The 55823-nt window shown below is 72.3% G+C and carries 53 protein-coding genes, 2 pseudogenes and 2 riboswitches (1 of these 57 running past the window's edge); of the genes and pseudogenes, 19 read left to right on the top strand and 36 right to left on the bottom strand.

Going from position 1 to position 55823, the window contains the following annotated elements; translation table 11 throughout:
- Positions 1–804, top strand: partial view of an NAD(P)/FAD-dependent oxidoreductase gene (locus I3F54_RS25265; RefSeq protein WP_240121205.1) — the 3' portion only. It extends 708 nt beyond the left edge of the window; only the last 804 of its 1512 coding nucleotides appear in the window; its start codon lies beyond the left edge, outside the window; it ends in the stop codon at positions 802–804.
- A 37-nt stretch (positions 805–841) separates the two neighbouring features.
- On the opposite strand, the gene I3F54_RS25260 is transcribed toward I3F54_RS25265, so the two are convergent.
- The 6 genes from I3F54_RS25260 to I3F54_RS25235 form a co-directional block, all read right to left on the bottom strand.
- Positions 842–1864 (bottom strand): hypothetical protein, encoded by a 1023-nt coding sequence (locus I3F54_RS25260; RefSeq protein WP_240121204.1) that lies wholly within the window; start codon positions 1862–1864, stop codon positions 842–844.
- A 56-nt stretch (positions 1865–1920) separates the two neighbouring features.
- The gene (metF, locus tag I3F54_RS25255) at positions 1921–2844 is read right to left on the bottom strand and encodes a methylenetetrahydrofolate reductase [NAD(P)H] (protein ID WP_240121203.1); all 924 of its coding nucleotides are present in this window, start codon (positions 2842–2844) and stop codon (positions 1921–1923) included.
- Positions 2845–2952: 108 nt separating this feature from the next.
- Complete coding sequence (gene thiE / locus I3F54_RS25250; protein WP_240121202.1) at positions 2953–3606, bottom strand: thiamine phosphate synthase; 654 nt, start codon at positions 3604–3606, stop codon at positions 2953–2955.
- 169 nt (positions 3607–3775) lie between these two features.
- Positions 3776–4141 carry an Rv2175c family DNA-binding protein gene (locus I3F54_RS25245; RefSeq protein ID WP_055707421.1) on the bottom strand — a complete coding sequence of 122 codons (366 nt, stop codon included), beginning with the start codon at positions 4139–4141 and terminating at the stop codon, positions 3776–3778.
- Positions 4142–4218: 77 nt separating this feature from the next.
- The gene (locus I3F54_RS25240; protein WP_240121201.1) at positions 4219–5460 is read right to left on the bottom strand and encodes an NAD(P)/FAD-dependent oxidoreductase; all 1242 of its coding nucleotides are present in this window, start codon (positions 5458–5460) and stop codon (positions 4219–4221) included.
- A gap of 32 nt (positions 5461–5492) precedes the next feature.
- Positions 5493–5843: a hypothetical protein gene (locus tag I3F54_RS25235; protein ID WP_240121200.1), complete on the bottom strand. Its 351-nt coding sequence runs from the start codon at positions 5841–5843 to the stop codon at positions 5493–5495.
- Between the two features lie 52 nt (positions 5844–5895).
- Positions 5896–6007, top strand: a riboswitch (TPP riboswitch).
- Here I3F54_RS25235 and thiO point away from each other — a divergent pair.
- The 6 genes from thiO to I3F54_RS25205 all read left to right on the top strand — a co-directional run bounded on the left by thiO (position 6005) and on the right by I3F54_RS25205 (position 11875).
- Positions 6005–7174: a glycine oxidase ThiO gene (thiO, locus tag I3F54_RS25230; RefSeq protein ID WP_240121199.1), complete on the top strand. Its 1170-nt coding sequence runs from the start codon at positions 6005–6007 to the stop codon at positions 7172–7174. It overlaps the preceding riboswitch by 3 nt.
- Entirely contained in the window at positions 7171–7371 is a 201-nt protein-coding gene (gene thiS / locus I3F54_RS25225; protein ID WP_240121198.1) for a sulfur carrier protein ThiS, read from the top strand. Before thiO ends, thiS begins: the two co-directional genes overlap by 4 nt.
- A 3-nt stretch (positions 7372–7374) precedes the next feature.
- Entirely contained in the window at positions 7375–8169 is a 795-nt protein-coding gene (locus tag I3F54_RS25220) for a thiazole synthase (protein ID WP_240121197.1), read from the top strand.
- A gap of 231 nt (positions 8170–8400) precedes the next feature.
- On the top strand, positions 8401–10332 hold the full coding sequence (gene pknB, locus I3F54_RS25215) for a Stk1 family PASTA domain-containing Ser/Thr kinase (protein WP_240121196.1): 1932 nt from the start codon (positions 8401–8403) through the stop codon (positions 10330–10332).
- Between the two features lie 67 nt (positions 10333–10399).
- Positions 10400–11281 carry a deoxyribonuclease IV gene (locus I3F54_RS25210; protein ID WP_240121195.1) on the top strand — a complete coding sequence of 294 codons (882 nt, stop codon included), beginning with the start codon at positions 10400–10402 and terminating at the stop codon, positions 11279–11281.
- A 78-nt stretch (positions 11282–11359) separates the two neighbouring features.
- The gene (locus tag I3F54_RS25205; protein WP_240121194.1) at positions 11360–11875 is read left to right on the top strand and encodes a DUF4396 domain-containing protein; all 516 of its coding nucleotides are present in this window, start codon (positions 11360–11362) and stop codon (positions 11873–11875) included.
- A gap of 41 nt (positions 11876–11916) precedes the next feature.
- Here I3F54_RS25205 and I3F54_RS25200 read toward each other — a convergent pair whose 3' ends face one another.
- Positions 11917–12549, bottom strand: coding sequence for a sulfite oxidase-like oxidoreductase (locus I3F54_RS25200; RefSeq protein WP_240121193.1), 633 nt, complete (start codon positions 12547–12549; stop codon positions 11917–11919).
- A 179-nt stretch (positions 12550–12728) separates the two neighbouring features.
- Here I3F54_RS25200 and bfr point away from each other — a divergent pair, with 179 nt between their 5' ends.
- On the top strand, positions 12729–13208 hold the full coding sequence (bfr, locus tag I3F54_RS25195; protein WP_240121192.1) for a bacterioferritin: 480 nt from the start codon (positions 12729–12731) through the stop codon (positions 13206–13208).
- 124 nt (positions 13209–13332) lie between these two features.
- Here the strand turns inward: bfr and I3F54_RS25190 are convergent, their stop codons facing one another.
- Both I3F54_RS25190 and I3F54_RS25185 read right to left on the bottom strand, forming a co-directional pair.
- Positions 13333–13569 carry a bacterioferritin-associated ferredoxin gene (locus I3F54_RS25190; RefSeq protein ID WP_240121218.1) on the bottom strand — a complete coding sequence of 79 codons (237 nt, stop codon included), beginning with the start codon at positions 13567–13569 and terminating at the stop codon, positions 13333–13335.
- A 161-nt stretch (positions 13570–13730) separates the two neighbouring features.
- Positions 13731–15083: a class II 3-deoxy-7-phosphoheptulonate synthase gene (locus I3F54_RS25185; protein ID WP_240121191.1), complete on the bottom strand. Its 1353-nt coding sequence runs from the start codon at positions 15081–15083 to the stop codon at positions 13731–13733.
- Between the two features lie 158 nt (positions 15084–15241).
- On the opposite strand from I3F54_RS25185, the pseudogene I3F54_RS25180 reads away from it, so the two are divergent.
- From I3F54_RS25180 to I3F54_RS25175, 3 genes and pseudogenes are all read left to right on the top strand, one after another.
- Positions 15242–18081: pseudogene (locus I3F54_RS25180) on the top strand (N-acetylmuramoyl-L-alanine amidase).
- A 33-nt stretch (positions 18082–18114) separates the two neighbouring features.
- Positions 18115–18171 (top strand): trp operon leader peptide, encoded by a 57-nt coding sequence (locus I3F54_RS32590; RefSeq protein ID WP_374205961.1) that lies wholly within the window; start codon positions 18115–18117, stop codon positions 18169–18171.
- A gap of 97 nt (positions 18172–18268) precedes the next feature.
- The gene (locus I3F54_RS25175) at positions 18269–20206 is read left to right on the top strand and encodes an anthranilate synthase family protein (RefSeq protein WP_240121190.1); all 1938 of its coding nucleotides are present in this window, start codon (positions 18269–18271) and stop codon (positions 20204–20206) included.
- Here the strand turns inward: I3F54_RS25175 and I3F54_RS25170 are convergent.
- From I3F54_RS25170 to I3F54_RS25150, 5 genes are all read right to left on the bottom strand, one after another.
- Positions 20158–21153 carry a 2-hydroxyacid dehydrogenase gene (locus I3F54_RS25170; RefSeq protein WP_240121217.1) on the bottom strand — a complete coding sequence of 332 codons (996 nt, stop codon included), beginning with the start codon at positions 21151–21153 and terminating at the stop codon, positions 20158–20160. The genes I3F54_RS25175 and I3F54_RS25170 overlap by 49 nt on opposite strands.
- 87 nt (positions 21154–21240) lie before the next feature.
- Positions 21241–22269, bottom strand: coding sequence for a 6-phosphofructokinase (locus I3F54_RS25165; RefSeq protein ID WP_240121189.1), 1029 nt, complete (start codon positions 22267–22269; stop codon positions 21241–21243).
- Positions 22270–22445: 176 nt separating this feature from the next.
- Entirely contained in the window at positions 22446–23129 is a 684-nt protein-coding gene (locus tag I3F54_RS25160; RefSeq protein WP_240121188.1) for a response regulator transcription factor, read from the bottom strand.
- Positions 23129–24352, bottom strand: coding sequence for a MacS family sensor histidine kinase (gene macS / locus I3F54_RS25155; protein WP_240121187.1), 1224 nt, complete (start codon positions 24350–24352; stop codon positions 23129–23131). The genes I3F54_RS25160 and macS overlap by 1 nt, the downstream gene beginning before the upstream one ends.
- A 127-nt stretch (positions 24353–24479) precedes the next feature.
- Positions 24480–25229 carry a 1-acyl-sn-glycerol-3-phosphate acyltransferase gene (locus tag I3F54_RS25150; RefSeq protein WP_240121186.1) on the bottom strand — a complete coding sequence of 250 codons (750 nt, stop codon included), beginning with the start codon at positions 25227–25229 and terminating at the stop codon, positions 24480–24482.
- A gap of 161 nt (positions 25230–25390) precedes the next feature.
- Between I3F54_RS25150 and I3F54_RS25145 the strand changes: the two genes are divergently transcribed.
- The gene (locus I3F54_RS25145) at positions 25391–26170 is read left to right on the top strand and encodes a carboxylesterase (protein ID WP_240121185.1); all 780 of its coding nucleotides are present in this window, start codon (positions 25391–25393) and stop codon (positions 26168–26170) included.
- The gene (locus tag I3F54_RS25140; protein WP_240121184.1) at positions 26163–26741 is read left to right on the top strand and encodes a hypothetical protein; all 579 of its coding nucleotides are present in this window, start codon (positions 26163–26165) and stop codon (positions 26739–26741) included. Before I3F54_RS25145 ends, I3F54_RS25140 begins: the two co-directional genes overlap by 8 nt.
- A gap of 161 nt (positions 26742–26902) precedes the next feature.
- Here the strand turns inward: I3F54_RS25140 and I3F54_RS25135 are convergent, their stop codons facing one another.
- The 6 genes from I3F54_RS25135 to I3F54_RS25110 all read right to left on the bottom strand — a co-directional run bounded on the left by I3F54_RS25135 (position 26903) and on the right by I3F54_RS25110 (position 32138).
- On the bottom strand, positions 26903–27700 hold the full coding sequence (locus tag I3F54_RS25135) for an endonuclease/exonuclease/phosphatase family protein (protein ID WP_240121183.1): 798 nt from the start codon (positions 27698–27700) through the stop codon (positions 26903–26905).
- Positions 27701–27809: 109 nt separating this feature from the next.
- Positions 27810–28763 (bottom strand): ROK family glucokinase, encoded by a 954-nt coding sequence (locus I3F54_RS25130; RefSeq protein ID WP_240121182.1) that lies wholly within the window; start codon positions 28761–28763, stop codon positions 27810–27812.
- Positions 28764–28862: 99 nt separating this feature from the next.
- Positions 28863–29375 (bottom strand): DUF5304 domain-containing protein, encoded by a 513-nt coding sequence (locus I3F54_RS25125; protein ID WP_240121181.1) that lies wholly within the window; start codon positions 29373–29375, stop codon positions 28863–28865.
- Between the two features lie 57 nt (positions 29376–29432).
- On the bottom strand, positions 29433–30605 hold the full coding sequence (locus tag I3F54_RS25120; protein WP_240121180.1) for an ArsA family ATPase: 1173 nt from the start codon (positions 30603–30605) through the stop codon (positions 29433–29435).
- A 164-nt stretch (positions 30606–30769) separates the two neighbouring features.
- Positions 30770–31210, bottom strand: coding sequence for an SRPBCC family protein (locus tag I3F54_RS25115; protein WP_240121179.1), 441 nt, complete (start codon positions 31208–31210; stop codon positions 30770–30772).
- A gap of 124 nt (positions 31211–31334) precedes the next feature.
- A complete protein-coding gene (locus I3F54_RS25110; RefSeq protein ID WP_240121178.1) occupies positions 31335–32138 on the bottom strand; it encodes a metallophosphoesterase in 804 nt (267 codons plus the stop codon).
- Between the two features lie 317 nt (positions 32139–32455).
- Between I3F54_RS25110 and I3F54_RS25105 the strand changes: the two genes are divergently transcribed.
- On the top strand, positions 32456–34252 hold the full coding sequence (locus I3F54_RS25105) for a long-chain fatty acid--CoA ligase (protein WP_240121177.1): 1797 nt from the start codon (positions 32456–32458) through the stop codon (positions 34250–34252).
- 315 nt (positions 34253–34567) lie between these two features.
- On the opposite strand, the gene I3F54_RS25100 is transcribed toward I3F54_RS25105, so the two are convergent.
- Positions 34568–35710, bottom strand: coding sequence for a glycosyltransferase family 4 protein (locus I3F54_RS25100; RefSeq protein ID WP_240121176.1), 1143 nt, complete (start codon positions 35708–35710; stop codon positions 34568–34570).
- Between the two features lie 116 nt (positions 35711–35826).
- Between I3F54_RS25100 and I3F54_RS25095 the strand changes: the two genes are divergently transcribed.
- On the top strand, positions 35827–37065 hold the full coding sequence (locus I3F54_RS25095) for a glycosyltransferase 87 family protein (RefSeq protein WP_240121175.1): 1239 nt from the start codon (positions 35827–35829) through the stop codon (positions 37063–37065).
- On the opposite strand, the gene I3F54_RS25090 is transcribed toward I3F54_RS25095, so the two are convergent.
- Positions 37026–38342: an MATE family efflux transporter gene (locus I3F54_RS25090; RefSeq protein ID WP_240121174.1), complete on the bottom strand. Its 1317-nt coding sequence runs from the start codon at positions 38340–38342 to the stop codon at positions 37026–37028. The genes I3F54_RS25095 and I3F54_RS25090 overlap by 40 nt on opposite strands.
- A 107-nt stretch (positions 38343–38449) precedes the next feature.
- Here I3F54_RS25090 and I3F54_RS25085 point away from each other — a divergent pair, with 107 nt between their 5' ends.
- A complete protein-coding gene (locus I3F54_RS25085) occupies positions 38450–38980 on the top strand; it encodes a PadR family transcriptional regulator (protein WP_240121173.1) in 531 nt (176 codons plus the stop codon).
- Positions 38981–39146: 166 nt separating this feature from the next.
- Here I3F54_RS25085 and I3F54_RS25080 read toward each other — a convergent pair whose 3' ends face one another.
- The 5 genes from I3F54_RS25080 to I3F54_RS25060 all read right to left on the bottom strand — a co-directional run bounded on the left by I3F54_RS25080 (position 39147) and on the right by I3F54_RS25060 (position 44546).
- Positions 39147–40343: a hypothetical protein gene (locus I3F54_RS25080; RefSeq protein WP_240121172.1), complete on the bottom strand. Its 1197-nt coding sequence runs from the start codon at positions 40341–40343 to the stop codon at positions 39147–39149.
- A gap of 29 nt (positions 40344–40372) precedes the next feature.
- Positions 40373–41395, bottom strand: a complete 1023-nt coding sequence (locus tag I3F54_RS25075) for an NlpC/P60 family protein (RefSeq protein ID WP_240121171.1) — start codon at positions 41393–41395, stop codon at positions 40373–40375.
- A 250-nt stretch (positions 41396–41645) separates the two neighbouring features.
- A complete protein-coding gene (locus tag I3F54_RS25070) occupies positions 41646–42680 on the bottom strand; it encodes a C40 family peptidase (protein ID WP_240121216.1) in 1035 nt (344 codons plus the stop codon).
- Between the two features lie 211 nt (positions 42681–42891).
- On the bottom strand, positions 42892–44235 hold the full coding sequence (locus I3F54_RS25065; protein ID WP_240121170.1) for an NYN domain-containing protein: 1344 nt from the start codon (positions 44233–44235) through the stop codon (positions 42892–42894).
- Positions 44236–44306: 71 nt separating this feature from the next.
- A complete protein-coding gene (locus tag I3F54_RS25060) occupies positions 44307–44546 on the bottom strand; it encodes a hypothetical protein (RefSeq protein ID WP_009309707.1) in 240 nt (79 codons plus the stop codon).
- 154 nt (positions 44547–44700) lie between these two features.
- Between I3F54_RS25060 and I3F54_RS25055 the strand changes: the two genes are divergently transcribed.
- Both I3F54_RS25055 and I3F54_RS25050 read left to right on the top strand, forming a co-directional pair.
- Positions 44701–45435: a rhomboid family intramembrane serine protease gene (locus I3F54_RS25055; RefSeq protein ID WP_240121169.1), complete on the top strand. Its 735-nt coding sequence runs from the start codon at positions 44701–44703 to the stop codon at positions 45433–45435.
- Complete coding sequence (locus I3F54_RS25050) at positions 45432–45713, top strand: Lrp/AsnC family transcriptional regulator (RefSeq protein ID WP_205385433.1); 282 nt, start codon at positions 45432–45434, stop codon at positions 45711–45713. Before I3F54_RS25055 ends, I3F54_RS25050 begins: the two co-directional genes overlap by 4 nt.
- 38 nt (positions 45714–45751) lie before the next feature.
- On the opposite strand, the gene I3F54_RS25045 is transcribed toward I3F54_RS25050, so the two are convergent.
- The 6 genes from I3F54_RS25045 to I3F54_RS25020 form a co-directional block, all read right to left on the bottom strand.
- Positions 45752–47128 (bottom strand): aminotransferase class V-fold PLP-dependent enzyme, encoded by a 1377-nt coding sequence (locus I3F54_RS25045; RefSeq protein WP_240121168.1) that lies wholly within the window; start codon positions 47126–47128, stop codon positions 45752–45754.
- A 195-nt stretch (positions 47129–47323) separates the two neighbouring features.
- Positions 47324–47440: riboswitch (SAM riboswitch) on the bottom strand.
- A 73-nt stretch (positions 47441–47513) separates the two neighbouring features.
- Positions 47514–48578, bottom strand: a complete 1065-nt coding sequence (trpD, locus tag I3F54_RS25040) for an anthranilate phosphoribosyltransferase (protein ID WP_240121167.1) — start codon at positions 48576–48578, stop codon at positions 47514–47516.
- Positions 48579–48814: 236 nt separating this feature from the next.
- Positions 48815–50452: a ubiquinol-cytochrome c reductase cytochrome b subunit gene (locus I3F54_RS25035; protein ID WP_240121166.1), complete on the bottom strand. Its 1638-nt coding sequence runs from the start codon at positions 50450–50452 to the stop codon at positions 48815–48817.
- Positions 50449–51507 (bottom strand): ubiquinol-cytochrome c reductase iron-sulfur subunit, encoded by a 1059-nt coding sequence (locus I3F54_RS25030; RefSeq protein WP_240121165.1) that lies wholly within the window; start codon positions 51505–51507, stop codon positions 50449–50451. Before I3F54_RS25030 ends, I3F54_RS25035 begins: the two co-directional genes overlap by 4 nt.
- The gene (locus I3F54_RS25025; protein ID WP_240121164.1) at positions 51504–52316 is read right to left on the bottom strand and encodes a c-type cytochrome; all 813 of its coding nucleotides are present in this window, start codon (positions 52314–52316) and stop codon (positions 51504–51506) included. The genes I3F54_RS25030 and I3F54_RS25025 overlap by 4 nt, the downstream gene beginning before the upstream one ends.
- Before the next feature lie 79 nt (positions 52317–52395).
- The gene (locus I3F54_RS25020) at positions 52396–53016 is read right to left on the bottom strand and encodes a heme-copper oxidase subunit III (RefSeq protein ID WP_205385439.1); all 621 of its coding nucleotides are present in this window, start codon (positions 53014–53016) and stop codon (positions 52396–52398) included.
- A gap of 145 nt (positions 53017–53161) precedes the next feature.
- On the opposite strand from I3F54_RS25020, the gene I3F54_RS25015 reads away from it, so the two are divergent.
- Positions 53162–53563 carry a hypothetical protein gene (locus I3F54_RS25015; RefSeq protein WP_240121163.1) on the top strand — a complete coding sequence of 134 codons (402 nt, stop codon included), beginning with the start codon at positions 53162–53164 and terminating at the stop codon, positions 53561–53563.
- A gap of 248 nt (positions 53564–53811) precedes the next feature.
- On the opposite strand, the gene I3F54_RS25010 is transcribed toward I3F54_RS25015, so the two are convergent.
- The 3 genes and pseudogenes from I3F54_RS25010 to I3F54_RS25000 all read right to left on the bottom strand — a co-directional run.
- Complete coding sequence (locus I3F54_RS25010) at positions 53812–55074, bottom strand: Ig-like domain-containing protein (RefSeq protein ID WP_240121162.1); 1263 nt, start codon at positions 55072–55074, stop codon at positions 53812–53814.
- A gap of 152 nt (positions 55075–55226) precedes the next feature.
- Entirely contained in the window at positions 55227–55625 is a 399-nt protein-coding gene (locus tag I3F54_RS25005) for a cytochrome c oxidase subunit 4 (RefSeq protein ID WP_240121161.1), read from the bottom strand.
- A pseudogene (locus tag I3F54_RS25000) lies at positions 55622–55823 on the bottom strand (cytochrome ubiquinol oxidase subunit I); the annotation flags it as partial. The pseudogene I3F54_RS25000 and the gene I3F54_RS25005, both read right to left, overlap by 4 nt.

Raw genomic sequence — 55823 nt, 5'->3', positions numbered from 1 at the left:
GCCGTGTACGAGCGGTGCGTGGCCCGCAGGGTCGAGTTCGCCTTCGGCGCCGAGGTCACCGCCGTCGTCGGGAAGGACGGCCGGGCGGCGGGGGTGGAACTGGCCGACGGGACGGTGGCCGGGGCCGACCATGTCGTGGCCGGCGTGGACCCGGTGCGGCTGCGGGACCTGACCGGGCGCCCGCTGGACGGGGACGGTGACGGTGACGTCCGGGCCTCCCCGGTGGCGACCGGGCGGTTCACGCTTCTGCTGGCCCTGCGCGGCGAGCGGGAGCCGGGTGCCGCACACCGCACGGTCGTCCACGCACCGGACCGCGGGGCCGAGCCGGCCTTCGCGGCGTCCTCCGGCGTCGACGGGGCCGGCCGCCCCACCGTCACCGTGCTGCGGCCCGACGACCCGGCGCTGCGTCCGGACGGCGCGCACGAGTCCGCGGTGGTGTCCGCCGTGGCGCCGGCGGACGGCGCGTGGGAGGACGGGGAGCGGGTCCGCCACTGGACGGACCTCCTCCTGGAGGCGGCCCGGCCCGCGCTGCCGGACCTCCGGGAGCGCCTGCTGTGGCACGAGGCGCGTACTCCCGGGCACACCGGGGAGGAGACGGGCGCCCACCACGGGGCGGTACCCGCTCCCGCTCTCGCCGCGGGGGACGGCCGCTTCCTGCATGCCGCCAACACCACGCGGCTGCCCGGCCTGTACCGCGTCGGAGGCTGGTCGCACCCTGGCGGAGGTCTCCCCCACAGTGGCATGTCGGGAGCGCTGGTCGCCGGGCTGATCGTCGAGGGGCCGGAGTTCCGGGGCTCCCGGTGAGGGGCCGCCGGGGGCGTGCGGTGGACCCGCGTAGAGCTCAGAAACGGTACTGCTCGCCGTAGCCGGTGCCGTTGCCCTGCCCTTCGCCTTGTTGGTACGGGTAGGGCTGCTCGGCCGGCTGCTCGCCGTCGTAGGACTCGTCGGTGCGTTGCTGCGGGACCCAGGTTCCGCCGGGCGGGGTCTGGGCCTGGCCGCCGGTCGCGTACGGGTCCTGTCCGTAGCCCTGCTGGTCGTATCCCTGGCCGCCGTAGGTGCCGTCGTAGGAGGCACCGCCGTAGGTCTGGGTGCCGATGTACGGGTCGGAGTAGGCGGCGTACTGCTGCTGATCCGAGCTGTCGTAGCCGTACTGGCCGTAGCCGGAGTAGCCGTCGTATCCGTAGGCCTGGTCGGTGCCCTGGGCGGCGGTCGCGTACTCGTCCTGCGGCTGGGCGGCGGCGTGGGCCGGGTCGCCGTAGACGCCGTAGGAGCCGGTGTCCTCGGGCAGCGGCTGCGGCTGGTAGACCGCGTCGGCGGTGCCGGAGCCCGCCGGGCGCGCCGGGGTGAAGACGTCGTCCTGGTCGTAGTCGTCGCGGTCGTAGTCACCGCGGTCGTAGTCACCGCGGTCGTAGTCACCGCGGTCGTAGTCGGCGCCGTAGCCGTCGGCGCCGTGGGCGTCACCGCCGTAGGAGGCGCTGTCCCGGTCTCCGTGGACGTCCGGCGTGTCGTCGTCGGCGTGGCCGTCCCCGGACGACCGGAGGTCGGACACCTCCAGGGCCGGGCCCTTGCGGCCGGCGGCGCCCCGGCGGCCCCTGCCCTTCTCGGCGGGCCGTCCCCTGACGGCCCAGCCGGAGGCGAAGCCGCGGCGGAACGACAGCGTGACATAGGTCTGGCCGACCGCGAAGGCGGCGGCTCCCAGCCCGATGACGACGACGGACGGGACCAGCACACCGAGGACGACGCCGAGGAAGCCGACGAACGCGAGGAGCCGCCAGCGCAGCCGCGCCTTGTACTGCAGCAGCACTTCACCGAGCAGCCACAGTGCGACGACGCCGAACGCGATGTAGAGGACCGTCCAGCCCATGTACGCCCCTCTCCCAGTGGCCGCTACGCAGTGTGTCGTATGGCTGTGCGACCGGTCTAGGCCTGCGAGGGATGGTGCAGGCCCAGGTTCTCGTAGATTTCCAGGGTCGCCGTGGAGCTGTTGAGCGTGATGAAGTGCAGACCCGGCACTCCCTCGGCCAGCAGCCGTGCGCAGAACTCCGTGGCGAACTCGATGCCAATGGAGCGTACAGCGGCAGGATCGTCTTTGGCTGTGAGGATTCGTTCTTTCAGGCTGTCGGGGAAGGCGGCCGTGCTCAGCTTCGGCAGCCGCTCCAGCATCCTGATACTGGTCACCGGCAGGATCTCCGGGATGACCGGGGTCTCGCAGCCGGCCGCGGCGACCTTGTCGCGCAGCCGGAGGTACGGCTCCGGGTGGAAGAACATCTGCGTGATGGCGTAGTCGGCGCCGGCCCGGCACTTGTCGACGAAGTGCGCGACGTCCCGGTCCCAGTCGGAGGAGCGCGGATGCATCTCCGGGAAGGCGGCGACGCCGACGCAGAAGTCGCCCGACTCCTTGATGAGACGCACCAGTTCGGCGGCGTACGTCAGCCCTTGCGGGTGCGGCACCCACGCACCCATGGGGTCGCCGGGCGGGTCGCCGCGGACCGCCAGCATGTTCCGGATGCCGGCGTCGGCGTACTGGCCGATGATGTTGCGCAGCTCGGCGACCGAGTGGTCGACCGCGGTCAGGTGGGCGACCGGCGTGAGCGTGGTGTCCACGACGATCTGCTGGGTCTCCTTGACGGTGGTGGCGCGGGTGGAGCCGCCGGCACCGTAGGTCACCGAGACGAAGTCGGGAGCCACGGCCTCGACCCTGCGCAGCGCGTTCCACAGGTTCCGCTCGCCGGCCGGCGTCTTCGGCGCGTAGAACTCGAACGAGTAGGTCGTCTTGCCTGCGGCGAGGATCTCGTGCACGGTGCGCGCGCGATCAGTCCTGGTGGACGGGGTTCCGAGGGCCATACGGGCAGGTTAACCAGGGGCCGCCGGTCACCCAACCGAATGCCGGAGATTTGCCCGGATTGCCGGGATGTTGTCCATCCCTTGGACACCGGCCGCGGAGCGCGCCCCTCAGTCGTCCTGCCGGAGCCGCTTCGCCAGTTCGGCCGCCGCGGCGCCGGGGTCGTCCGCCTCCGTGATCGCGCGGACCACGACCACCCGGCGGGCACCGGCGTCGAGCACCCGGTCGAGGTTGCCGTGGTCGATGCCGCCGATGGCGAACCAGGGACGGTCCGTGCCGAGGGCGGCCGTGTGGCGGACGAGATCGAGCCCGGGGGCGTGGCGGCCGGGCTTGGTGGGGGTCGGCCAGCACGGGCCGGTGCAGAAGTAGTCCACGCCCTCCTGGACGGCGGCGGCCTCCGCCTCGGCCGCGGAGTGCGTGGAGCGGCCGACGAGGACGTCGCCGCCGAGGATCGCGCGGGCTGCGGGGACCGGGAGGTCGCCCTGGCCCAGATGGAGGACGTCGGCGCCGGCCGCGTGGGTGACGTCCGCGCGGTCGTTGACCGCGAGGAGCCTGCCGTGCCGGCGGCAGGCGTCGGCGAGGACCTCCAGGTACCGGAGCTCCTCGGCGGCCTCCATGCCCTTGTCGCGCAGCTGCACGATGTCGACACCGCCCGCCAGGGCTGCGTCCAGGAACTCGGCGAGGTCGCCCTGCCGCCTGCGCGCGTCGGTGCAGAGGTACAGCCGGGCGTCGGCGAGCCGGGCGCGGGCGTCGGTGTGCAGCATGCGTGGTCCCCCCGGGTGGGTGCGGTGTCGGTGGCGTACGGGCCGCGGCCGGGCCCGAGGGCACGGCCCGCGCGGGCAGCGGCGGCCAGGCCGCTGCCCGCGCTCACGCGGACCGCGGCCCGTACGCCGGACGGCGTCGACGCCGTCTCGGTGATGCAGCGGATTCGGTTCAGACGGCGAGCGCCTGGGCGCGGCGCTTCACCTCCGTGCCGCGATTCTCGCTCAGGGCCTGCGCCGGGGTGCCGGGCAGGGTCGGGTCGGGGGTGAAGAGCCACTCGATCATCTCTTCGACCGTGAAGCCGTCATCCCTCAGCAGCGTCAGGGTGCCGGACAGGCCCTTGACGACCTTGTCCCCGTCGATGAAGGCGGCAGGGACGTGCAGCGCGCGGTTCTCACCACGGCGTACGGCGATGAGCTGGCCCTCCTTGACCAGCTGCCGCACACGTGTCACCTCGACGCCGAGCTGTTCGGCGATGTCGGGGAGGGTGAGCCAGGCGGGGACGAGAGCATCGATCTTTGCGTCAATCTCGGTCACGGGACCAAGCCTGCCATCTGCCGCCGACAGTCGGAAGCCGACCCGGTCCACCCGGGGCACGCTCGCGCGCCCCGGCCCTACGCGACGGCCTTCTTCAGGGGCCGGGCCGGGTCCGCGAGCAGTTCGGGGTCCATCGGCGTGCCCGCCTCGATCAGCCGCCGCCCCTGTGCCAGGTCGCGTGGCCTGCCGACCGCGAGGAGCGCCACCAGCCGGTCCCCGCGCAGCCAGCACACCGTCCAAGCGGGCCCGGCCGGGTCGCCGCGCCGGACGGTGCGGTCGGCCGCGGCGTGGTGCCCGGCGTACTGGACGAAGCGGCCGAACTGCTCGGACCAGAAGTACGGGACCGGATCGTAGACCACGGGTGGCTCACCGGTGGCCGCCCCGATGATGTTCGCCGCCACGGTGCGCGGGCCCTGGAGGGCGTTGTCCCAGTGGTGCACCAGCAGCCGCTCGCCGTAGCGGCCGGAGGGGAAGGAGGCGCAGTCGCCGACGGCGTACACGTCGGGGACGGAGGTGTGCAGGTGGGCGTCGGCGACGACCTCGCCGTGCGCACCCAGCTCCACGCCGGAGCCGGCCAGCCAGCGGGTGGCCGGGCGGGCGCCGATCCCGACGACGACCGCGCCCGCGGGCACGCGCGTGCCGTCGTGGAGCAGCACCGCGCCCGGTTCGACGCGTTCCACGCGTGCGTGCGTGCGCAGCTCGACACCGCTGTCGGCGTACCAGGCGGTCATCGGGGCGGCGACCTCGGCGGGCAGCGCCCCGGCGAGCGGGCGGTCGGCGGCCTCGACGACGGTGACCGCACAGCCCGCCTCGCGCGCCGCGGTGGCGAACTCGGCGCCGATCCATCCGGCGCCCACGACCACGATCTCGTGCTGCCGGGCGAGCACCGGCCGCAGCCGTTCGGCGTCGTCGAGGGTGCGCAGCAGGTGGACGCCGGGCACCCCCTCGGCGCCGGCCAGCCGGACCGGTTCGGCGCCGGTGGCCAGGACCAGCACGTCGTACGGGACCGGGCCCGCCTCGGTGTCCAGCTCGCGGTCGACGGGACGCAGGGCGGTCACCTCGCGGCCGAGCCGCAGTTCGATGCCGAGGCCCTCGAAGTCCACGTCGAGGGCGGAGCCCTCGGCGGTGCCGAGCAGGACGGCCTTGGACAGCGGCGGCCGGTCGTAGGGCTGGTGGGGTTCGGCGCCGATGAGTGTCACCCGACCGGTGAAGCCCTGCTCCCGCAGGGCCACGGCGGTCTGCACCCCGGCCATGCCCGCGCCGACGACGACCACGCGTCCCGGCTGCCCCGTGCCCTGTTCCCGTGTCTGCTCGCTCACTGGATCACCATAGACAACTGACGTTGCGTCAGTCAGGGCCCGTGCTCAGTGACCTGCTCCACAGCACTGGTCCCGCTGCCCGCCCTGGACTCCCACCGCCACGTCTCCTCCAGCCGCACCCGCCCGTCGGGCAGCTCCACGACGGTGGACACGCAGTGCCCCGAGGAGGTCGTGCCGTCGGTCCGGAGCTGCACGTACCGGAAGTCCAGCCGGTCGCCGTCCCGGGTACCCACCAGGTGCCCGCGTACCACGTCGCCGCCCGCGTACTCCGCCCAGACCTCACCGTCCCTCTCGTGGTAGGCGAACCGGGTGCGCGTGCCCACCTGGCCCGGGGCCTGGTCGGCCACAGGAGCGAGGACGACGCCGTCGAGAGAGCGGGCCATGGCAGAAGACTCCCTTACAGAGGCGCGGAACCAACGGCTAGGGTGGCCAACGTAAAGCACTCGCGGGAGCCCGGACGCACCGGGCTGAGAGGGAGGCTGGCGGCCTCCGACCGTACGAACCTGATCCGGGTCATGCCGGCGAAGGGAGGGGCTGGACGCCCATGTCGCCTACGCGTACGTCAGACGTCCTCGTCGTCGGGGGCGGGATCATCGGGCTGGTGACGGCCTGGCGGGCCGCGCAACGCGGGTTCGCCACCGCCGTCGTCGACCCCTCGCCCGGCGGCGGCGCCGCGCACGTGGCGGCCGGGATGCTGGCCGCCGTCACGGAACTGCACCACGGCGAGCAGACCCTGCTCGGGCTGAACCTGGCCTCGGCGCACCGCTACCCCGGCTTCGTGGCCGAGCTGGCCGATGTCACCGGGCACGACCTCGGCTACCGCCGCTGCGGCACGCTCGCCGTGGCCCTGGACGCCGACGACCGCGCCCACCTGCGCGAACTGCACGCCCTGCAGCGCCGGTCGGGGCTGGAGTCGCAGTGGCTGTCGGGGCGGGAGTGCCGCCGCCTGGAGCCGATGCTCGCACCCGGAGTACGCGGCGGCCTGCGGGTCGACGGCGACCACCAGATCGACCCGCGGAGGCTCTCGGCGGCACTGGTCACCGCGTGCGAGCGGTCCGGCGTGGTCTTCCACCGGGAGTGGGCCGAGCGGCTGGTGCTGGCCGGGGAGCGGGCCGCCGGGGTCGTCACCCGCGGCGGGGCAGCGCTGGGCGCGGGCCAGGTGGTGCTCGCGGCGGGCAGCCTCAGCGGCCGGCTGGCCGGCCTCCCGGACGGCGTGGTGCCACCGGTGCGGCCGGTCAAGGGCCAGGTGCTGCGGCTGGCCATGCCCGAGCGGCACGGCCCCTTCCTCAGCCGTACGGTGCGGGCCGTGGTGCGCGGCGGCCAGGTGTACCTGGTGCCGCGGGAGAACGGCGAACTGGTGATCGGCGCGACGAGCGAGGAGCTCGGCTGGGACACGACGGTCACCGCGGGCGGCGTGTACGAACTGCTGCGGGACGCGCACGAGCTGGTGCCCGGCCTCACCGAACTGCCGCTGACGGAGACCCTGGCGGGACTGCGTCCGGGCTCGCCCGACAACGCCCCGCTGCTCGGCCCGACCGGACTGGACGGGCTGCTGCTGGCCACGGGGCACCACCGCAACGGCGTCCTGCTCACACCGGTCACCGGGGACGTCATGGCGCACGTCCTGACGACCGGTGAACTCCCCGACGTCGCCCTGCCCTTCGCCCCGATCCGCTTCGGGGCACGCGCCGCACTCACGGAGCAGCCCGCATGAACATCTCCGTCAACGGCCGACCGCGGGAGATCGGCCCCGGCACGGTCCTCGACACCGTCGTGAGGTCCCTCACCGCCGCGCCCTCCGGTGTGGCCGCCGCGCTCAACGAGACCGTCGTCCCGCGTGCCGAGTGGCCCGCGACCGAACTCTTCGAGGGCGACCGCATCGAGGTCCTGACCGCCGTCCAGGGAGGCTGAACCATGGCTGACGACCCCTTCGTCCTCGGCGGCACGTCCTTCTCGTCCCGCCTGATCATGGGCACCGGCGGCGCGCCCAGCCTGGAGGTGCTGGAGCGCGCGCTGGTCGCCTCAGGCACGGAGCTGACGACGGTCGCGATGCGCCGTGTCGACCCCGGCGTGCACGGGTCCGTGCTGTCGGTGCTGCGGAGGCTGGGCATCCGGGTGCTGCCGAACACGGCGGGCTGCTTCACCGCCGGGGAGGCGGTGCTGACGGCCCGGCTGGCCCGGGAGGCGCTGGGCACCGACCTGGTCAAGCTGGAGGTCATCGCCGACGAGCGCACCCTGCTGCCCGACCCGATCGAACTGCTGGACGCCGCCGAGACACTGGTCGACGACGGGTTCACGGTGCTGCCCTACACCAACGACGACCCGGTCCTCGCCCGCAAGCTGGAGGACGCCGGCTGTGCGGCGATCATGCCGCTCGGTTCGCCGATCGGCTCCGGGCTCGGCATCCGCAACCCGCACAACTTCCAGCTGATCGTGGAGAACGCGCGCGTGCCGGTCGTCCTGGACGCGGGCGCGGGCACGGCGTCGGACGCGGCGCTGGCGATGGAGCTGGGGTGCGCGGGCGTGATGCTGGCCTCGGCGGTCACGCGGGCGCAGGAGCCGGTACTGATGGCCGCAGCCATGCGCAACGCCGTGGAGGCGGGGCGGCTGGCCCACCGGGCGGGGCGGATTCCGCGCCGTCACTTCGCCCGGGCGTCCTCCCCGAACGAGGGTGTGGCCCGTCTCGACCCCGAGCGGCCGGCCTTCTGAGTCCCGCCCCTCGGCACCCGGCCGGCGGCACCGCGCAACCGCGGGGTCGGGGCGGGCGCGGGGACGTCGCGGGGACGCGGAGGCACAGGCCTGCGGAGGTGGAGACGCAGGTCACCGCGGGCCGGGGGGCGCCGTCACGACGCCGGTCCGGACGTCACAGCTCGGCTGCAGTCGCGCCCCGATCCCGTGGCCGGGTGAGGCGTGTCGGTCCCGGCTCGTAGACTCACCTGCGTGGATGCGACCCTTCAGGACCCTCTCGTCGGGCAGGTGCTCGACGGTCGTTACCGCGTGGACGCGCGGATCGCGGTCGGCGGGATGGCCACGGTGTACCGGGCCGTGGACACCCGCCTCGACCGCGTGCTCGCGCTGAAGGTGATGCACCCCACGCTCGCCGCCGACGGCACGTTCGTCGAGCGGTTCATCCGGGAGGCTAAGTCCGTCGCACGGCTCGCCCACCCGAACGTGGTGCAGGTCTTCGACCAGGGCACGGACGGGTCGTACGTCTATCTGGCCATGGAGTACGTCGCCGGGTGCACCCTGCGCGACGTGCTGCGCGAGCGCGGCGCGCTGCAGCCGCGCGCCGCCCTGGACATCCTGGAGCCGGTGCTGGCCGCGCTGGGCGCGGCGCACCGCGCCGGGTTCGTGCACCGCGACATGAAGCCGGAGAACGTCCTGATCGGGGACGACGGCCGGGTCAAGGTGGCCGACTTCGGGCTGGTGCGGGCGGTGGACACCGTCACCCACACCACCGGTGCGGTACTCGGCACCGTCTCCTACCTGGCTCCGGAGCAGATCGAGCACGGTGTCGCCGACCCGCGGGCCGACGTGTACGCGTGCGGCGTCGTGCTGCACGAGATGCTGACCGGGCAGAAGCCGCACGAGGGGGAGTCCCCCGCCCAGGTGCTCTACAAGCACCTCCACGAGGACGTGCCGCCGCCGTCCGCGGCCGTGCCGGGACTGCCCTACGCCCTGGACGAGCTGGTGGTGTCGGCCACCGCGCGCTCCGCGGAGGTACGGCCGAACGACGCGGTGGCGCTGCTGGCGCAGGCACGTGAGGCGCGGGCCGGGCTCTCCGAGGAGCAGCTGGACGCCGTACCGCCGCAGGCGCGTGCCCAGGAGCACGACAACGCGCAGGACCGCACGAGCGTCATCCCGCGCGCGCCGGCCGTCCCGCGCCCACTGCCGGTGAACGAGGACGCCGAGGACGAACAGCAGGTCCTGCACCGCACGAGCCGCCTGGAGAGCCCGCCGGCCGTCCCGCCGCGGCGCCGCCCGGCGCGCCCACGGCAGCGGCTCTTCACCGTGATCGCCGCCCTGCTGGTGGTGCTCGGCGTCGGCGCGGGCGTGTGGTACATCAACTCCGGGCAGTTCACCAGGGTGCCCCGGCTCCTTGCGAAGACCGAGGCGCAGGCACGGCAGGAGCTGAAGGACGCCGGGCTGGGTGTGAGCGTCGAGCGGGACTACAGCGACACCGTCGAGCGCGGGACCGTCATCGGCACCGATCCGTCCGCGGGCGCCCGGATCCGCGGCAACGGCTCGGTGACACTGCGCATCTCGCGAGGTCCGGAGACGGTGGAGGTCCCGGACCTGCAGGGCTACCGGCTGGACAAGGCGAAGTCGGTGCTGAAGGACAGCGGCCTGGAACCGGGCATGGTCACCCGGGAGTTCAGCGACGACGTGCCCGAGGGTTTCGTGATCGGCTCGGCCCCGGCGGCCGGCACCGAGCGCCACGCGGGTTCCGCGATCGCGCTCACCGTGAGCCAGGGCCGCCCGGTCGAGGTGCCGGACGTCACCGGCGAGGATCTGGACGAGGCGAAGGCCGATCTGGAGGGCGCCGGGCTGACGGTGGAGGTGTCCGACGAGCGGGTCCACTCCGAGTTCGACGCCGGGCAGGTGGCCGCGCAGACCCCGGACGGCGGCAGCGAGGCCGCGGAGGGCGACACCGTGACGCTGACCCTGTCCAAGGGGCCGGAGATGGTCGAGGTCCCGGACGTGGTGGGCCGGAAGGTCGACGACGCCAAGCAGGAACTGAGGGCGGCGGGCTTCGAGGTCGAGGAGGACCGCGGGTTGCTCGGGCTGTTCGGCGACAAGGTCAGGAAGCAGTCCGTGAAGGGCGGCGACACGGCCCCGAAGGGCTCGACGATCACGATCACCATCCGGTGACGTACGCCACCGGTGGCCGGGCCGTCCGGCCACCGGGGCGCACCGGAGCGCATGGCAGGCTGAACGGGTGAGAAGTCAGCAGGCGAAAGCCCCCTTGCGCAACCCTGTCGGTGCCCACGTCCCCGTCGCCGGCGGGTTGCACGCGGTCGGCCTGCCGTACGCCCGCGACCTGGCTGCGGAGGCTGTGCAGGTCTTCGTCGCCAACCCGCGCGGCTGGGCCACGCCCACCGGGAATCCGCGGCAGGACGAGGCGTTCCGCGCGGCCTGCGCGGACGCGTCGCTGCCGGTGTACGTGCACGCCCCCTACCTGATCAACTTCGGTTCGCACACCGAGGCCACGGTCGAGCGGTCGGTGCAGTCGCTTCGGCACTCGCTGCGGCGCGGGCGGGAGATCGGCGCGCTCGGTGTCGTCGTGCACACGGGCAGCGCGACCGGGGGGCGGGAGCGGCCGGTGGCACTGCGGCAGGTGCGGGAGCACCTGCTGCCGTTGCTGGAGGAGCTGACCCACGACGACGACCCGTTCCTGCTGCTGGAGTCCACCGCCGGGCAGGGCGCGTCCCTGTGTTCGCGGACCTGGGACTTCGGCCCGTACTTCGAGGCGCTCGACGCGCATCCGAGGCTGGGCGTGTGCCTCGACACCTGCCACATCTTCGCGGCCGGCCACGACCTGACCGGCCCGAGCGGCATGCACGAGACGCTCGACCTGCTGGTGGACACGGTCGGCGAGGACCGGCTGAAGCTGATCCACGCCAACGACTCCAAGGACGTGGCCGGCGCGCACAAGGACCGGCACGAGAACATCGGTGCAGGCCACATCGGCGAGGATCCGTTCCGGGCACTGATGTCCCACCCGGCGACGCAGGGCGTACCGCTGGTGATCGAGACTCCCGGCGGCAAGCAGGGGCACGCGGCCGATGTGGAGCGGCTGAAGAAACTGCGCGACGAATGACCCGACCCGGGGAATACCCCATGGGGGTATAGGGTTCCGGTGTGATGCAGGCACCGTCACCTGACCTTGGGGGCACACATGCAGCACGCGGCGCACACCGCAGACGATCACCACCTGGCACACCACGCGCAGGGGCACGCGCACCACGTCCCGGCCGGCGCGAGCTGGACCGTGGCGGCGCAGGCCACGCTGCACTGCCTCACCGGGTGCGCCATCGGCGAGGTGCTCGGCATGGTGATCGGCACCTGGCTCGGCTGGGGCAACGGGCCGACGATGGTGACGGCGGTCCTGCTCGCCTTCCTCTTCGGCTACTCGCTCACCCTGCGCGGCATCCTCAGGGCCGGCGTCGGCCTCGCGGCGGCCGTCCGGGTGGCCCTGGCCGCGGACACCCTGTCGATCGCGGTGATGGAGCTGATCGACAACGGCGTGATCGCCGTGTGGCCCGAGGCGATGGCGGCGCGGCTGGACGAGGCCCTGTTCTGGGGGTCGCTGGCGGTCTCCCTGGTCCTCGCCTTCCTGGCCACCACCCCGGTCAACAAGTGGATGATCGGCCGCGGCAAGGGGCACGCGGTGGTGCACCGGTACCACCACTGACACGCCTCGGGGGCGTCAGGAGCACCCCCCGCCGCCGGGAGTCAGAGCTCGGGGCCGTCCCCGGGCTCTTCCTGGTAGGAGTACCGCTGCTCCTTCCAGGGGTCGCCGATGTTGTGGTAGCCGCGCTCCTCCCAGAAGCCACGGCGGTCGGCGGTCATGTACTCCACGCCGCGGACCCACTTGGGCCCCTTCCACGCGTACAGGTGCGGGACGATCAGCCGCAGTGGGAAGCCGTGCTCGGCCGTCAGCAGCTCACCGTCCTTGTGGGTGGCGAAGAGTGCGCGGTCGGCGGTGAAGTCGGACAGGCGCAGGTTGGAGCTGAATCCGTACTCCGCCCACACCATCACATGGGTGACCTCGGGGGCGGGCGGCGCGATGTCCAGGATCGCCCGGGCGGGAATGCCGCCCCACTCCGCGCCGAGCATGCTGTACTTCGTCACACAGTGCAGATCGGCAACGACGGTGGCGTAGGGCAGGGCCGTGAGCTCCTCGTGGGTCCAGCAGTGCTTCCCCCCGTCGGCGGTGGCACCGAAGACCCTGAACTCCCAGCGCTCGGGCCGGAACTTGGGGACCGGACCGTAGTGCGTGACCGGCCAGCCCTTCTGCAGTCGCTGCCCCGGCGGAAGCTCGGACCGTGCTGCATCTCCAGATTCCTGCTCCACCGGATGACCCATGACTCCATCCTGACAGACCCGGAGCGGTGCACTGGACGGGGCACCCCGCAGAACCGGACAAGCAATACCAAGCATGCCCGTACTTACTAAGTCAACACTTACTGGACGATCTTCTGGGGCGGTGCAATCATGCCGCCGCAACCCCTCCACAGTTCCGCACGCGGAAGGAGCCTGGCGCGATGCAGGGCGACCCCGAGGTCATCGAATTCCTCAACGAGCAGCTGACCGGTGAGCTGACCGCGATCAACCAGTATTTCCTGCACGCCAAGATGCAGGAGAACTTCGGCTGGACCAAGCTCGCGAAGTACACCCGGCACGAGTCGTTCGACGAGATGAAGCACGCCGAGGTGCTCACCGACCGGATCCTGTTCCTGGACGGGTTGCCGAACTACCAGCGGCTGTTCCACGTCCGGGTGGGGCAGACCGTCAGGGAGATGTTCGAAGCCGACCGGCAGATCGAGGTGGAGGCGATCGACCGGCTCCGGCGCGGCATCAAGGTGATGCGCGAGAAGGGGGACATCACGTCCGCGAACATCTTCGAGGACATCCTCGCCGACGAGGAGCACCACATCGACTACCTCGACACGCAGCTGGAACTGCTGGAGAAGCTCGGTGAGGCGCTCTACGTCGCCCAGCTGATCGAGCAGCCGGAGAGCTGAGCAGTCCGGGTGAGGTCCGCCACGGATCGGCAGTCCTCCGAAGGGGGCGCGGGAAACCGCTCGGCCTGCCACGAAGGCGCCACGGGCGGCCCATGGCATGCGTCGCGGTACTCGGCCGGGGCGTTCAGGCGGCCTCGTCCAGGGCGGCTGCCAGGACCTGCCCCTCCCCGGCGGCCGGCTCGCGGCGCGGGACGGACCCGCGGCCCAGCAGCGCCTGGATCCGGCGGACGCAGGAACCGCAGTCCGTGCCGGCCTTGCAGGCGGACGCCACCTGGCGGGGGGTGCAGGCGCCGCTCTCCACGTGCTGCTTGACCTGCTGCTCGGTGACGCCGAAGCAGGAGCAGACGTACACGCGGTTCACCTCCCGCCGGGTTCCTTCACTGACGCCCCCCATGATCGGTGAGGCTAACCTAACCTTACCCATCGCGCCGGGGCCGCGAAAGTGCTGTGGGGCGCGGATCGCATGTGATCCGCGCCCCACTCCGCTTCACACCCGCCGACGGGTGCTGCCGGACGAAACCGTCACTGGTCCCGGTACATCTCGGCGACCAGGAAGGCCAGGTCGAGCGACTGGCTGCGGTTGAGCCGCGGGTCGCACGCCGTCTCGTAGCGCTGGTGCAGGTCGTCGACGAAGATCTCGTCGCCGCCGCCCACACACTCGGTGACGTCGTCGCCGGTGAGCTCCACGTGGATGCCGCCCGGGTGTGTGCCGAGCGCCTTGTGGACCTCGAAGAAGCCCTTGACCTCGTCGAGCACGTCGTCGAAGCGGCGGGTCTTGTGACCGGAGGCCGCCTCGAAGGTGTTGCCGTGCATCGGGTCGGTCACCCAGGCCACCACGGCGCCGGACGCCGTGACCTTCTCCACCAGCTCGGGGAGCTTGTCGCGGATCTTGTCGGCGCCCATCCGGACGACGAAGGTGAGCCGGCCGGGCTCGCGCTCGGGGTCGAGGCGCTCGATGTACTGCAGTGCCTCCTCGGCCGTCGTGGTCGGTCCGAGCTTGATCCCGATCGGGTTGCTGATCCGGGAGGCGAACTCGACGTGCGCGTGGTCCAGCTGCCGGGTGCGCTCGCCGATCCACACCATGTGGCCCGAGACGTCGTACAGCTGCCCGGTGCGCGAGTCGACGCGGGTGAGCGCCGTCTCGTAGTCGAGGAGCAGCGCCTCGTGCGAGGCGTAGAACTCGACGGTCTTGAACTCCTCCGGGTCCGCCCCGCAGGCGTGCATGAAGTTCAGCGCGTTGTCGATCTCCCGCGCCAGCTGCTCGTAGCGCTGCCCGGACGGGGACGACTTCACGAAGTCCTGGTTCCAGGCGTGGACCTGGCGCAGGTCGGCGTAGCCGCCGGTGGTGAAGGCGCGCACCAGGTTCAGCGTGGAGGCCGAGGCGTGGTACATCCGCTTCAGCCGCTCGGGGTCCGGGATGCGCTCGGCCTCGGTGAACTCGAAGCCGTTGACGGAGTCGCCCCGGTACACCGGCAGGGTCACGCCGTCACGCGTCTCGGTCGGCTTGGAGCGCGGCTTGGAGTACTGCCCGGCGATGCGGCCCACCTTCACCACCGGCACGGAGGCCGCGTAGGTGAGGACGGCGCCCATCTGGAGCAGCGTCTTGAGCTTGTTGCGGATGTGGTCGGCGGACACCGCGTCGAAGGCCTCGGCACAGTCGCCGCCCTGGAGGAGGAACGCCTCACCCTTGGCGACGGCCGCCAGCCGGGCGCGCAGCTGGTCGCACTCGCCGGCAAAGACGAGCGGCGGATACGACTCGAGGTCCGCGATCACTGCGCGCAGAGCCTCGGTGTCGGGGTACTCGGGCTGCTGCGCCGCGGGCAGGTCTCGCCAGGAGTTGCCAGCGCTGAGGCTGGTCTTCGCGTTCACGGTCACGCCCTCCACATTACGGGGTCGTGTCGACCGACTTTCGCGTGGCTCGACAGATGAGACAGGACCGCGCGATGCCGCTTGTTCCCTCCCCGGTAACATCAGCCACTTCTTCAACGCTGGTTTACATCCATTCAATCTTCGTATCCACAGGGGTGGGGGACTTGACCGCGGGTCATCGCAGGGACCGCAAGAAGAAACGCATGCTCGTCTACGGCGTCGCCTCGGTGGTGGCCGCCGCGACCACGGCCGGCACCCTGGCCCTGGCCTCGCCAGGGCTCCTGGGCTCGGACGGGCACCAGGGGCCGCCCCCGACGCTGCAGGACCAGTTCGAACACGCCGCCAAGGAGTTCGACGTCCCGCAGAGCGTGCTGATGGCGGTGTCGTACCGGCAGACGCGCTGGGAGGACCACGACGGTCTGCCGAGCACCACCGGCGCCTACAACGTGATGGGTCTCACGGACGTCGACAAGGACGATCTCGGGGACGGCCACGACGGCGAGGCCGACGAGCGCAGGAACCAGCTCGACCACATGAACCTCAGTGGCGACCCGGCCATCGAGAAGCACTTCGACGCGGACAAGGCTCTGCGGAGCCTGCGCAAGAAGCCCGTCGACACCAGCGACCCGCGTCTGCACACCCTGGACGAGGCCGCCGACCTCATCGACGTCTCCACGACCAAGGTGCAGAACGACACCCGGCAGAGCATCCGCGCGGGTGTGCCGCGCTCCTGGCCAAGTACCAGAAGGACGCCACCGGGTCGCTGCCCGAGGACCCGGGCGCCTGGTACCCGGCCGTGGCCCGCGCGAGCCAGGCCACCGACCGCAAGGGCGCGGACCTCTTCGCCAAGCGCGTGTACGAGTCGATCAAGACCGGTGAGCGGCGGGTCACCACGGACGGCCAGACCCTGACGCTGCCGGCCGACCCGTCGGTGAAGCCCGACACGTCGTCCGAGCTGGAACTCGCCGGGGCCGTGGCGGGCGCCACCGCCACACCCGACTGCCCGTCCGGCCTGAACTGCGACTTCCGCCCCGCCGCGTACACGCAGAACAGCTCCGACAACACCGACTGGGGCAACTACGGCGTCGCCGGCCGCCCCACGACCGGTCACGAGATCCGCTACATCCTCCTGCACGACACCGAGGGCAGCTACGACGGATCCCTCGCGGTCTTCCAGAACTCCCACACGTACGCCAGTGCCCACTACCTGATCCGCGCCTCCGACGGTCTCGTCACCCAGATGGTCGAGAACAAGAACGAGGCGTGGCATGCCGGCAACAAGAGCATGAACATGCACTCGATCGGCATCGAGCACGAGGGCTACGCGATCAAGGACGGCAGCTGGTACACCGAGCCGCAGTACGAGTCCTCCGCGGCACTGGTGAAGTACCTGGCGGCCGAGTACGACATCCCGCTGGACCGTGAGCACATCATCGGCCACGACGAGGTCCCCGGCCCGCTGGACAGCAACGTCCGCTCCCAGCACTGGGACCCGGGTCCCTTCTGGGACTGGAACCACTACATGCAGCTGCTGGGCGCCCCGACCGGTGCGGGCGGCGCCGGCGGCCTGTACGAGGCCGGCCAGCTGATCCGGATCGCACCGCCGTTCACCTCCGCCAACCAGCCGACGCTCACCAACGGCGGCACGGCGGTCGCCGCGCAGCCGGCGAACTTCGTGTACCTGTACACGTCGCCCTCCACCTCCTCGGCCAGGATCACCGACGCCTACCTCGGCAACGTGAACCCGACCGACGGCGCGAACTGGGCCGACAAGGCCGTCGCCGGCGGTGAGTACGTGGTCGCCGAGGCGCAGCAGGACTGGACCGCCATCTGGTACGGCGGCAGGAAGGCCTGGTTCTACAACCGGGGCGGTCAGTTCGCCGCGGCCGTCGGCACGCAGAGCGTGATCACGCCCAAGGCGGGCAGGAGTTCCGTCCCGGTCTACGGGCGCACCTACCCCGAGGACGCGGCGTACGGCGGGACCGGGGTGCCGGTCCAGGGCGGCAACACCGCCTCGCTGACCGAGTACAGCGTCCTCGCCGGGCAGAAGTACACGCTGGGCGGCTCGGCCGTGACCGGCTCGTACTACAACAGCGGCACCTACGACGGGTCCGGCACGGGCTCGCGCACGGTGGTCGTGGGCAGCACCAACACCTTCTACCCGATCCGCTTCAACCACCGGGTCGCCTGGGTGCGCACCTCGGACGTCGACGTGGTGAACAGCACCGCTCCCGACCCCGGCACCGACCGCTACAACATCCTCGGGCGCGACAAGTACGGCACGCTGTGGCAGTACCAGGGCACCGGCGACGCCGGCTCCCCGTTCTTCGGCCGCTACCGCGTCGGCGGCGGCTGGAACACCTACGACACGGTCACGCCGCTGACGGCGCTGCGGGCGAACGGCACGGGCGACATGGTGGCCCGCGACGGCAGCGGCGTGCTCTGGTACTACAAGGGCAGCGGCAACCCGTCCGCGCCGTTCCTGTCGCGGACCCGGGTCGGCGGCGGGTGGTACGTCTACAACACCATCCTCGGCGCCCGGGACCTCACCGGCGACGGCAGGGCCGACCTGATCGCCCGCGACGGCAGCGGTGTGCTGTGGCTGTACCAGGGCACCGGCGACACCGGCGCCCCGTTCGCCGCCCGCAGCCGGATCGGCGGCGGCTGGTACGTCTACGACACGATGGTCAGCACCGGCGACCTCGACGGCGACGGCAAGGCCGACCTGGTCGCCCGCGACGGCAGCGGTGTGCTGTGGTTCTACCGGGGCACCGGCGACGCCGCCGCTCCCTTCGCGGCGCGCACCCGGGTCGGTGGCGGCTGGTACGTCTACGACGTGCTCAACGGGCCGAGCGACCTGAACCGCGACGGCAGGACGGACCTGATCGCCCGGGACAAGGACGGTGTGCTCTGGTTCTACGAGGGCACGGGCAACGCCTCCGCGCCGTTCGCCTCGCGGAGCCGGATCGGCGGAGGCTGGTACATCTACGACATGATCGTCTGACACCGGCCGCGCGGATGCGTTAAGGTGCGTCCCATGTACGCGCCGACGCACCAGAACTGGTGGTGGACCGCTCATCCGGCGGCCCACTGACCGCGCGTACATCCAGACGACGCGAAGGCCGCCCCGAGGGCGGCCTTCGGCGTTTCCCGGCCCGGGCCGTTCCTCCCAGCGAGAAGGAAACGGACCCATGACACTGCTCGACCTCCTCGACGATCCCCGCCCGTTCGCCCTGCTGCGCCGCCGCACGCCGGGCCACGACGAGAACACCGTCGAGGTGCTGATCGGCCCGGTCGCCTCCTGCGAACGCCTCGCCGATCTGCCCGGCGAGGGCCTCGCGCTCGTCCCCTTCCGGCAGATCCGCGAGCGTGGCTTCGACGTCCGCGACGACGGCACGCCGCTGGCCGTCCTCGTCCCCGAGGAGACCCGCACCCTCACGCTGGAGGAGGCCCTCGCCCAGCTGCCCGGGCACCGCGTCCGCGTCGAGGACGGAGGCTTCGACGTGCCCGACGAGGAGTACGCCGAGACCGTCTCCCGCGTGCTGCGCGAGGAGATCGGGCGGGGCGAGGGCGCCAACTTCGTGATCCGGCGGACCTACGAGGGCCGGATCCCCGGCTTCGGCAGGGCCGACGCGCTGGCCCTGTTCCGGCGGCTGCTGGAGGGCGAGCGGGGCGCCTACTGGACGTTCGTGGTGCACACCGGGGAGCGGACGCTCGTCGGTGCCAGCCCCGAGGTGCACGTGCGCATGTCCGGCGCGCGACCCTGCGCCGGCGGGGCGGGGACGGGCACGGTCGTGATGAACCCGATCAGCGGGACCTACCGCTACCCCACCGGGGGCCCCACCCCCGAGCACCTGCTCCGGTTCCTCGCCGACGGCAAGGAGATCGAGGAGCTGTCCATGGTCGTGGACGAGGAACTGAAGATGATGTGCACGGTCGGCGACATGGGCGGGGTCGTCGTCGGGCCTCGGCTGAAGGAGATGGCGCACCTGGCGCACACGGAGTACGAACTCCGCGGAAAGTCCTCGCTGGACGTGCGCGAGGTGCTGAGGGAGACCATGTTCGCGGCGACCGTCACCGGGTCCCCCGTGCAGAACGCCTGCCGGGTGATCGAACGGCACGAGACCCGCGGGCGCGGCTACTACGCCGGCGCCCTGGCCCTGCTCGGCCGGGATGCCGGCGGCGCCCAGACCCTCGACTCCCCCATCCTCATCCGCACCGCCGACATCTCCGCCTCCGGGCGGCTGCGCGTACCGGTCGGCGCCACCCTGGTGCGCGGCTCGGACCCGGCCGGCGAGGTCGCCGAGACCCACGCCAAGGCGGCGGGGGTGCTCGCGGCCCTGGGGGTGCGGCCGTCCCGGCCCCGCGCGGAGCGGGCGCGGCCCCGGCTGGCCGACGACCCCCGGGTGCGCGCGGCGCTGGACGGGCGGCGGGCCTCGCTGGCACCGTTCTGGCTGCGGATGCAGCAGCCGGCGCGGGAGCCGGCCGGGCACGCCCTGGTCGTCGACGCCGAGGACACCTTCACCGCGATGCTGGCGCACGTGCTGCGGTCGAACGGGACCACCGTCTCCGTCCGGCGGTACGACGAGCCCGGTCTCGACCGGGCGGTCCTGGCGCACGAGGGCCCGCTGGTCCTCGGCCCCGGTCCCGGTGACCCCTGCGACCTGGCCGACCCCAGGATGCGCTTCCTGCGCGAACTGACCTCGGCGGCGCTGCGGGAGCACCGCCACGGTGTCCTGGGTGTCTGCCTCGGTCACGAGCTGATCGCGGCCGAGCTGGGCCTGGAGATCGTGCGGAAGGAGGTGCCGTACCAGGGGGCTCAGACGGTGATCGACCTGTTCGGGCACACGGAGACGGTCGGCTTCTACAACAGCTACGTGGCCCGCTGCGACGACGAGACCGCGCGGAGGCTGGCCGCACGCGGCATCGAGGTCAGCCGGAACGCGGCGCACGAGGTGCACGCGCTGCGTGGGCCGGACCCCTCCGCGGGCGCGCCGGGGAACGCGTTCGCCGGCGTGCAGTTCCACCCGGAGTCGGTGCTGACGCTGAACGGCGCCGCCGTCGTCGGGCGGCTGCTGGGTCAGCTGCGGGGCACCAGCACGTTCTCCGAGCGGCGGCCGGCCCGGTAGTCGAGGACGTTGCTCACCGTGGTCTCGACGATCTGTCCGACGGCCTCCACGGTGTAGTACGCCTGGTGGGAGGTGACCAGGACGTTCGGGAAGGTGAGCAGGCGGGCCAGCGTGTCGTCCTCGATCGCCTGGAGGGACTTGTCGAGGAAGAACAGACCCGCCTCCGCCTCGTACACGTCGAGGCCGACGCCCGTGAACCGTCCGGCGCGCAGCTCGTCGACGAGGGCAGCGGTGTCGATCAGGCCGCCGCGGCTGGAGTTGACCAGGACGGCGTCGTCCTTCATCACCTTCAGCGCGGCGGCGTCGATGAGGTGCTGGGTCTGCGGCATCAGCGGGACGTGCAGGGTGACCAGGTCGGACTGGGTGAGCAGTTCCTCCTTGGAGACGTACTTCATGCCGAGGTCCAGGCAGGCGGGGTTCTCGGCGACGTCCCAGCCCAGCAGCCGCATGCCGAAGCCGTGGGCGATCCTGGCGAACGCCTCGCCGATCTTGCCGGTGCCGAGCACACCGGCCGTGCGGCCGTGCATGTCGCGGCCCATCAGCCCGTCGAGCCGGAAGTCGAAGTCGCGCGTGCGGGTGGAGGCCCGCACGATCCGCCGGTTGACCGCCATGGCGAGCGTCCAGGCGAACTCGGCGACGGAGTGGGGCGAGTAGTACGACACCCGGGCGACCGTGATGCCGAGCCGCTCGGCGACGGTCAGGTCGACGTTGTTGAAGCCGGTGGAACGCTGGGCGATCATCCGGGTCCCGCCGGCCGAGAGGATCTCCAGGACGCGGCCGTTCAGGTCGGCGTTGACGCTGCTGGAGACCACCTCGTAGCCGGTCGCGATCGGAGCGGTGTCCTCGTTGAGGAACACGTCCAGGCAGCGGACCTCGTGGTGACCGGCGAAGGCCCGCTCCATCAGCGGCTTCTCGTCGGCCTGCACTCCGAAGGCCAGGATCTCCATCGACTCTCCCGTTCGGGTCGGCATGGGCCGAATATACGGCCCCGGGCCACGGCGGCCGGCCGGCCCCCGGGCCGGTCGGGCACCCCGTCAGCCGAAGAACACTCCGGCCTCCTCGTACAGCTTCACATCCACCGTCTTCAGCCTCGCCGTGGCCTCGGCCAGCGGGACGCGGACGATGTCCGTGCCGCGCAGGGACACCATCGTGCCGAAGTCCCGCTCGTGCACCGCGTCGACGGCGTGCAGGCCGAAGCGGGTGGCGAGCCAGCGGTCGAAGGCGCTGGGCGTGCCGCCGCGCTGCACATGGCCGAGCACGGTGGTGCGGGCCTCCTTGCCGGTACGGCGCTCGATCTCCCTGGCGAGCCACTCGCCGATGCCGGAGAGCCGGACGTGCCCGAAGGGGTCCTGCGAGTTGTCCTTGAGAACCATGGAACCGTCCCGGGGCACGGCCCCCTCGGCGACGACGACGATCGGGGCGTACGAGGACCTGAAGCGCGACGTCACCCAGGCGCACACCTGGTCGATGTCGAAGCGCTGCTCGGGGACGAGGATGACGTTGGCGCCGCCGGCGAGACCCGAGTGCAGAGCGATCCAGCCGGTGTGGCGGCCCATCACCTCCACCACGAGGACCCGCATGTGGGACTCGGCGGTGGTGTGCAGGCGGTCGATGGCCTCGGTGGCGATGCCGACGGCGGTGTCGAAGCCGAAGGTGTAGTCCGTGGCGGACAGGTCGTTGTCTATCGTCTTCGGGACGCCGACGCAGGGCACGCCGTACTCGTCGCACAGACGTGCGGCGACCCCGAGGGTGTCCTCGCCGCCGATCGTGATGAGCGCCTCGACGTCGTGCTCGGCGAGGTTCTCCTTGATGCGCCGGACGGCGTTGTCGTGCCGGAGCGGATGGGTGCGCGAGGAGCCGAGGATGGTGCCGCCGCGGGGCAGGATGCCGCGTACGGCGGGGATGTCGAGGCGGACGGTGTCCCCTTCGAGGGGGCCGCGCCAGCCGTCGCGGAAGCCGATGAAGCCGTGGCCGTACTCCTGGACGCCCTTGCGGACGACGGCCCGGATGACGGCGTTGAGGCCGGGACAGTCCCCGCCGCCGGTCAGTACTCCGATCCGCATGGAATGGGTCCCTTCGCCGCGGTTGCCGCGTGCGAGCGGCGCTGGCGAGCCGAAAGAGGCTCTCCCAGCACGCTAATGGTGACGCAGGTCACTTCGGCAGGACCGCAACGGGCAATTCCGGTGAATTCCCCGGCGGTTGGCTGACGGCGCGGGCGGGGCGGCGCGGCCCGCCCGGCTCACTCGTCGTCCAGGCCCCGCTCGATGGCGTAGCGCACCAGCTCGACGCGGTTGTGCAACTGGAGCTTGCCGAGGGTGTTCTGGACGTGGTTCTGCACCGTGCGATGGGAGATGACGAGGCGTTCGGCGATCTGCTTGTAGCTGAGCCCCTTGGCGACCAGGCGCAGCACCTCCGTCTCGCGGTCGGTGAGCCGGGGCGTGCCCGGCTCGCCGCCGCCGGCGCCGGCGGGCGGCGCGGGCTCGGAGGCGAGCCTGCGGTACTCGCCGAGGACCAGACCGGCCAGGCCCGGCGTGAACACCGGGTCCCCGACGGCGGTGCGGCGGACCGCGTCCCGGAGTTCCTCGGTGGACGCCGACTTCACCAGGTAGCCCGTCGCACCGGACTTGACCGCCTCCAGCACGTCGGCGTGCTCGCCGCTGGCCGACAGCACCAGCACGCGCAGTCGCGGATGGGCGGAGACGACCTCCTTGCAGACCTGGACGCCGGGCTTGCCGGGCAGGTTCAGGTCCAGCACCAGCACGTCCGGCAGGGCGGCGCGGGCGCGCCGGACGGCCTGCTCGCCGTCGCCCGCGGTGGCGACCACCTCGAAACCGGACTCGGCCAGGTCGCGGGCGACCGCGTCGCGCCACATGGGGTGGTCGTCGACCACCATGACCCTGATCGGCCCCCGCTGCTCGCTCATCACCGCTCCGCCTTCCCCCGTGTCCGGGTTCCGTCTCTGGGTACCGTCAACTCGACCTCCGTGCCCTGCCCCGGGACCGAGACCCACTCGGCGGTGCCTCCGAGGTCGCGCAACCGTCCCCGGATCGACAGGGCCGCGCCGAGCCGGCCCTCGCTCTCGGCCTGCGCCAGCCGGCCCTCGGGAATGCCGGGCCCGTCGTCCCGCACGGTCACGATCACGGCGTCGGGCTCGTCCTCGACGAGGATCCAGGCATGGGCGCCGGACCCGGCGTGCTGGCGTACGTTGTCCAGCGCCGCCCCGACGGCGGCGGCCACCTCCCGCGCGGCGGCCGGGGGCAGCGGCACGGGGGCGCCCGGTTCGGCGAGGCTGACGCGGGCGCCGGCGTGCGGGGCGAGCAGGGAGCGCAGGTCCAGGGGAGCACCGTCGCGTGACTCGCCCTCCACCACGCGGACGACGGCGCCGCCGGCGGCGTCCCGGGGAAGGCGGGAGACCGGGACGAGGCCACCGGAGACCAGGCTGCGCAGCGCCACCTCCTGCTCCCCGGCGAGACGGCCCAGCTCGGCCGCCTCGCCACCGAGCGCGGACCCGCGGCGCTTGACCATGGCCAGGACCTGGAGCACTCCGTCGTGGATGTCCCGGGCCAGCCGCTCCCGTTCCCGGGTAGCGGCCTCGATCTCCAGGGCGCGGGCGAGGGTGCGCTCGGAGGCGCGGGCGACCTCGACGACGTAGCCGATGGCGATGGAGGCGACCCACACCAGGATCACGTTGTGCACGGTGTCCCGGGCCGGGGCGCCGCGCTCGATCAGGTTGGCGACGGCGACGGCGGTGGAGGCCAGCGCCGCCCAGCGCCAGCCGCCCTTGATCGCGAAGGCCAGCACCGAGCCGGCGGTCCAGATCGACGGCAGAGTGGGGCCGCCCTCGACGATCCGCTGGTGCGAGTCGGCGACGGGGGTGAGCAGGATGCCGGTGAGGGCGATCGTCAGGTCGGCGGCGAGGAAGCGGCGGGTGCAGGACGCCGCGCTCGCCACCCTGGGCAGCGTGGCCAGGGTCCACACGCCCAGCACGCCGTAGTAGGCGACGGCGATGCCGGGACGGGGGAAGCTGCCGTAGGCGGTGGCGAACAGCCCGACCGCGTACAGCATCGTCAGCACCCGGTAGGCGGCGAGGGCGCGCCACAGCGGCAGCTCGACCGACATCCTCACGACCTTCGCCCGTTTGGGCATGTCCCCACCCCGAGTCCCGGACCGCCCCCGACAGCCCCGTCACCCGCCCGGCCCGCCGGGCGTCGCCGGTGCCGCGACCGGAGGGTTCACCGGCTCGCGACGGCCGGCGGACCCATCGGTCACGGCACTAGCTCTCCTGCTTCTCTTTTCTCGCCTGGTCCTTCTCCGCCTTCGCCAGCGCCGCCCTGGCCTCCTTCTCCGCCTTGGCGGCCTCCGCGATCTGCCGCTTGGCGGCGGTCGCGTACATGTCGACGTACTCCTGGCCGGAGAGCTTCATGATCTCGTACATGACCTCGTCGGTCACCGCGCGCAGCACGAAGCGGTCGTGCTCCATGCCCTGGTAGCGGGAGAAGTCCAGCGGCCTGCCGATCCGGATACCGGGCCGCATCACCTTGGGGACGACCTTCCCCGGCGGCTGGATCTTCTCGGTGTCGATCATCGCCACCGGGATCACCGGTGCGCCCGTGGCGAGCGCCACGCGCGCGAGGCCGCCGGGCTTGCCGCGGTAGAGGCGGCCGTCGGGCGAGCGGGTGCCCTCCGGGTAGATCCCGAACAGCTCGCCACGCTCCAGCACCTCGATGCCGCTCCTGACGGCCGCCTCGCCCGCGCCGCGCGCGCCCGAGCGGTCGACCGGGAGCTGCCCGACGCCCTTGAAGAACGCGGCGGTGAGCCGGCCCTTCACCCCGGGCGTGGTGAAGTACTCGGCCTTCGCGATGAAGGTGACCTTCCGGTCGAGCACCGCGGGCAGGAAGAACGAGTCGGAGAACGAGAGGTGGTTGCTCGCCAGGATCGCCGGGCCCTCGGCGGGAATGTTCTCCAGGCCCTCCACCCAGGGCCGGAAGACGAGCTTCAGCGGCCCCCCGACGGAAACCTTCATCGCGCCGTACAACAACCGAGTGCCTCCTGATGTGTGTCGATCAGACCTTAACCCCACCGGCGCCGAACAACCCGACGGCCCTGGTCGGTGTCAGTGCGGTCGCGTACGGTGAACCTCACCTGGACGTTGCTCATGCCTTTCTCATGAACAGGAGACCGAAGGTGGCGGTCCTTCCTGGAGCCGAGCCGTACCGCCATGAGGGCGGGGAGGCCGGCGTCCTCCTCTGTCACGGTTTCACCGGTTCCCCGCAGTCGCTGCGCCCCTGGGCGAAGCACCTCGCCGGTCACGGACTGACCGTGTCGCTGCCCCTGCTTCCCGGGCACGGCACACGCTGGGAGGACCTCCAGGTCACCGGCTGGCAGGACTGGTACGCGGAAGTGGACCGGGAACTGCGTGCCCTGCGCGAGCGCTGCACGCACGTGTTCGTCGCCGGGCTGTCCATGGGCGGCGCACTGGCGCTGCGCCTGGCGGCACGGCACGGCGACGCGATCAGCGGCGTCGTCGTGGTGAACCCGGCGAACAGGGTGCACGGCCTGTCCGCGTACGCCCTCCCGGTGGCCCGGCACCTGGTGCGGACGGCGAAGGGCATCGCGAGCGACATCGCCCGGCCGGACGGCGCGGAACTGGGCTACGACCGGGTGCCGCTGCACGCGGCGCACTCGCTGCGCACCTTCCTCCGGCTGGTCGACGGCGAGCTGCCGCAGGTCACGCAGCCGCTGCTGCTGTTGCGCAGCCCGCAGGACCATGTGGTGCCCCCGGCGGACTCGGCCCGGATCCTCGGACGGGTCTCGTCCGTTGACGTTACGGAGGTCCTGCTGGAACAGAGCTACCACGTGGCGACGTTGGACCACGATGCAGAGCGGATCTTCGACGAGAGCCTCGCCTTCATCGGCCGGCTCGCTCCGGGTGTCGGCAAGGAAGGGACGACGGCAGGTGGCTGAGCACGACGCGGACCGCGGGGACGGTCTCGACGAGCCGGAGGAGCAGAGCGTGCCCTTCGACGAGACCGCGGCCTGGGAGGCGATCGTCGCCGGGTACGGCGCGGAGCCCCCGGACCCGCCGGGATCCAAGCCGTTCCGGTCCGTGGAGGACCTGGCGCTGCCGGAGCCGGAGGCGGACGTGGACGAACCGGAGAAGCAGCCCGACGGCAAGGGCGGCAGGCCCGCGGCACCACTGGGCGGCTCGGTCTCCTTCGCCCCGGGCGTCGGCCCGCGCGACTACTCGCTCTCCGAGCCGTCCGAGGACGACCTGGACGAGGACGACGAGGGGCACTTCGTGCCGCCGGAGCCGCCCCCGCTGCCCGAGTCGGACACGACCGCCCGGTTCGCGTGGCTGGGCGTGATCGGCGGCCCGGTCCTCCTGCTGCTGGCCGTGCTGCTCGGCTGGGACATGACCTGGTGGCTGACGACGCTCTGCGTCGGCGGCTTCCTCGGCGGTTTCGCCACCCTGGTGATGCGGATGCGGACCGACGACGACGGCACCGACGATCCGGGGCGGGGCGCGGTGGTCTAGGGGGCGCTTCGAACGTCCGGTGCGGTGCCCGCGGTGTCCGGTGCGTGCTCTCGGCGGGCCGGACGAAATACCTCGTACCGGATGTACCCCGGCTTACGACCGGTGCGGCGAGAGTGCGTGCCGGGCGCCGTGGGTGCTGTGCGGGACCGTCGAAACACCCCCTAGGGGGCCGGGGTCGATTCCGCGCAGGCCGCAGCGGAGGGCCGGTGCTGGTGGGCGGGGACTCTCAGGGCGGCCAGGACCGGGAGGTGGTCGGTGGCCGCCCGCAGGTCGGCCGCGGTGATCCCCGGAAGGTCCTCGGGGACCCCGCAGCCGAGGACGTCGATGCCGGCCGTGGCGAAGATCGCGTCGATGCGGCGGGCGGGGTCGCCCGGCCAGGTGTGCTCGCCGCCCCACGGGGCGACGGCGCGGCAGTCCTGGAGGCGCCCGGCCAGGCGGCGGAAGGTGCGGCCCTCAGGACGTTCGTTGAGGTCACCGCCCGCGACGACGTGCTCCGCGCCCATGGCGTCGAGCCGGTCCAGGAGCAGGCCGCCCTGCGTGTACCGCTCCTCCTGCTCCAGCGACAGGTGGCAGCTGAGCACGCCGAGCCGGGTCCCGCCGAACCGGACGACGGCGGTGGCGAAGCCGCGCCGGTGCAGGCCGGGGGTGTACGGCAGCAGGACGTCCTCGGTGCGGTCGACGGTGGCGCGAAGGCTGCACAGGATCGCGGGGCCCGCGGCGGTGGCCCCGCCGGTGAGGATCACGAGGTCGGCGGCGTGGGCCAGCCGGGCGAGCTTCTTGCGCCAGCGGAAGAAGCGCGGGGCCTCCTGGACGAGGACCAGATCAGGCGCGCAGGCCCGGATCACGCGGGCGAGGGCGTCGATGTCGTCGCGCATCGAACGGATGTTGTAGCCCAGAACCCGGATGACGGCTGAACCGTCTCCTTCGGTGCGGGAGTTGGGGAGCGGGAGCGGCGCCATGCCGATCAATGTACGCCCCGCGGCCCGGGGCGCGGGGACCGCGCGCGGGCCGGTCGTCCTGGCCGGTCGCGCTGCCCCCCGCGCTCTCGGGAAACCGCAGCGAGAGCCGCTACATGATCGGGTCGGGCTCGCGGGCCAGGTCGGCCGCGCCCACCAGGCCGGCCTTGTTCCCCAGCTCGGCCGCGCGGACCTCGGCGACCGGGCGCCAGTTGCCGCCGACCAGCCAGCGCTTGTACGACTTGCGGATCGGGTCCAGCACCAGCTCGCCCTCGTCGGAGAGGCCACCGCCGACGATGAAGGCGGAGGGGTCGAACAGGGAGGCCAGGTCGGCGAGGCCGGCGCCGACCCAGCGGGCCAGCTCGCGGTAGGAGTCGACGGCGACCGGGTCGCCCTGCCGGGCCGCCATGGAGATGTGCTTGCCCTCGATGCCGTCCGGGGTGCCGTCGCCGAGCGCCAGCAGCACGTCGGCGTTCTCGGGGGTGGCGTTGGCGCGCTGCTTGGCGTAGCGGACGAGGGCGCGGCCGGAGGCGTACTGCTCCCAGCAGCCCTGCGAGCCGCAGCCGCACAGCAGGCCGTCGGGCACCATGCGGATGTGGCCGAACTCCGCGGCCACGCCGAAGTGGCCGCGGCGCAGCTTGTTGCCGATGATGATGCCGCCGCCGAGGCCGGTGCCGAGGGTGATGCAGATGACGTTCCGGTGGCCCTTGCCGGCACCGAACTTGTACTCGCCCCAGGCGGCGGCGTTGGCGTCGTTCTCCACGACGACCGGAAGCCCGGCGCGTTCCTCGACCTTCTGCTTCAGCGGCTCGTTGCGCCAGTCGATGTTCGGGGCGAAGTAGACCGTCGAACGCTGGCGGTTGACGTATCCGGCGGCGCCGATGCCCACACCGACGATGTCGTGTCCCGCGCGTGCGCCCTCCACGGCCGAGGCGATGGCGTCCACGATGGCCTCGGGCGTGGTGGGGGTCGGCACCTTGAAGGTCGAGAGGATGTTGCCTTCCTCGTCGACCACGCCGGCCGCGATCTTCGTGCCGCCGATGTCGACGCCGATGGTGAGTCCCATGAATCCCTCAGTTTCGGTCGAGCCCCGCTACGGCCAACGGTACCCGAGGCCTTGCGGTCGGGGTTCCGTCGTCCGGCGGACGGACACGACGAGGGAGGGTCAGTCGAGGTCGATGCGCTGCCCGGGACCGGTGCCGTCGCCGCCGTCACCGCCGTCGGGGTCGCGGTCGTTGTCGCTCGGGCCGCCGAGGTCGTCGCGGAGGCCGGAGGTCCAGCGCCTCTCCTGGGCCTGGACGGCGGAGCGGTAGGCGGCGAGCAGTTCCCCGCCGGCGGCGGCCAGGTGGTCGAAGACGTCCGGGTTGCGCTCGATGACCGGCTCGACGGCCGTCCTGGCCTGCTCCACGACCTGCCGGACCACCTGCTGGGCGGCGGGCCCCGCGACCGCGCCGAGCAACGGGGACTGCAGGTCGGCGAGCTTCTCGGCGACCGCGTCGACGAGCTTGCGCAGCTCCTCGGCGGCCGAGCCGGACGACGGCCCGTGGGCGCCGCGGCGGCGGGCCTTCTCCTCCGCGAGGTCCTCGGCGCAGGCGGTGGCCCACGCGTCGTCGTCGGTGTCGGCGGCGAGAGGCACCTCGTGCTCCGCGGGCTCGGGCGTGGGGCTCTCTTCGCTCATGACGGACTCCTGACTGCGGTTCGTCTCTCCGACGTTACCCGAACGGGGGTACGCGGTTCACGGGGTGCGGGGCCACAGGGCCGGATCCGGCGCGAACCGGATGCGCAGCTCACCCTCGCGCAGGGCGGCGCCGTCGACCGTGCACCGGCGCAGGGCGGAGGGGAGAGGGACGACGCGGCGGAACGGGCCTGCGGTGACCACGAGTTCGTCGCCGCGCCGGACCAGGTCGAGGTCGTCGCGGGTGGCGCCGGGCAGCGGGATGTGCCAGACCAGGACGCCGTCGTCGGCGAGCCGGTCGGTGACGGGCCACGCGGCCGGTGAGGTGCCGGGCGCGGCGCCGGGCAGGGCGAGCGCGGCCAGGTCGTCGGTGCCGCGCGGGTCGCGGCCGAGGTGGGCGACGGTGCGGACGCTGCCGTGCTCGTCCCGCCAGTCGTCCAGGGCCTTGCGCTGCTGGGCCACGGGCCCGGCGAGCCACGATCCCGCCGGGTCGTCGGGGAGGACGCGGGTCGCGACGAGCAGTTCCACGGGCAGGGCGCGCAGCGCGACACCGAGCGCGGCGGTGCGCAGGGCGTCGGTACCGGCCGGTCCGGGTTCGGCGACCAGCCGCACCGCGGTCCCGCGGTCGGCGAGGACGGCCTCCACGGCGGCCAGCTCCATGTCCCAGCGGGCGGCGGTGTCGTACAGCCACTCCCCGGGCATCGGCACGCCCGCGAGCCGGCCGAGGACGGGGCGCAGGGCGCGGGCGGCCTGCCGCTCGGGCGGGAGCAGACGGCGCAGGTAGCGGCGGAGTTCCGCGGGGAGGGCGAGCAGGGCCAGGGCCTGCGGGACGGGCGGGAGGTCGACGACGAGCAGGTCGTGGGCCTCGGAGAGGGCGGCGTCACGCAGCGCGCGCAGCAGGGCGAGCTCCTCGGCACCGGGCAGCGGGGTGACCTCCTCGGGGTCGAGACGGGCGGCGCCGAGCAGGTCGAGGACGTTGGCGGCACGGTCCTGGAAGGCGGCGAGGTCGTCGCGGAAGGCGGCGGGTGCGTCGGGCCGCCAGGCGGTGAGGCGCGGGGCGGCCTGCGTGGGGGCCGGGCCGGTGGGGGTGCCGAGGACCGCGCCGAGCGTGTCGGAGCGGTCGGCACTGAGCAGCAGGGTGCGGGTGCCCTCCTGGGCGGCGGTCAGTGCGGTGGCGGCGGCGACCGTCGTACGTCCGCTGCCGCCCGGGCCGGTGATCAAGAGGGTGCGCATGAGGGTGCACGCTACCGAAGCCGGGCCGCGCTCCCGGGTGCCCGGCGCGGCGGCCGGGCCGGTCCCGAAGGCGTCACGGGGTGCCGCAGGGCCCGCCGGCACCGCCCAGGGGCCCCCGGGGCGGCGGATCCGGCCGCGCCGGCCCGGGCGGGGAGCGGGCCGCTCTACGGCGCCGACTCCACCCTCTTCTTCAGGCCCGCCAGCGCCCGGTCGATGATGACCTTCTCCGCCTTGCGCTTGATCATGCCGAGCATGGGGATCTTGACGTCGACGGTCAGCCGGTAGGTGACCTCGGTGGCGTCCGCGCCGGCCGGCTTCAGCAGGTACGAGCCGTCCAGGGCGCGCAGCATCTGGGACTTGACCAGGGTCCACGAGACCTCGTTGTCACCGGCCCAGGTGTAGGCCAGCGTCTGGTCGTCCTTGATGGCGCCCGCGTCCATGACGAGCCTGACCTGCTCGGCGCGTCCCTGCTCGTCGGACTTGAGGACCTCCGCCTCCTTCACCTCACCGGTCCAGTCGGGGTAGCGGGCGAAGTCGGCGATGACCGCCATGACGTCGGCCGGTGCCGCCTCGATCGTGATGCTCGAGCTGGTGTGTTCCGCCATCGCCGTGGCTCCTCCAGATGCGGGCCGGTGAAAGGTCGGCAGGTGTGCTGCGTGTGCAGCGTGAAGGCTACCGCGCTGCGGACCGGCCGCCTTCACCCCATCTGTGCACATCAGCGGGATCCCGTCACCATTCCAGCGCCCACGGCCTTCCCGTGCCCGCGAAGTGCCCCACGTTCACGCACTCCGTCGCACCGATCCGCATCCGCCGCGCCAGCGGCTGGTGGACGTGGCCGAAGAGCGCGTAGCGGGGGCGGGTCCGGCGGATCGCGTCCAGCAGGGCCCGGCTGCCGCGCTCGAAGCGGCGCGCGACGGTGTCGTAGGTCAGTTCGGGAACGTCCGGCGGGATGTGCGTGCACAGCACGTCGACCTCGCCGACGGCCTCGATCTTCGCCGCGTACTCCTCGTCGCTGATCTCGTAGGGCGTGCGCATGGGCGTGCGCAGTCCGCCGCCGACGAACCCGAAGACCAGCCCCCCGATCTCCGCCCGTTGCCCGTCGAGGACCGTGGTGCCGGGCCCGGCGTACTCCCGCCACAGCGGCGGCATGTCGACATTGCCGTAGGTGGCGTACGTCGGAGTGGGGAATGCCCGGAACAGTTCGTCGTACTGCCGGCGCACCGCGCGCTCGATGACCTTGGCGCGGTCGCCCTCGATGCCGGCCCACAGCCGGACGCCGAGCTCCCTCGCCTCCGTGAAGCGGCGGGCGGTGCGCAGCGCCACCATGCGGTCGGCGTTCTCCTCTCCGAACAGGTCGGGGAAGATGCCGCGCGAGTGGTCGGCGTAGTCGAGGAAGAGGACCAGATCGCCCAGGCAGATCAGGGCGTCCGCGCCGTCGCCTGCGCGGGCCAGGTCGCGCACGTTGCCGTGGACGTCGCTGACGACATGGACGCGGTGCCGCGTCCTGCGATGTGCGGCCGGTGTGGGTGGCATGACGATCAAGCGTAGAAGGAGGGCGCCCCCTGTGAACAGTGGCGGCCGGACCTGCGGTTACTGGCTTCGCGGGAAAGGGGTGGACTACTGTGCGCGGGGGAACGCCATTCCGTGTGACGCAGCGAACATCTCGCCGGGCCCCCCTGTCGGAAAAGCCATACCGGCGGGTAACGTCCGGGCAGTCCAGTCGTGCTCAGGAATTCAACCAGTGGGCTCCGCGTCCCGCCGGCGACCTCCTGGGTGCCTGACCGAGCCTTGGACCGCACCGTCGCATCACACAACGTCGTGGCGCCGGCGCCCTATGAGGAGCAGCAGTCTTGCGCGAGTTCAGCCTTCCGGCTTTGTACGAGGTCCCTGCGGACGGCAACCTGACCGACATCGTCCGCAGAAACGCCGCGCAGCACCCGGACGTCGCCGTCATCGCCCGCAAGGTCGATGGGGTGTGGCAGGACGTCACGGCCACGGTGTTCCTGGCCGAGGTGCACGCCGCCGCCAGGGGGCTGATCGCCTCCGGGGTCCAGCCCGGCGACCGGGTGGGCCTGATGTCCCGCACCCGGTACGAGTGGACGCTGCTGGACTTCGCGATCTGGAGCGCGGGCGCGGTCACCGTGCCCGTGTACGAGACCAGCTCCCCCGAGCAGGTCCAGTGGATCCTGTCCGACTCGGGCGCCACCGCCTGCATCACCGAGCTGGACGGACACACGGCCGCCGTGGAGTCGGTGCGCGAGAAGGTGCCCGCCCTCAAGCACGTCTGGCAGATCGAGGCCGGCGGTGTGGAGGAGCTGGGGCGGCTGGGCAAGGACGTCTCCGCCGCGACGGTGGAGGAGCGCAGCTCCCTGGCGAAGGCGGACGACCCGGCCACCATCGTCTACACCTCGGGCACCACGGGCCGTCCCAAGGGCTGCGTCCTCACCCACCGCAGCTTCTTCGCCGAGTGCGGCAACGTCGTCGAGCGGCTGCGTCCGCTGTTCCGCACGGGCGAGTGCTCGGTGCTGCTCTTCCTGCCGCTCGCGCACGTCTTCGGCCGCCTGGTGCAGATCGCCCCGATGATGGCGCCGATCAAGCTGGGCTGCGTGCCGGACATCAAGAACCTCACCGACGAACTGGCCGCGTTCCGGCCGACGCTGATCCTCGGCGTGCCGCGGGTCTTCGAGAAGGTGTACAACTCGGCGCGGGCCAAGGCGCAGGCCGACGGCAAGGGCAAGATCTTCGACAGGGCAGCGGACACCGCGATCGCCTACAGCAAGGCGCTGGGCGGGCCGACCGGTCCGTCGTTCGGCCTGAAGCTCAAGCACAAGGTGTTCGACAAGCTGGTCTACAGCAAGCTGCGCGCGGTCCTCGGCGGGCGCGGCGAGTACGCCATCTCCGGCGGCGCCCCGCTCGGCGAGCGCCTCGGCCACTTCTTCCGCGGCATCGGCTTCACCGTCCTGGAGGGCTACGGTCTGACCGAGTCCTGCGCGGCCACCGCGTTCAACCCCTGGGACCGGCAGAAGATCGGCACGGTCGGCCAGCCGCTGCCGGGGTCCGTGGTGCGGATCGCGGACGACGGCGAGGTGCTGCTCCACGGCGACCACCTGTTCAAGGAGTACTGGAACAACCCGCGGGCCACCGCGGAGGCGCTGGCCGACGGCTGGTTCCACACCGGCGACATCGGCACCCTGGACGAGGACGGGTACCTGCGGATCACCGGCCGCAAGAAGGAGATCATCGTCACCGCCGGCGGCAAGAACGTCGCCCCGGCCGTGATCGAGGACCGCATCCGCGCGCACGCGCTGGTCGCGGAGTGCATGGTGGTCGGCGACGGCCGGCCGTTCGTGGGCGCGCTCGTCACCATCGACGAGGAGTTCCTGGGCCGCTGGGCCGCCGAGCACGGCAAGCCGGCGGGCTCCACGGCGGCGTCGCTGTGCGACGACCCGGACCTGATCGCCGCCATCCAGTCGGCCGTCGACGACGGCAACACCGCGGTGTCGAAGGCGGAGTCGGTGCGCAAGTTCCGCATCCTGCCGACCCAGTTCACCGAGGAGGCGGGCCACATCACGCCGTCGCTGAAGCTGAAGCGCAACGTGGTGGCGAACGACTTCGCGCACGAGATCGAGGCGATCTACGCCAAGTAGCCGGCCGCCGCGCCCCGGCCGTCCCGGACGCCGCGCCGACGGCGGCCTCTCCCCGACGGTCGGCGGCTCGCGGCGTCCGACGGCGACCGTCGGGGCCGTCCACGCCGGTCCGGGCACCCGCCCGGCGTGCCGGCGGCGGTTGTCACCCCGAGAACCGCGCACCTGACGGGCGAACGCCGCCCGCCGCGGCACTCGGCAGGCGGGGCGAAGCCGCCTGCACCGACGGCAGCGCCCCGCAGGGGCGCGGGAACGGCACGGCCAGCCACGACGGTGCCGTCCGGCAGGCGTCCTACCGCGGCACGTGCGGCACAGCGGTCACAGCAGCGACCGCAGCCTCTCCGCCAGCAGGTCCCAGCGCCACTTCTCCTCGACCCACCTGCGGCCCCGCTCCCCCATCCGGCGGCGCAGTTCGGCGTCGCCGAGAAGGGCGACGACGCGGTCGGCCGTCTCCTCGGCGGAGCCGCCGCGGACCACCCAGCCGGTCTCGCCGTCCAGGACGGCGTCGGGGGCGCCGCCGGAGTCACCGGCGACGACCGGCAGGCCGGTCGCGGACGCCTCCAGGTAGACGATGCCGAGGCCCTCGACGTCCAGGCCGCCGCGGCGGGTGCGGCACGGCATGGCGAAGACGTCCCCGGCGCCGTAGTGCGCGGGCAGCTCCGGCCAGGGCACCGGGCCGGTGAAGTGGACGGAGCCGGCGACACCGGTCTCCGCGGCCAGCCGCCGCAGGTCCTTCCCGTAGGGGCCGCCGCCCACGATCAGCAGAACGGTGTCCGGCTCGGCGGCCAGGATCCGCGGCATCGCCCGGATCAGCGTGTCCTGGCCCTTGCGGCGGACCAGCCGGGAGACGCACACGACGACCGGACGGTCGGCGAGCCCGAGGCGGGCACGGACCTCGTCACCGCCGGAGGCGGGATGGAAGGTCTTCTCGTCCACGCCCGGCGGCAGCTGCACCATCCGCGCGGCGGCGTCCGGCGTCAGCGCGGTCGCGATCCGCGAGCGGGTGTACTCGCCGAGGTAGGTGATCGTGTCCGTGGCGTCGCCGATCCGGCGCAGCAGCTGCCGGGCGGCGGGCAGTTGCGCCCAGCCGGCCTCGTGCCCGTGGGTGGTGGCGACGATCCGCGCGGCGCCGGCCCGGCGCAGGGCCGGGGCCATCAGCCCGAGGGGTGCCGCGGCCCCGAACCACACCGAGCTGCACCCGTGCTCGCGCAGCAGTCCCACGGCCCGCCGGGTCGCGGCGGGCGTCGGCAGCAGCATGGTCGTGCGGTCCCGCACGACGGTGAAGGGCTGCTCGGCGTCGAAGGCGGCGGTGGCGGCGGCGCCCTCGCGGCCGTGCTTCCAGGTGGAGGCGTAGACGACCAGGCCGGAGGGGTCCAGGCGCAGCGCCATGTTGTGCAGGAACGCCTGGATGCCACCCGGGCGGGGCGGGAAGTCGTTGGTCACGATCAGGGTCTTGTGCATCGCCGCCGACCCTACCGAACCGCCCCGGCGGGGGCCTGTGGCACGCACACAGGCGGGCGCGACATCATGTTCCTCTGACACGGGAACGGCGCGGGCACCGAACGGCAGGGGATCTGGTGAAGACGACGGTGGCGAGACGACCGCGGCTGTGGCTGCTGCTGGGGGTCTGGGCCGCGACCCGCGCGTTCCTGCTGCTCTCGGTCTTCGGGGCGGTCGTGTTCCCGGGCCCGGATGTCACCAGCGACGTGTCGGTGATCTACCAGGGCTGGTACGAGGTCCTGCGCACCGGGACGTTCCCGCTGGACGACGTCACCTGGCAGTACCCGCCCGCCGCGGCGCTGGCGGTGCTCTCCCCTGCCCTGCTGCCGTTCCTGGGCTACACGCAGTCCTTCTTCGTGCTGGCGTGCGTCGCCGACCTGGCGGCCCTCGTCCTGCTGCTGTACGCGGGGCTGCGGCCCGGTCGCCGGCTCGCCGGGGCCTGGGTGTGGACGGTGGGGGTGCCGCTGCTCGGGCCGACGGTGTACGCCCGCTACGACGTGATGGTGACCGCCGTCGCGATCGCCGCGCTGCTGGCCGCCGCCCGGCATCCGAGGGTGATGGGCGCGCTGGCGGGCTTCGGGGCGATGCTGAAGGTCTGGCCGGTGCTGCTGCTGATCGGCGTGCGGCGGCGCTCCTCGTGGACGGCGGCCGTGGTGGCGGTGGCCGTGCTGGCGGCGATGTTCTCGCTGGCCATGCCGGGCGGGTTCGCCTTCCTGACCTTCCAGCGGGACCGGGGCACCGAGGTGGAGTCGCTGGGCGCGCTCGTCTTCCACGTGGCCCGGCACCACGGCTGGGACGGGCAGGTGCTGCTCAACTACGGCTCGGTGGAGTTCCTCGGCCCGTATGTCGGCCTGGTCTCCACCGTCGCCCTGTTCCTGACCGGGGCCGCCTTCGCCTGGCTGCTGCTGTGGCGGCTGGCGGCGACGCGGTTCGGCCCGTGCACGGCGGCGGACGCCGCCTTCACCGCCGTCCTGATGTTCACCGTGACCAGCAGGGTGATCAGCCCGCAGTACCTGGTGTGGCTGGTGGGGCTGGCCGCGGTGTGCCTGTGCCACCGGGCGACGCGGATGCGGTGGCCGGCCGGGCTGGTGCTCGCGGCGTCCCTGGTGACGGTGCTGGAGTTCCCGGTCTGGTTCGCCCATGTCGTCGCCAGCGACCTGCTCGGCGTCACCCTGCTGGTGCTGCGCAACGGCCTGCTGGTGGCCGCCGCGGTCACGGCGGCCGTGCGGTTGTGGCGCGCGACGGTGCCAGGCGGGGCGGGGGACCCGGCGCCCGCTCAGCCGGAACGCACCGGGCACACACCGGTCTCCTCCTGACGCCGGGCTGCCTCCCGCGGCAGCAGCGCCGCCGCGGTCCCGCCCTGCGCGGCCATGGCGAGCGCCAGCGCCAGGCAGATGCCGGGCAGGCCGAGGGCCGACAGGGCGGCGGCGAGCGGGAGCTGGAGGGCGGTGCCGGCCAGGGTCACGCGCAGCAGCAGGGGCGCTCCGCCGCTTCCCTCGAAGACCCCGCCGAGGGCGATGAAGCAGGCCATGAGCAGCAGGTAGGGCCCGATGCAGCGGAGGAGGAGCACCCCCTCGTGGGCGACGGCGGGCCCGGCGCCGAAGGCGGCCATGATCCAGGGTGCGGCGGCGGCGAGCAGTCCGGTGGCGACGAGGCCGACGGTTCCGGAGACCAGTACGGCCTGCCGGGCGATCGCGCGCCGGGCGTCGGTGCCGGCGCCGCGGGTGTGCGCGGTGTGGAGCGCGGCGGCCTGGCGCACCGCGTAGAAGGCCATGGTCGCCCCGTACATCACCTTGCAGGCGATCGCGTACGCCGCCACCGCCGGAACGCCGATCCGCGCCACGATCGCGACGAGGACCAGCGCGCCGCCCTGCCGCACGGTGAAGTCGGCCGCCATGGGCAGCCCGGTGCGCCAGGTGGCGGCGACGGACCGGGCGGCGGGCTGCCGGGCGGCGGTCCGCAGCAGCGTGTTGCGGCGCAGGGCCACCAGCCCGGCCGCCAGGGCGACGGACCGGCACAGCACGGTGGAGGCTGCGGCGCCGGGGACGCCGTGGAGGGCGATGAGGAAGGGGTCGCAGAGCAGGATCAGGCCGTTGGCCAGCAGGGCGAGCCGCATAGGGGTACGGGTGTCGCCGGCGCCCTTGAGCAGACCGTCGACGAGTTGCTGGACGAAGAAGACCGCCATGCCCGGCAGTGATATCGCGAGGTAGGCGACGGCGAGGGGCAACGCGGGGCCGTCGTGCCGCCCCAGCACCAGGTGTGCCAGCGGCTCCCGCAGCAGCAGGCCGCCGACCACCACGACCGGTGTGACCAGCGCGCACAGCGCCCATCCGCCGCGTACGGCGGCCCGCGCGGCGGCCGGGTCCCGGGCGCCCCGGGCGTGCGCGACCAGCACGGTCGTGCCGGAGGCGAACACCATGGCCACCCCGAGCAGCACGTTCTCGGTGTTGGTGGCGACGGCGACGGCGGCCACGGCGGGACTGCCCAGCCGGGAGACCCAGACGGTGTTGATGATCCCGGCGGCCACGGAGGACAGCAGGGAGAGGTAGACGGGACGGGCGAGCGCGACGAGTCGCCTGCGGTGGGCGTTCATGCCGGGACCCCCTGGATCAGCACGGAAGCGATACCTCGATTCGAGGTAGCTCGATAAGAGGTACCATGGGGGTCGGGTGTCCGCAAGGAGGAACGAGGAGCAACGAAGTGCTGGAACTGTCGATCCTGGGCTTCCTGGCCGAGCAGCCGCTGCACGGCTACGAGCTGAAGGAGCGCATCAGGGCCCTGAGCGGCCATGTCCGGCCGGTCAGCGACGGCGCGCTGTATCCGGCGATCAAACGGCTGGTCGCGGCGGGCGCGCTCGACGAACGCACGGAGGAGGGCGCGAGCGCCGCCCCGCGGCGGGTGCTGTCCCTGACCGGGGCCGGGCGGGAGGACCTCCTGCGGCGGCTGCGGCAGCCCAAGCCGGTGGAGATCAGCGACCAGGTGCGCTTCAACACGGTCCTGGCGTTCCTGCGGCACCTGCCCGAACCGCGGGAGCAGGCGGCGGTGCTGCGGCGGCGGCTGGAGTTCCTCCAGGAGCCGACGAGCTTCTTCTACCGGAACGGCGAGCCGGTGCCCGCCGAGGAGGCCGGCGACCTGTTCCGTCAGGGCCTGCTGCGGGTGGCCCGCGCGACCGGTGAGGCGGAGCGGGCGTGGCTGACGGAGGCCATCGCCGAGCTGGAGCAGGGCGCCTGAGCCGCCCGCCCGCCCGGTCCCCCGCGTCCCGGTCCCCCGACCGTGCCGTGGCGCGCCACCGAGCGAACCGGTCTTCCACGAGCCGGGGGGCGTCCGGGCGCACGGAGATCGCCCACCCGGCTGGTCGTCCGGCAGAGCACCGCCGGAACCCGGCCCGGCTGGGGGATCAGCCCAGCTGCTCCCCCAGGTACGCGCGCCACTGCGCGGTGAACTCCTCGATGGTGGTCCCGAGCACCCTCCGCAGCGCGTCCTCGACCGCGCCGTCCCGCTGCCGGTGCGCGCCCACCGCCCGGTAGAACTCCCCCAGCCGCGCCTCGCCCCACCGCTCCGCGATCATCCGGCACGCCAGCCAGCCGCCCTCGTAGGCCTGCGCCAGCTCCTGCGCGTCCCCCAGGAAGCCGAAGTCCCCGTCGGCGGGCAGCCCGGCCGGGACGCGGCCCGCGGCCACCGCGCGCGCCAGCTCCGGCGCCGCCTGGGCAGGGGGGCGGCCGCTGCCGCGGTACCCGGCCCAGTCGGCGTAGCCCTCCGACAGCCACAGCGGGGTGGCCGCCGTGGTGGCGCGGCGGGTGGCGACATGCGTGGTCTCGTGGGTGAGCACGACCTGCCGGCCCAGCGAGCCGAGCATCCCGTAGGCGTCGGGGTTGACGATGACCCGGTCCGCGGGCGCCTTCGCGGGGGCACCGGTCTCCCCGGTCGTGACCGCCGCGATGCCCCGGTAGGAGGAGGCGGGCGAGCCGAGCAGACCCGCCATGCCCTCCAGCGACTTCGGCACGAGCACCACGACGCTGCGGCTCCAGTCGGTGCCCCAGGCGTCCGACACGGCGGGCACCGCACGGTCGGCCAGGCCGGCGTAGGACCTGAGTTCCGTGCCGCTCCGCCCGACGCCCAGGACGAGGCTGTGCGCGCCGCGCACGACGGTGACCTCCCCCTGGTCCCACAGCTGCTGCCCGGCCTTTCCCGCGGGCCGGTCCGTGGCCACGGACCACTGTCCGTCCGCACCCCGGGTCAGCCGCAGGGTGCGGCCGACCACGACGGGGGCGCTGTCGTAACCGCGCAGGCGGTAGCGCAGGTCGGCGTCGGCCGTCGCGCTGTCCGCGCCGGCGCCGCGGTGCACGGCGGTGACCCGGTACTCCCACTGTTCGAACGGCACCCGGCGCAGCTCGGTGTACCCGTCGCGGGCACCGGTCCGGTCGTAGGCCGCCTCGTCGTGGCCGAGGACGGCCGCCGCCCGCCGGTCCAGCAGCCGCTGCACGTCGGCCCGCACCGTGTCGGTGGCGGGCCGTCCGCCGCATCCCGCGAGCAGGACGAGCAGCAGACACAGCCCTGCCACCGGGGATCTCCCTGCCCGCCGTCGACCAGCCATCCTTCCGATCGTACGGCGAACGGCGCCGGTCAGACCCGGGTCACCGACGAGACGGGCATCATGCCCACCGGGTCGTAACGCACCGGCGCACCCGGGTAGGGGGCGTGGATCACCTGGCCGTTTCCCACGTACATGCCCACGTGGCTGGCGTCGGAGCGGTACACGACGAGGTCACCGGGGCGGGCCTGGGAGAGCGGGACGTGCCGGCCGGCGTGCCGCTGGGCCTGGGAGGTGCGCGGCAGGGCGACGCCGGCCTGCGCGTACGACCACTGCATCAGGCCCGAGCAGTCGAAGCCGGACGGGCCGCTGGCGCCCCACACGTACGGCTTGCCGAGCGCGGAGCGCGCCGCGGCGACGGCGGCCGCCGCCCGGCCGGAGGCGGGGACGGTGCCGGTGGGGACGGGCAGGCCGGTGCGACCGGACCGGGAGACCCGGTCGTAGGCGGCGCGCTCGCGGGGTGCCAGGGCGTTGAGCAGACGGCGCGCCTCGGCGAGCTTGTGCTCGACGGTCCTCTTGTGCCGGGCGACAGCCCTGCGGCTGTGCTCCAGGTCCCTCAGGGTCCGGGCTGCCTCGGACCGCTCTTGGGCGAGTGCGCGCATCGCCTTCTGCAGTTCGGCGAGCTCGCCGGCCTGACGGGTGGTGATCCGGTCGAGGACGGAGGCCTTGTCGAGGTAGTCGTCCGGGTCGTCGGAGAACAGCAGTGCCACGGACGGGTCGAGGCCGCCGGAGCGGTACTGGGCACCCGCGAGCGAACCGAGCGCCTCTCGCATGGTGTTGATGCGGTCCTGCCGGCGGGCGATCCGGTCCTGCGCGGTGAGGACCTCCGCGCGCAGCGCGTCGGCCCGCTCGTCGGCCTTGTTGTAGGCCTCGGTGGCCTGTTCGGCCTCCTCGTAGAGGCGGTCCACCTCGGCCCGGGTGTCGTCGTGCGGCGCTGCCGCGGCGGGCACGGCCGGTACGGCGGCCAGGACAGCGGCTGTGGCCGACAGCAGACCCAGGGCGGCCGAGGCGCCCTTGTCGAACCCTGATGGTGCGAGACGGCGATGGGAGCCCACGGGGAGCCGCACTCCTTCCGCTGGGGGACGGGGACTTCCCCCGTGCCGGGGCGGGCGGTGGCGCGTCCCGGTGGTGGGGGAAACGCGGCAGACAGTAGCCCCGCGACCGGGCACCGGCCAAAGACCTCCGCGACCACGCACGGTGACGCCCCGCCGCTGACGCAGGTCACCGGCGGGGCGCGGAGCAGAAGCGCGTCCTGGCGATTCGCCCGTTCGGGCGGTGTGCCGTGTTGATCTTGAGGGGGCGGTCTCAGATCCGGACGCCGAACTGGAACGGCATGTTGTTGATCGACTCGTAGCGCACGACGGTCCCGGTGCGCGGGGCGTGCAGGACCTGGCCGTTGCCGGCGTAGAAGCCGACGTGGTGCTGGTCGCCGTAGAAGATGACCAGGTCACCGACGTGGAGCTGCGACTGGCTGTAGATCCGGGTGCCGGCGCCGGCCTGCGCCTGGGAGGTGCGCGGTATGGAGACGCCCGCCTGGGCGTACGCCCAGCTGGTCAGGCCCGAGCAGTCGAAGGAGGACGGGCCGGAGGCGCCGTAGACGTACGGCGAGCCGATCTTGCTCTGGGCGGCCTGGAAGGCGGCCATGGCCCGGCTGGAGCCGGCGGTGGCGCCGCTGAGGTCGACGCGGGCCGTGGACGAGCGGCTGGCGCGCGCCTGCTCCGCGGCCAGGGAGGCCTTCTCGGCGGCCGTCAGGGAGTTGAGGAGCTTCTGCGCCTCGGCGAGCTTGGCCTGGACTTCCTGCTTCTTCTTGCCGAGTTCGGTCCGGGTGGCGGCGAGGTCCTTCAGCTTCTCGGAGGCCTCGGACCGCTCCTGGGCGAGCTCGCGCTGCTTCTCCTGGATCTTCTTCAGCGCCTCCACCTGCTGGGCGCTGAGCTGGTCCATGGTGGACGCCTTGTCCAGGTAGTCGTCCGGGTCGGAGGACAGGAACAGCTGGACGGAGGAGTCGATGGTGCCCGTGCGGTACTGGGCGGCGGCGGCCATGCCTATGGAGTCGCGGAGCTCGTTGAGGTCCTCCTGGCCGCGGGCGACGTTGTCCTGGATCGTGGAGATCTCCTTCTGGAGCTTCTCCTGCTTCTCCTTGGCGCCGTTGTACTTCTCGGTGGCCTGTTCGGCCTCCTCGTACAGCTTGTCGACCTTCGCCTTGACCTCGTCCTTGGTCGGCTTCTCGCTGGGCGCGGCGTTGGCGGCCTGAGCGCTGAAGGCGACGGCGGCGGCTGCTGCGGTGGTCAGCACGGTCACGCGTGCGCGACTCGGCTGCTTGGGTCGACGGTGGGACGCCACGGAGGCGAACTCCTTCTTGAGAGTGATCACCCGTTCGGAGGTTCGAGGCCCGACCCTAGTGACCCATCTGTGATCAGTTCAAATCCTCACCACAAAAAACTCTGTGCCCAGGCGTTTTTTTGCCCTCAACTCACGCCAAGTGATATGCGATTGACCCAACGTCGCACACCGGATCACATCAATTCGGACATCGGATGCGCGTGTTGGACCTTCAGGACAGTCGCTTCAGGAGTACCGCAGAAGCCACGGGCCGGGCACCGGCCCGGGCGACCCCGTCGGCCACCTCCCGGTCGGTGGAGGCGACGATGACGGGCCGGCCGGGCGGCTCGGCGCGCACCAGCTGGCGGATCAGCTCGTCGGCGGTGACCCCGGGCTTGGAGAACAGCACCCGCACTCCGCGCGGCGGCGCCAGCAGCACCGGCGCGGCCAGCTCCGCGCCGTCGAAGACACAGGTGACCTCGGCGCCGGTCTGCGCGGCGAGCGCGGAGAGCTGCCCGAGCAGCCTCAGCCGCTGCTTCTCCAGCGGCATCTGCGGATAGCCGGTCTTGGTGACGTTGTAGCCGTCGACGACGAGATGCGCCTGCGGCAGCGCCAGCAACTGGTCCAGGATCGCGGGGTCGTGCTCCGACAGCGCGCGGGCGGCGATGTCCTTGGGCGTCATCCGGCCCGGCTCCACGGCGTCCACGGTCTCCGCGGGCCGTACGGACACCGGGGGCAGCGCCAGCTCCCGGCGCAGACCCTGCGTGGCGTCCAGAAGGGTGTCCAGGAGCAGACGGACGCGCATGTCCTCGACACTGCGCCCCTCCCGCACTGCTCTGCGCGTGGCCTCCAGAGCGGCCTCCGTCTCCCCGAGACGCGCCTTGAGCCGCCGCGACTCGCTCTCGGCGGCCGAGATCTGGGCCTGCGTCTCCGTGCGCACCGCCTCCGTCTCCGCGTGCGCCTTGCGCAGGGCGGCCTCGCCGCGCTTGACGTCGCTCAGGGCCGCGCGCAGCTTGCGGTGAAGCGATTCGGCTTCCTTCTTCGCCGTGTCCAGCTCGGTGCGCAGCTGCTCCGTCTCGGCGCGGGTGTGCTCGCGGGCCTGGGCGAGCTGCTCGCGCAACCGCTCCAGTTCGGCGCGGCTCTCCTCGTCGGCGCGTTCGGCGTCGGCGCGCTGCGCCTCCTCGCCGGCCGCGGTCACCAGCTTCGCCCAGCCGGTGGGCCTCAGCACATAGGCCGCGGACGCCACGTCGAGCGGATCCGCGGCCGGGGGCGGCGCGCCGGAGTCGAGGGCGCCGGCCAGTTCCGGCTGGGCCTCTCTGAACTTCTCCCCGACGCGCTGCCGGAACAGCGGATCGGTCTCCAGGGCCGCCGCCATCGCGTTCCCGGCGAACTTGGCCCGCCGGTTCGGGGCGAAGCGGGCGTACTGCCGCAACTGCGCGGGCAGTTCATTGAGGGTCAGGCCGCCGAAGGCGTCCGAGACGATCTGGACGACCCTGCGGCGCACACCGTCGGGCAGCGGACGGTCGAACACCTCAGCGGCGCCGTCGCCCGGCCCCCCGCCTGTGGTCTCCACCATCCGTCACCTCATCACCTGTCGTGCCCGATCCCGCGCGGGATCACCTGTCACGAGGCCGGCGGCCCGCTCCGTCAGGAGTCGGCACCCGGCCTGTCCACCAGCTCCACCTGGTCCACGGCGTTGCACCAGCGACACCGCACGGACTCGATGGTCTCACTGACCACCTCGCGCTCCTCGACCTTCGGCTCACCGGCCAGGTCGAGGTGGACGTACTCGACGACCTTCGACGAGCGGGTGACGTCGAAGCGGGTGAGGTTGCCGCAGAGCGTGCAGCGCCATCGCGTCGTGGCGGTCGGCAGGGGAACCGTCATCGTGGCTGTTCGCTTTCTTCCAGTGTCCGTGACGCACCGGACTCCCCGGTGCACGTGGCTCGTAACCCTACGGCCTGGCGGCAACCCGCCGCTGGTCCGTCCACGGCGGCGAGGCGATCCGTACGGGTGCCTCCCGTTACGTCATGATCTGTTCGTGATCGGCTACTGGAACGGCCCCCTGGGCCAAGCGATCCGGCGCCCCGCGGCACCGGTGACGTACGGACTGATCGCCCTGTGCTGCCTGATCTTCGTGATCGGCCCGGCCTCGGGCCTGAACCCGGTCTACGGCACCGGCGACGCGCTGGTCGCCGCGCAGCGGGCCTACTTCCGCCGCTGGGGCGTCGTACCGGCCGAGCTGTTCGAGGGCTCCGCGGGATCGGCTCTCACGCCCGCCACGGCGCTGTTCGTCCACGGCAGCTGGGTGCACCTGCTGGGCAACATGCTCTTCCTCCTCGTCTTCGGGGTGATGACCGAGGAACGGATGGGACGGGTGCAGTTCATTCTCTTCTACCTGGGCTGCGGCTACCTCGCCCTGCTGGGCTACGCAGCCGCCAACGCCGGATCGGAGCAGTCGCTGGTGGGCGCCTCCGGCGCGATCTCGGCGGTCCTCGGCGCGTTCCTGTACCTGTTCCCCCGAGCCCGGGTCACCAGTCTCCTGCCCTTCCTCCTCTTCCTCCCGCTGCGCTTCCCCGCCTGGGTCGTCCTGCCCTTCTGGGCGACCCTGCAATGGCTGGCGGCCGGGCGGGCTCCGGCGGGCCCGGGTGTGGCCTACCTGGCCCACCTGGTGGGCTTCGGACTGGGCCTGGCTTACGCGTGGGCCCGGTTCCACCGCCCGGCTAGAGTGAAACCCGCCCCCGCTCCGGCTCCCGAGGGAGAGAACCAGCCGTGATCACCGCGATCGTCCTCATCAAGACCAGCGTGGACCGGATCCCCGAGATCGCCGAGCAGATCGCGTCGCTGGACAGCGTCAGCGAGGTGTTCTCGGTGACCGGCACCTACGACCTCATCGCGATGGTCAGGGTCCAGCGGCACGACGACCTCGCCGACGTGATCCCGGGACGCATCAGCAGGATCCCGGGTGTGGAGGCGACGGACACGCACGTCGCCTTCCGGACGTACTCGCAGCACGACCTGGAGGCCGCGTTCGCCATCGGGCTGGACTCCTGACCGACCCGGCGCGCAGTGCGCGCCGGGTCGGTCAGGGGTCATCCCCCCGCCGGGACGCGTCCGCCGTCCGCCGTGCGGTGGGTGCCCCGGGGGCCGCGCCCGACCAGCTCCTTCACGGCCGTGACGAACCGCTCGACGTGCTCGTCCGGGGTTCCCGCACCGAAGCTGACGCGGACGGCCTGGAGGGCGGTCCCGTCCGGTGCGGTACCGGCGGCGCCGCACTCCCCCCGCGCCCGGCGGTCGCCGCCGAGGAGGGTGCGGACCAGGGGGTGGGCACAGAACAGGCCGGCGCGGACGCCGATGCCGTACTCGGCGGAGAGGGCCGCGGCGAGGTCGGAGCCGCTCCAGCCGTCGACGACGAACGAGAGCACCCCGACGCGCGGGGCGCCGTCGCCGAACAGGGACAGGACCTTCGCCCCGGGCACCGCCGCGAGCCCTTCCCGCACCTTGGCGAGCAGGTACCGCTCCCGGGCGACCAGGTCGTCCCAGCCGGCCTCCGTGAGCGCCCTGCAGGCCGATGCGACGGCATGGGCACCGATGACGTTGGGCGACCCCGCCTCGTGGCGTGCGGCGCTCTCGTGCCACTCCACCTCCACTCCCCCGTCGGGGCGCCGCGTCACCGTCCGGCTGGCGCCCCCGCCCGCGAGGTACGGCTCGGCCGCGCGCAGCCAGTCGGCACGGCCGGCCAGCACTCCGGAGCCGAAGGGGGCGTACAGCTTGTGCCCGGAGAAGGCCACCCAGTCGACGTCGAGGTCGCGGACGCTGACCGGGTGGTGCGGAGCCAGCTGGGCGGCGTCCAGGACGATGCGGGCGCCGTGCGCGTGGGCGGCGGCGGCCAGTTCGCGCACCGGCCACAGCTCGCCGGTGACGTTGGAGGCGCCGGTGACGCAGACCAGGGCCGGGCCGTGCGGGTCGCGGTCGGCGAGCGCCCGTTCCAGGGTCTCCACGGCCAGCTGCGGGGTGCACGGCGCATCGAGGCAGGTGACCTGCGCGTCCCGCCAGGGCAGCAGCGCGGCGTGGTGCTCGGTCTCGAAGACGAAGACGCGGCAGCCGGCCGGGAGCGCGCGGGCCAGCAGGTTCAGGGAGTCGGTGGTGGATCGGGTGAAGACCACCTGGTCCCCGGCACGGCAGTCCAGGAACTCGGCGACCGTGGTACGCGCGTTCTCGAACAGGCCGGTGGAGAGCTGGGAGAGGTGCCCGGCGCCGCGGTGGACGCTGCCGTAGTACGGCGCGTACGCGGCGACGTCGTCCCAGACCCGCTGGAGCGCGGGCGCGCTCGCCGCGTAGTCGAGCGCGGCGTAGGTGGTCTCGCCCCCGGTGACGAGCGGGACGGTGACGTCGCGGCCGAGCACGGGCAGCGCTTCCGGAACGTCGCGGCAGAAGGTCTTCTCGACGGCAGCGGTGGAGACGGACATGGCTCAACTCCGGTGAGGCAGGCGGGATCCTCCCCCGCGAGCACCGGCCCGCGCGGCAGGGGCGCGGGCACACGGCTCCAGCGGGGGTGGTGAAGGGGGAAGAGGATGCGGAGGCGGGGCTCGGCGGCCCTAGCGCATTCGCTTGCTCACGGAGGACACTCCCTCGAACGACCCAGGACCCCTGGTTCCGCGAGGGGTCCGCGCTTGCCGCGGACCTTGCTGTCCGCGACCTGGTCCTCACCCGGGGCACCCCGCCACGGACGGAGGGTTGCCGGACAGCCGGCCGGGGCCGAAAGGCTGTCACTCGTGACCTGTTCAGGAACGTACGCGAAGTGATCGCGGTCCCGCAACCCGTGTCCGGATCGCGGGACCGCTGCAGCCGGTGTCAGGCGTTGCTGGCGGCCACCCAGCGTTCCAGGGTCCGCCGGGCGGCCCCGGAGTCGATCGACTCGGCCGCCTTCGCCATCCCCGCCCGGATCCCGTCCACCAGCGGGCCGTCGACGGGCTCCAGGGCGACCAGGGCCGCGGCCGAGTTCAGCAGGACGGCGTCCCGGACGGGGCCGCGCTCGCCGTCCAGCAGACGGCGGGCGACCTCCGCGTTGTACGCGGCGTCGGCGCCGCGCAGCGCCTCCACCGGGACGACGTCGAGGCCGACGTCCCGCGGGTCGAAGACCTCCTCGCGGACCTTGCCGTCCCGGACGACCCAGACCCGGGAGGTGGAGGTGGTGGTCAGTTCGTCCAGGCCGTCGTCACCGCGGAAGACGAGGGAGGAATTGCCGCGTTCGGCGAAGACGCCGGCCACGATCGGGGCCATGCGCAGGTCGGCGACGCCGACCGCCTGTGCCTTCACCTTCGCCGGGTTGGTCAGCGGGCCGAGGAAGTTGAAGGTGGTGCGGATGCCCAACTGGCCGCGTGCGGCGGCCACGTGACGCAGCGCCGGATGGAACTTCACCGCGAAGCAGAAGGTGATCCCGGCCTCCTCGGCGACCTGGGCCACGCGCTGCGGTGTCAGTTCCAGGTTGACGCCGAGCTTCTCCAGCACGTCCGAGGCGCCGGACGCCGAGGACGCCGCCCGGTTGCCGTGCTTGACGACCTTGGCGCCGGTGCCGGCGACCACGATCGAGGACATGGTGGAGATGTTCACCGTCTTGGCGCCGTCGCCTCCGGTGCCGACGATGTCGACCGTCGTCCCCGGCACGTCGATCACGTTGGCGTGCTCGTACATCGCCCGGACCAGGCCGGTGATCTCCTCGACGGTCTCGCCCTTGGCGCGCAGGGCCACCGCGAACCCGGCGATCTGGGCGTCGGTCGCCTCGCCGCGCATGATCCGGTCCATCGCCCAGGCCGTCGCGTCGGCGCTCTGGTCACGGCCGTCGAGCAGGGCGTTCAGCACCTCGGGCCAGGAACGGCCCGCCGCGGTGTCGCCTCCAGCGGGGGTCACAGCGCTCATCAGCCGCTCCTAGTGCGTACCGGTACGGGCTCTGCGGGATCCGCAGAGGTCTCGGACCTTTCCTTGGTCCTGTCGTGGTCGTGGGGTCCGTCGGGGGTGTCCCGGGGTTCGGCGTGCGGCCGCGTCACGGCACTGTGCGGACCCTCGTACCCACCCTATCGACCCCGCGGCACGGCGAAGGGCCCCGTCCGCAGACCGGACGGGGCCCTTCGCCGTGGCGTGGCTGACGCAAACGATCAGTGGTGGCCGTGGCCGCTCGTGATCTCCTTGTACTCCTCGACGGTCGGCTTCGGAATCTGGGCCTCCTCGCCGAAGTACGCGTCGCTCAGCTTGGCGCGCAGCTTCTCGGAGCCCTTGACCTTGCGCTCGACGCCGTTGTCGTCGACCGTCGGGCCGATCTCGAGCGGCTGGTACTGCTCGTGCGCGGTCAGGGTGTGCAGCTGCTCCTGGCTGAGCGGCTCGTGGACCTCGATGAACTCACCGTGCGGCAGGCGCTTGATGGTGCCGGTCTCGCGACCGTGCAGCACCTTCTCCCGGTCGCGGCGCTGGAGGCCGAGGCAGATCCGCTTGGTGATCAGGAAGCCCAGGACCGGGCCGACGAAGACGAAGATCCGGACGAACCACGTCACCGCGTTGATCGACAGGTGGAAGTGGGTGGCCCACAGGTCGTTGCCACCGCCGATCAGCAGGGTCAGGTACACCGTCATCCACGCGACGCCGAGGCCGGTGCGGGTCGGGGCGTTGCGCGGGCGGTCCAGGATGTGGTGCTCGCGCTTGTCACCGGTGACCCAGGCCTCGATGAACGGGTAGACCGCGATCGCCACCAGGACCAGCGGGAAGATCACCAGCGGGATGAACACGCCCAGGACGAGCGTGTGACCCCAGAAGTTGACCTCCCAGCCCGGCATGAACCGGATCAGGCCTTCGGAGAAGCCCATGTACCAGTCGGGCTGGGCGCCGGTGGACACCTGGTCCGGACGGTAGGGGCCCATGGCCCAGATCGGGTTGATCTGGGCGATCGCGGAGAGGACCGCGATGGCACCGAAGACCAGGAAGAAGAAGCCGCCGGCCTTCGCCATGTACACCGGCAGCAGCGGCATGCCGACGACGTTCTTGTTCGACTTGCCGGGGCCCGCGAACTGGGTGTGCTTGTGGTAGAAGACCAGGATCAGGTGGGCCACCATCAGGCCCAGCATGATGCCCGGCAGCAGCAGGATGTGGATCGAGTAGAAGCGGGCCACGAAGTCGCCGCCCGGGAACTCGCCGCCGAAGAGGAAGAACGACAGGTACGTGCCGACGATCGGCACGGACAGGATCGCGCCCTCCATGAAGCGGACACCGGTGCCCGAGAGCAGGTCGTCCGGGAGCGAGTAGCCGGTGAACCCGGTGAACATGCCCAGGACGAACAGCAGGAAGCCGAACAGCCAGTTGATCTCACGCGGCTTGCGGAACGCGCCGGTGAAGAACACGCGCATCATGTGCACGAACATGCCGGCGAGGAAGATCAGCGCGGCCCAGTGGTGGATCTGCCGGATGAGCAGGCCACCGCGCACGTCGAAGGAGATGTGCAGGGTCGAGTTGAACGCCTCGGACATCAGCTGTCCCTGGAGCGGGACGTACGAGCCGTGGTACTCCACCTCGTTCATCGACGGGTGGAAGAACAGCGTCAGGTAGACACCCGTCAGGATGATGATGATGAAGCTGTACATGCACACTTCGCCCAACATGAACGACCAGTGGTCGGGGAAGATCTTGCGCATGTTGGCCTTGGCCAGGGAGTAGATCCCGAGCCTGCCGTCGGCCCAGTCGGCGACACGCTCGCCGGCCGGCGCCTTCCCGCGCGAGCGGGAATCGGTGCTGGTTGTCGTGCTCATCCGCGCTCCCAGAATGCAGGACCGACAGGCTCTGCGAAGTCGCCGAGCGCCTCCAGGTAGCCCTCGTCGTTCACGCCGATCCGCAGCTGCGGCAGGGCGTGACCGGCGGGACCGAAGATCACGCGGGCACCGTCGGACAGGTCGAAGGTGGACTGGTGGCAGGGGCACAGCACGTGGTGGGTCTGCTGCTCGTACAGCGAGATCGGGCACCCGACGTGGGTGCAGATCTTGGAGTACGCCACGATGCCCTCGTGCGACCACTCGAGCTCGCGCTTGTCCTTGATGTTCTCCGGCTGGAGCCGGACGATCATCAGGGCCGCCTTGGCGATCTCGGTCTGGAACTCCTCGTCGTCCTCCTCCAGGCCCTCGGGCTTGGCGAAGGTGAGCGAGCCGACGGCGACGTCCTCGGGACGCAGCGGCTCGTTCGTGTTCATGTTGACCAGCAGCTTGCCCTTGGACCACAGGGTGTGCCGCAGCTTCGTGCCGGGCAGCGGGCCGAGGTCGCGCAGCAGGAACAGACCCGACAGCGGGACCAGGGTCAGCGCGCCGAGCATCGTGTTGCGGATCAGCTTGCGACGGCCGATCGCCGACTCCTTGGCGCCCTGCTTGAAGTCCTCGTGGACCTTGGCCCGGACGTCGGGAGCGGCCTCGATGGCGTGCCGCTCGTCGGCGACCTCCTCGTCCGACATCAGGGTGCGGGCCCAGTGGACCGCGCCCGCGCCGATGCAGAACAGCGCCGTGCCGAGGGTCAGGCCGAGCGCGAAGTTCATCGCGCTGATGTGCCCGATCGGGAAGACGAAGATCGACTTGTCGTTCGGGATCGCGACGTACGAGGCGATGAAGCCGAGGGTGGCCAGCATCGACACCGTGAACAGCAGGGCGACGACGCGCTCGGACCGCTTGGCGGCCCGCTCGTCGATGTCCTGGATCCGGGGCTCGTGGGGCGGCAGGCCCGGGTCGGCGAACGGGTTCTTCTCGTCCGCCACGCTTACCGCGCCGTGCGCGTGGTCCTGCTCTGCGGGCAGGTTCTCTTCTGGAATGTCTTGGCTACTCATGACTTCTTGGCCTTTGCGGTCCGAGCGGCGACCCAGACGGCGACCGCGATCAGAGCACCGAGACCGAAGATCCAGGCGAACAGGCCCTCGCTGACCGGACCGAGGCCGCCCAGCTCCAGACCACCCGGGTTCTCCGTCTCACTGCTGTCGACCGCGTGCAGGTACGCGATGATGTCCTTCTTGTTCTGCTCCGACATGGTGGTGTCGGGGAACGACGGCATGTTCTGCGGGCCGGTCTGCATGGCCTCGTAGATGTGCTTCGGGTCCACACCCTCAAGGGTCGGGGCGAACTTGCCCCTGGTCAGGGCACCGCCCTTGCCGGTGAAGTTGTGGCACTGCGCGCAGTTGGTGCGGAACAGCTCACCGCCCTTGGCGATGTCGGCACCCTCGGCGCCGTACTGCTCCTTGGTCGGGACGGCCGGACCGGCGCCGAGCGAGGCCACGAACGCGGCCAGCTGGTCGATCTCGGCCTGCGAGTACTGCACCCTCTTCCGCGGGGCCTGGGCGCCCTGCGAGGTGGCCGCGGGCATGCGGCCGGTGCCGACCTGGAAGTCGACGGCCGCGGCACCCACGCCGACCAGGCTCGGGCCGTCGGAGGTGCCCTGACCGCCGGTGCCGTGACAGCTGGCGCAGCCGACGGCGAAGAGCTTCTTGCCCTCTTCGATGGCGAGGGACTGGGCGGTTTCATCGGCCTGCGCCTTGCTCGCGGGCGCGAACGCGGCGTACAGCCCCCCGGTGGCCGCCAGCGCGAGGAGTAGGACGACGACCGCCGCCAGCGGATGGCGTCGTCGTGCGGAGAGCTTTTTCACGGATTACCCCGGTGTCAGGATCTTCTGCGTCGATGCTTCTGGTGGGTGCGTTGCGGGAACGCGCGGGGATCGGGCCCTGCTACTGGATCAGGTAGATCGTGGCGAACAGGCCGATCCAGACGACATCGACGAAGTGCCAGTAGTAGGACACGACGATGGCGGCGGTCGCCTGCTCGTGGGTGAACCTCTTGGCCGCGTAGGTACGGCCGAGGACCAGCAGGAAGGCGATGAGACCGCCCGTCACGTGCAGGCCGTGGAAGCCGGTGGTCAGGTAGAAGACCGAGCCGTAGGGGTCGGAGGAGAGCGAGATGCCGTCCTCCTTCACCAGCTCGGTGTACTCGAAGACCTGACCGCCGATGAAGATCGCACCCATGATGAAGGTGACGATGAACCAGCCCCGGAGCTTCTTCACGTCACCGCGCTCGGCGGCGAAGACGCCGAGCTGACAGGTGAGTGAGGAGAGCACCAGGATCGTGGTGTTCACGGAGGAGAACGGGACGTTCAGCGCATCCGCCATCTCCTTCCAGTGATCGGGACCCGTCACCGATCGCAGGGTGAAGTACATCGCGAAGAGGGCCGCGAAGAACATCAGCTCGGAACTCAGCCAGATGATGGTTCCGACACTGGTGAGGTTCGGCCGATTGACCGACGGGTGCGCGTGCCCGGTTTCTACTGTCGTTGCTGTCGCCACGACCGACATTATGTCGGTCGCTTATCCCGCCCTCACCCTGGGGGGTCCCGTTCGGAGTGTCTTGGCCGTTCATACCGGTGTTGACGTGGTGTTCAAGGGAGTAGCATCCGGCCCATCGGGCTTGTCCCCACGACGCTGACGTCTCGGAGGAACCATGCAGCCGACCGCCACCGTGCTGGTCTACAGCGACGACTCCAACACGCGGGAGCAGGTGCGGTTGGCCTGCGGCCGGAGGCCGGCCCCGGACGTGCCGACGGTGGAGTTCGTGGAGTGCGCGACACCCGAAGCGGTGGTGCGGGAGCTGGACCGGGGCGGGATCGACGTCTGCGTCCTGGACGGTGAGGCGGTGCCCATGGGCGGTATGGGGCTGTGCCGGCAGATCAAGGACGAGGTGTTCCGGTGCCCGCCGGTGCTGCTGCTGATGGGCCGGCCGCAGGATGCGTGGCTGGCCACCTGGAGCCGGGCGGACGCGGCGGTGACGCTGCCGGTGGATCCGGTGGAGTTCGCCACGGCCCTGGCGTCCCTGCTGCGGCAGCAGCGCCTGGCCAGCGCCTGAGCGGTCCGCCGGCCGCGCCGCGGCGGGCCGCCGGTGGTCCGCCGGTGGTCCGCTGCTCCGCCGTGATCGGTGGTGCACGGGCCCGGCGTCCCGCGGGAGCGCGGAGCGCCGTCGGGGGCGGGGCCCTTCCCGCCAGGTGCCGCGGTCGCGGTGGCCCGGATGCCGCTGCCGCACGGCGCCGCGGCACGGTGGGTGCTGTTCTCGCGGCCTTCCGGTCCCCTGGGGGACTCGGCGCCGTCGAGGCGCCGTCACACGCTCTGCGGCCTCAGTCTGGCCTCCTGGGCCTGGCTCGGCGCGTTCGCCGTGCCCGGCGTCAGCGCGCTGCCCTGACGCCACTTCGTCCAGGTGAGGTTCCAGTCGCCGAAGCCGTTGCCGAACGGCTCCATCGTGTCACCGTTGCTGTTGACGACCTGGACGATGTCGCCCTCGCGGACGTGCTCGAAGAACCATTCGGCGTTGGAGGTACTCATTCCGGTGCAGCCGTGGCTGACGTTGGCGTAGCCCTGGGATCCCACGGACCAGGGGGCAGCGTGGACGTACTCCCCGCTCCAGGTGACGCGAGTCGCCCAGTAGACGGGCAGGTCGTAGGAGTCCGCGCTGCCGGCGGCTATGCCGATGCTGGTGCTGCGCATGCGGACGAACTGCTCCTTGCCCAGGACCACCTTGACACCGTTGCGGGTCTCGAAGCCGGGCTTGCCGGTGGTGACGGGGAACTCGTTGACCTCCTCGCCGTTCTTGTAGAGGGTCAGCGAGTGCGAGGCGGCGTCCGTCACGGCGATGACGCGGTCGCCCGTCTGCAGTTCGAGCGGCTTGGACGTGCCGCCCCAGAGGCTGTCGCCGATCTTGATGCCGTCCAGGTTGCTGCGGACGCTGATGGTGGCGTGCGCGGGCCAGTACTCCTTGGGCCGGTAGTGGAGTTCCTTGTCGTCGACCCAGTGCCAGGCGCCCTCCACGGACGGCAGCGAGTCGACCTTCAGCGCGCGTTCGACGATCGCGCGCTGCCGGGGGTCCTTGACCGGCTTGCTCAGCTCGGCCGTGACGGGCTGTCCGACGCCGTAGGTGCCGGCCTTGGGGCCGAAGGCGACCGTGAGGGCCTTGTTGGCGGTGGGCTTGCCGGTGTCGAAGGTGAAGACCTTCCGGCCGGGGGCGCCGTCCTCGTCCTCGGTGCTGACCCGCACCGTGTAGTGGGCGTCGGCGGCCAGCGGCTCGGTGCTGTGCCATCGGGTGCCGTCGGCGGAGAGTTCGCCCGCGACGTAGCGTCCTGCGGCGTCCACGACGGTCACATCGGTGATGCGGCCGTCGGAGTCCTCCGAGGTGATCTCCAGGGGCTTGTCGGGGTCTGCCTTCTTCGCGTCGTCCGAGGGGCCGCTGAAGGCGATCTGGTCCGCCGCGTCGTAGGGGCGGGCGGAGAGCGGGTCGCCGTCCGAGCTGCAGGAGGCGACGCCCGCGCAGAGGGCGATCACCATCAGAGTGCAGCCGGCGACGGTGCGGGGGCGGGGGTGCGTGCTCATGACCTCACGCTAGGAAGCGAAGTCAAGCGCGGCGCGCCGGGTCACTCCTTGGAGGGACGCGGGCTACGGCGAACGGACACCGGCACTGCTGCAAACGCGTGAGCCCGGACGCTCCTTGCGGAGAGTCCGGGCTCGGCGCGGTTCAGCGTGTGCTACTGGGTGCGGTTCTCACCGCGGTAGTACTCGAAGACCCAGCCCCAGAGGCCGACCAGGATGATCGGCGCGGCGAAGTAGATCAGCCACCAGCCGATGGCGACGCTCAGGAAGGCGATGGCACCGCCGATGCCCAGCGCGAGCGGCTGCCAGCTGTGCGGGCTGAAGAACCCCAGCTCGCCCGCGTCGTCCGCGACGTCCGCCTCCTTGTTGTCCTGCGCACCGGTGTCGACCCGCTTGGCCGTGAAGCCGAGGTAGAAGCCGACCATGATGGACAGGCCGAAGGCCAGGAACAGGGCGGTCGTGCCGGCCGGCTCCTTGGACCACACGCCGTAGACGACCGCCATGGCGAGCAGGAAGACGCTCAGCCAGATGAACATCTTGCCCTGGATCTTCACTTGCCGGCCTCCTTGCCGCCGGAGAGGGCCTTGTCACCGTGGCCGGCGAGCGCGAGCTGCTCCAGCTCGGCGATCTCGGGGTGGTGCAGGTCGAACGCCGGGGATTCGCTGCGGATCCGCGGCAGGGTGAGGAAGTTGTGCCGCGGCGGCGGGCAGGAGGTCGCCCACTCCAGCGAACGGCCGTAGCCCCACGGGTCG

It is taken from the genome of Streptomyces sp. MUM 2J, from assembly GCF_022414535.1.
Taxonomy (GTDB): Bacteria; Actinomycetota; Actinomycetes; order Streptomycetales; family Streptomycetaceae; genus Streptomyces.
Note: the sequence above shows the minus strand (reverse complement) of the source record. Positions and strands in the feature narration are given on the sequence as shown.

What these genes read in the sequence shown, in the direction of transcription:
- thiO (WP_240121199.1), top strand. Translation starts at nt 6,005, where the DNA reads ATGTCGCCTACGCGTACGTCAGACGTCCTCGTCGTCGGGGGCGGGATC.
- I3F54_RS25165 (WP_240121189.1), bottom strand. Translation starts at nt 22,269, where the DNA reads ATGCGGATCGGAGTACTGACCGGCGGCGGGGACTGTCCCGGCCTCAAC.
- I3F54_RS25110 (WP_240121178.1), bottom strand. Translation starts at nt 32,138, where the DNA reads ATGCCACCCACACCGGCCGCACATCGCAGGACGCGGCACCGCGTCCAT.
- I3F54_RS25020 (WP_205385439.1), bottom strand. Translation starts at nt 53,016, where the DNA reads ATGTCGGTCGTGGCGACAGCAACGACAGTAGAAACCGGGCACGCGCAC.
- I3F54_RS25035 (WP_240121166.1), bottom strand. Translation starts at nt 50,452, where the DNA reads ATGAGCACGACAACCAGCACCGATTCCCGCTCGCGCGGGAAGGCGCCG.
- I3F54_RS25150 (WP_240121186.1), bottom strand. Translation starts at nt 25,229, where the DNA reads ATGAAGGTTTCCGTCGGGGGGCCGCTGAAGCTCGTCTTCCGGCCCTGG.
- I3F54_RS25120 (WP_240121180.1), bottom strand. Translation starts at nt 30,605, where the DNA reads ATGCGCACCCTCTTGATCACCGGCCCGGGCGGCAGCGGACGTACGACG.
- trpD (WP_240121167.1), bottom strand. Translation starts at nt 48,578, where the DNA reads ATGAGCGCTGTGACCCCCGCTGGAGGCGACACCGCGGCGGGCCGTTCC.
- I3F54_RS25060 (WP_009309707.1), bottom strand. Translation starts at nt 44,546, where the DNA reads ATGACGGTTCCCCTGCCGACCGCCACGACGCGATGGCGCTGCACGCTC.
- I3F54_RS25115 (WP_240121179.1), bottom strand. Translation starts at nt 31,210, where the DNA reads ATGGCGGAACACACCAGCTCGAGCATCACGATCGAGGCGGCACCGGCC.
- macS (WP_240121187.1), bottom strand. Translation starts at nt 24,352, where the DNA reads ATGCCCAAACGGGCGAAGGTCGTGAGGATGTCGGTCGAGCTGCCGCTG.
- I3F54_RS25130 (WP_240121182.1), bottom strand. Translation starts at nt 28,763, where the DNA reads ATGGGACTCACCATCGGCGTCGACATCGGCGGCACGAAGATCGCGGCC.
- I3F54_RS25260 (WP_240121204.1), bottom strand. Translation starts at nt 1,864, where the DNA reads ATGGGCTGGACGGTCCTCTACATCGCGTTCGGCGTCGTCGCACTGTGG.
- I3F54_RS25010 (WP_240121162.1), bottom strand. Translation starts at nt 55,074, where the DNA reads ATGAGCACGCACCCCCGCCCCCGCACCGTCGCCGGCTGCACTCTGATG.
- I3F54_RS25045 (WP_240121168.1), bottom strand. Translation starts at nt 47,128, where the DNA reads ATGTCCGTCTCCACCGCTGCCGTCGAGAAGACCTTCTGCCGCGACGTT.
- thiS (WP_240121198.1), top strand. Translation starts at nt 7,171, where the DNA reads ATGAACATCTCCGTCAACGGCCGACCGCGGGAGATCGGCCCCGGCACG.
- I3F54_RS25160 (WP_240121188.1), bottom strand. Translation starts at nt 23,129, where the DNA reads ATGAGCGAGCAGCGGGGGCCGATCAGGGTCATGGTGGTCGACGACCAC.
- I3F54_RS25030 (WP_240121165.1), bottom strand. Translation starts at nt 51,507, where the DNA reads ATGAGTAGCCAAGACATTCCAGAAGAGAACCTGCCCGCAGAGCAGGAC.
- I3F54_RS25080 (WP_240121172.1), bottom strand. Translation starts at nt 40,343, where the DNA reads ATGGCTGGTCGACGGCGGGCAGGGAGATCCCCGGTGGCAGGGCTGTGT.
- I3F54_RS25100 (WP_240121176.1), bottom strand. Translation starts at nt 35,710, where the DNA reads ATGCACAAGACCCTGATCGTGACCAACGACTTCCCGCCCCGCCCGGGT.
- I3F54_RS25175 (WP_240121190.1), top strand. Translation starts at nt 18,269, where the DNA reads ATGACACTGCTCGACCTCCTCGACGATCCCCGCCCGTTCGCCCTGCTG.
- thiE (WP_240121202.1), bottom strand. Translation starts at nt 3,606, where the DNA reads ATGCTGCACACCGACGCCCGCGCCCGGCTCGCCGACGCCCGGCTGTAC.
- I3F54_RS25015 (WP_240121163.1), top strand. Translation starts at nt 53,162, where the DNA reads ATGCAGCCGACCGCCACCGTGCTGGTCTACAGCGACGACTCCAACACG.
- I3F54_RS25220 (WP_240121197.1), top strand. Translation starts at nt 7,375, where the DNA reads ATGGCTGACGACCCCTTCGTCCTCGGCGGCACGTCCTTCTCGTCCCGC.
- I3F54_RS25200 (WP_240121193.1), bottom strand. Translation starts at nt 12,549, where the DNA reads ATGGGTCATCCGGTGGAGCAGGAATCTGGAGATGCAGCACGGTCCGAG.
- I3F54_RS25065 (WP_240121170.1), bottom strand. Translation starts at nt 44,235, where the DNA reads ATGGTGGAGACCACAGGCGGGGGGCCGGGCGACGGCGCCGCTGAGGTG.
- bfr (WP_240121192.1), top strand. Translation starts at nt 12,729, where the DNA reads ATGCAGGGCGACCCCGAGGTCATCGAATTCCTCAACGAGCAGCTGACC.
- I3F54_RS25090 (WP_240121174.1), bottom strand. Translation starts at nt 38,342, where the DNA reads ATGAACGCCCACCGCAGGCGACTCGTCGCGCTCGCCCGTCCCGTCTAC.
- I3F54_RS25135 (WP_240121183.1), bottom strand. Translation starts at nt 27,700, where the DNA reads ATGGCGCCGCTCCCGCTCCCCAACTCCCGCACCGAAGGAGACGGTTCA.
- metF (WP_240121203.1), bottom strand. Translation starts at nt 2,844, where the DNA reads ATGGCCCTCGGAACCCCGTCCACCAGGACTGATCGCGCGCGCACCGTG.
- I3F54_RS25125 (WP_240121181.1), bottom strand. Translation starts at nt 29,375, where the DNA reads ATGAGCGAAGAGAGCCCCACGCCCGAGCCCGCGGAGCACGAGGTGCCT.
- I3F54_RS25205 (WP_240121194.1), top strand. Translation starts at nt 11,360, where the DNA reads ATGCAGCACGCGGCGCACACCGCAGACGATCACCACCTGGCACACCAC.
- I3F54_RS25170 (WP_240121217.1), bottom strand. Translation starts at nt 21,153, where the DNA reads ATGGAGATCCTGGCCTTCGGAGTGCAGGCCGACGAGAAGCCGCTGATG.
- I3F54_RS25235 (WP_240121200.1), bottom strand. Translation starts at nt 5,843, where the DNA reads ATGGCCCGCTCTCTCGACGGCGTCGTCCTCGCTCCTGTGGCCGACCAG.